Origin of the sequence: Bacillus sp. EB01 (genome assembly GCF_000613125.1) — a bacterium.
Classification (GTDB): Bacteria; Bacillota; Bacilli; order Bacillales; family Cytobacillaceae; genus Bacillus_D.
The window spans coordinates 1,100,980-1,158,650 of sequence record NZ_HG964497.1 but is presented as its reverse complement, the minus strand read 5'-3'; the positions used below and the strand labels follow the sequence as shown (position 1 = coordinate 1,158,650).

At 42.6% G+C, this 57,671-nt stretch carries 55 protein-coding genes and 1 riboswitch (1 of these 56 running past the window's edge); of the genes, 27 read left to right on the top strand and 28 right to left on the bottom strand.

Translation table 11 applies throughout. The features are described from left to right. Together pfkB and TY16_RS05280 are read left to right on the top strand one after the other, a co-directional pair. Positions 1-533, top strand: partial view of a 1-phosphofructokinase gene (gene pfkB / locus TY16_RS05285; protein ID WP_043930744.1) — the 3' portion only. 382 nt of this gene lie to the left of the window's left edge; only the last 533 of its 915 coding nucleotides appear in the window; its start codon lies off the left edge, out of view; it ends in the stop codon at positions 531-533. Positions 534-554: 21 nt separating this feature from the next. Next, complete coding sequence (locus TY16_RS05280) at positions 555-2,435, top strand: PTS fructose transporter subunit IIABC (protein WP_043930742.1); 1,881 nt, start codon at positions 555-557, stop codon at positions 2,433-2,435. A gap of 295 nt (positions 2,436-2,730) precedes the next feature. Here the strand turns inward: TY16_RS05280 and TY16_RS05275 are convergent, their stop codons facing one another. The 3 genes from TY16_RS05275 to TY16_RS05265 all read right to left on the bottom strand — a co-directional run bounded on the left by TY16_RS05275 (position 2,731) and on the right by TY16_RS05265 (position 4,896). Next, the gene (locus TY16_RS05275; RefSeq protein WP_043930741.1) at positions 2,731-3,060 is read right to left on the bottom strand and encodes a hypothetical protein; all 330 of its coding nucleotides are present in this window, start codon (positions 3,058-3,060) and stop codon (positions 2,731-2,733) included. A 120-nt stretch (positions 3,061-3,180) separates the two neighbouring features. After that, positions 3,181-3,516: a hypothetical protein gene (locus TY16_RS05270; RefSeq protein WP_043930739.1), complete on the bottom strand. Its 336-nt coding sequence runs from the start codon at positions 3,514-3,516 to the stop codon at positions 3,181-3,183. 255 nt (positions 3,517-3,771) lie between these two features. After that, complete coding sequence (locus TY16_RS05265; RefSeq protein WP_043934519.1) at positions 3,772-4,896, bottom strand: tetracycline resistance MFS efflux pump; 1,125 nt, start codon at positions 4,894-4,896, stop codon at positions 3,772-3,774. Positions 4,897-5,539: 643 nt separating this feature from the next. On the opposite strand from TY16_RS05265, the gene TY16_RS05260 reads away from it, so the two are divergent. Then, positions 5,540-6,100, top strand: a complete 561-nt coding sequence (locus TY16_RS05260) for a GNAT family N-acetyltransferase (protein WP_043930738.1) — start codon at positions 5,540-5,542, stop codon at positions 6,098-6,100. A gap of 24 nt (positions 6,101-6,124) precedes the next feature. Here TY16_RS05260 and TY16_RS05255 read toward each other — a convergent pair whose 3' ends face one another. Genes TY16_RS05255 through TY16_RS05245 form a run of 3 tightly spaced genes read right to left on the bottom strand, consistent with a single transcriptional unit; the run spans position 6,125 to position 9,423 of the window. After that, entirely contained in the window at positions 6,125-7,765 is a 1,641-nt protein-coding gene (locus TY16_RS05255) for a PhnE/PtxC family ABC transporter permease (protein WP_231505562.1), read from the bottom strand. Then, positions 7,758-8,519, bottom strand: a complete 762-nt coding sequence (locus TY16_RS05250) for a phosphonate ABC transporter ATP-binding protein (RefSeq protein WP_043930737.1) — start codon at positions 8,517-8,519, stop codon at positions 7,758-7,760. Before TY16_RS05250 ends, TY16_RS05255 begins: the two co-directional genes overlap by 8 nt. A gap of 16 nt (positions 8,520-8,535) precedes the next feature. Then, complete coding sequence (locus TY16_RS05245) at positions 8,536-9,423, bottom strand: putative selenate ABC transporter substrate-binding protein (RefSeq protein ID WP_043930735.1); 888 nt, start codon at positions 9,421-9,423, stop codon at positions 8,536-8,538. 531 nt (positions 9,424-9,954) lie between these two features. Between TY16_RS05245 and TY16_RS05240 the strand changes: the two genes are divergently transcribed. Further along, the gene (locus TY16_RS05240; protein ID WP_043930734.1) at positions 9,955-10,452 is read left to right on the top strand and encodes a YsnF/AvaK domain-containing protein; all 498 of its coding nucleotides are present in this window, start codon (positions 9,955-9,957) and stop codon (positions 10,450-10,452) included. A gap of 75 nt (positions 10,453-10,527) precedes the next feature. After that, positions 10,528-10,929, top strand: coding sequence for a YsnF/AvaK domain-containing protein (locus TY16_RS05235; protein ID WP_052342604.1), 402 nt, complete (start codon positions 10,528-10,530; stop codon positions 10,927-10,929). A 383-nt stretch (positions 10,930-11,312) separates the two neighbouring features. Here the strand turns inward: TY16_RS05235 and TY16_RS05230 are convergent, their stop codons facing one another. Beyond that, positions 11,313-12,866: an ABC-F family ATP-binding cassette domain-containing protein gene (locus tag TY16_RS05230; protein ID WP_043930731.1), complete on the bottom strand. Its 1,554-nt coding sequence runs from the start codon at positions 12,864-12,866 to the stop codon at positions 11,313-11,315. A gap of 579 nt (positions 12,867-13,445) precedes the next feature. Here TY16_RS05230 and TY16_RS05225 point away from each other — a divergent pair. Together TY16_RS05225 and TY16_RS05220 are read left to right on the top strand one after the other, a co-directional pair. Further along, positions 13,446-13,937, top strand: a complete 492-nt coding sequence (locus tag TY16_RS05225; protein WP_043930729.1) for a DinB family protein — start codon at positions 13,446-13,448, stop codon at positions 13,935-13,937. 3 nt (positions 13,938-13,940) lie between these two features. Further along, positions 13,941-14,393 (top strand): GNAT family N-acetyltransferase, encoded by a 453-nt coding sequence (locus TY16_RS05220; RefSeq protein ID WP_043930727.1) that lies wholly within the window; start codon positions 13,941-13,943, stop codon positions 14,391-14,393. Positions 14,394-14,511: 118 nt separating this feature from the next. On the opposite strand, the gene TY16_RS05215 is transcribed toward TY16_RS05220, so the two are convergent. After that, entirely contained in the window at positions 14,512-15,810 is a 1,299-nt protein-coding gene (locus TY16_RS05215; RefSeq protein ID WP_043930726.1) for a nucleobase:cation symporter-2 family protein, read from the bottom strand. Continuing rightward, positions 15,807-16,403, bottom strand: coding sequence for a xanthine phosphoribosyltransferase (locus TY16_RS05210; RefSeq protein WP_043930725.1), 597 nt, complete (start codon positions 16,401-16,403; stop codon positions 15,807-15,809). The genes TY16_RS05215 and TY16_RS05210 overlap by 4 nt, the downstream gene beginning before the upstream one ends. Positions 16,404-16,524: 121 nt before the next feature. Continuing rightward, a riboswitch (purine riboswitch) is annotated at positions 16,525-16,626 on the bottom strand. A 262-nt stretch (positions 16,627-16,888) separates the two neighbouring features. Between TY16_RS05210 and TY16_RS05205 the strand changes: the two genes are divergently transcribed. Continuing rightward, positions 16,889-18,082 carry a glycine C-acetyltransferase gene (locus tag TY16_RS05205; protein ID WP_043930724.1) on the top strand — a complete coding sequence of 398 codons (1,194 nt, stop codon included), beginning with the start codon at positions 16,889-16,891 and terminating at the stop codon, positions 18,080-18,082. Positions 18,083-18,148: 66 nt separating this feature from the next. Next, on the top strand, positions 18,149-19,096 hold the full coding sequence (locus tag TY16_RS05200; protein WP_043930723.1) for an L-threonine 3-dehydrogenase: 948 nt from the start codon (positions 18,149-18,151) through the stop codon (positions 19,094-19,096). Between the two features lie 355 nt (positions 19,097-19,451). Here the strand turns inward: TY16_RS05200 and selD are convergent, their stop codons facing one another. Continuing rightward, positions 19,452-20,504: a selenide, water dikinase SelD gene (gene selD, locus TY16_RS05195; RefSeq protein WP_081772889.1), complete on the bottom strand. Its 1,053-nt coding sequence runs from the start codon at positions 20,502-20,504 to the stop codon at positions 19,452-19,454. A gap of 184 nt (positions 20,505-20,688) precedes the next feature. On the opposite strand from selD, the gene TY16_RS25555 reads away from it, so the two are divergent. Then, positions 20,689-20,928 carry an Rdx family protein gene (locus TY16_RS25555; RefSeq protein ID WP_442853207.1) on the top strand — a complete coding sequence of 80 codons (240 nt, stop codon included), beginning with the start codon at positions 20,689-20,691 and terminating at the stop codon, positions 20,926-20,928. A 128-nt stretch (positions 20,929-21,056) separates the two neighbouring features. After that, positions 21,057-22,463: an L-seryl-tRNA(Sec) selenium transferase gene (selA, locus tag TY16_RS05190; protein WP_043930721.1), complete on the top strand. Its 1,407-nt coding sequence runs from the start codon at positions 21,057-21,059 to the stop codon at positions 22,461-22,463. A gap of 54 nt (positions 22,464-22,517) precedes the next feature. Here selA and TY16_RS25550 read toward each other — a convergent pair whose 3' ends face one another. Next, a complete protein-coding gene (locus TY16_RS25550) occupies positions 22,518-22,649 on the bottom strand; it encodes a small acid-soluble spore protein P (protein ID WP_081772887.1) in 132 nt (43 codons plus the stop codon). A 162-nt stretch (positions 22,650-22,811) separates the two neighbouring features. Between TY16_RS25550 and TY16_RS05185 the strand changes: the two genes are divergently transcribed. Continuing rightward, positions 22,812-23,072 (top strand): hypothetical protein, encoded by a 261-nt coding sequence (locus tag TY16_RS05185; protein ID WP_043930720.1) that lies wholly within the window; start codon positions 22,812-22,814, stop codon positions 23,070-23,072. Between the two features lie 48 nt (positions 23,073-23,120). Here the strand turns inward: TY16_RS05185 and sspO are convergent, their stop codons facing one another. Continuing rightward, positions 23,121-23,270, bottom strand: a complete 150-nt coding sequence (gene sspO / locus TY16_RS05180) for a small acid-soluble spore protein O (RefSeq protein WP_043930719.1) — start codon at positions 23,268-23,270, stop codon at positions 23,121-23,123. A 498-nt stretch (positions 23,271-23,768) separates the two neighbouring features. Between sspO and acnA the strand changes: the two genes are divergently transcribed. The 8 genes from acnA (at position 23,769) to TY16_RS05140 (ending at position 31,916) form a co-directional block, all read left to right on the top strand. Next, the gene (gene acnA, locus TY16_RS05175) at positions 23,769-26,477 is read left to right on the top strand and encodes an aconitate hydratase AcnA (RefSeq protein ID WP_043930718.1); all 2,709 of its coding nucleotides are present in this window, start codon (positions 23,769-23,771) and stop codon (positions 26,475-26,477) included. Between the two features lie 472 nt (positions 26,478-26,949). Beyond that, positions 26,950-27,474 carry a peroxiredoxin family protein gene (locus TY16_RS05170; protein WP_043930717.1) on the top strand — a complete coding sequence of 175 codons (525 nt, stop codon included), beginning with the start codon at positions 26,950-26,952 and terminating at the stop codon, positions 27,472-27,474. A gap of 173 nt (positions 27,475-27,647) precedes the next feature. Further along, positions 27,648-27,779 carry an FbpB family small basic protein gene (locus TY16_RS05165; protein ID WP_043930716.1) on the top strand — a complete coding sequence of 44 codons (132 nt, stop codon included), beginning with the start codon at positions 27,648-27,650 and terminating at the stop codon, positions 27,777-27,779. Positions 27,780-27,841: 62 nt separating this feature from the next. Continuing rightward, positions 27,842-27,985, top strand: coding sequence for an acid-soluble spore protein N (locus tag TY16_RS05160; RefSeq protein WP_043930715.1), 144 nt, complete (start codon positions 27,842-27,844; stop codon positions 27,983-27,985). A gap of 459 nt (positions 27,986-28,444) precedes the next feature. Then, entirely contained in the window at positions 28,445-28,684 is a 240-nt protein-coding gene (tlp, locus tag TY16_RS05155) for a small acid-soluble spore protein Tlp (RefSeq protein WP_043930713.1), read from the top strand. Positions 28,685-28,874: 190 nt separating this feature from the next. Beyond that, the gene (locus TY16_RS05150; RefSeq protein ID WP_043930712.1) at positions 28,875-31,175 is read left to right on the top strand and encodes an AAA family ATPase; all 2,301 of its coding nucleotides are present in this window, start codon (positions 28,875-28,877) and stop codon (positions 31,173-31,175) included. Continuing rightward, positions 31,172-31,609, top strand: a complete 438-nt coding sequence (locus TY16_RS05145; RefSeq protein WP_043930710.1) for an acyl-CoA thioesterase — start codon at positions 31,172-31,174, stop codon at positions 31,607-31,609. The genes TY16_RS05150 and TY16_RS05145 overlap by 4 nt, the downstream gene beginning before the upstream one ends. Before the next feature lie 13 nt (positions 31,610-31,622). Continuing rightward, positions 31,623-31,916 carry a hypothetical protein gene (locus TY16_RS05140; RefSeq protein WP_043930709.1) on the top strand — a complete coding sequence of 98 codons (294 nt, stop codon included), beginning with the start codon at positions 31,623-31,625 and terminating at the stop codon, positions 31,914-31,916. Positions 31,917-32,011: 95 nt separating this feature from the next. Here the strand turns inward: TY16_RS05140 and TY16_RS05135 are convergent, their stop codons facing one another. The 4 genes from TY16_RS05135 to plsY all read right to left on the bottom strand — a co-directional run bounded on the left by TY16_RS05135 (position 32,012) and on the right by plsY (position 35,926). Further along, entirely contained in the window at positions 32,012-33,151 is a 1,140-nt protein-coding gene (locus TY16_RS05135) for a CapA family protein (RefSeq protein WP_043930708.1), read from the bottom strand. A gap of 541 nt (positions 33,152-33,692) precedes the next feature. Further along, the gene (locus TY16_RS05125; RefSeq protein WP_043930705.1) at positions 33,693-33,881 is read right to left on the bottom strand and encodes a hypothetical protein; all 189 of its coding nucleotides are present in this window, start codon (positions 33,879-33,881) and stop codon (positions 33,693-33,695) included. 93 nt (positions 33,882-33,974) lie between these two features. After that, complete coding sequence (locus TY16_RS05120) at positions 33,975-35,081, bottom strand: ATP-binding protein (RefSeq protein ID WP_052342603.1); 1,107 nt, start codon at positions 35,079-35,081, stop codon at positions 33,975-33,977. 251 nt (positions 35,082-35,332) lie between these two features. Then, the gene (gene plsY / locus TY16_RS05115; protein WP_043930704.1) at positions 35,333-35,926 is read right to left on the bottom strand and encodes a glycerol-3-phosphate 1-O-acyltransferase PlsY; all 594 of its coding nucleotides are present in this window, start codon (positions 35,924-35,926) and stop codon (positions 35,333-35,335) included. Positions 35,927-36,161: 235 nt separating this feature from the next. Here plsY and chrA point away from each other — a divergent pair, with 235 nt between their 5' ends. From chrA to TY16_RS05085, 6 genes are all read left to right on the top strand, one after another. Next, complete coding sequence (gene chrA, locus TY16_RS05110) at positions 36,162-37,319, top strand: chromate efflux transporter (protein ID WP_231505682.1); 1,158 nt, start codon at positions 36,162-36,164, stop codon at positions 37,317-37,319. A gap of 95 nt (positions 37,320-37,414) precedes the next feature. After that, positions 37,415-37,834: a CoA-binding protein gene (locus TY16_RS05105; protein WP_442853206.1), complete on the top strand. Its 420-nt coding sequence runs from the start codon at positions 37,415-37,417 to the stop codon at positions 37,832-37,834. Positions 37,835-38,116: 282 nt separating this feature from the next. Next, entirely contained in the window at positions 38,117-40,105 is a 1,989-nt protein-coding gene (parE, locus tag TY16_RS05100) for a DNA topoisomerase IV subunit B (protein WP_043930701.1), read from the top strand. Beyond that, entirely contained in the window at positions 40,102-42,555 is a 2,454-nt protein-coding gene (gene parC / locus TY16_RS05095; protein ID WP_043930699.1) for a DNA topoisomerase IV subunit A, read from the top strand. The genes parE and parC overlap by 4 nt, the downstream gene beginning before the upstream one ends. Positions 42,556-42,707: 152 nt before the next feature. Continuing rightward, on the top strand, positions 42,708-43,388 hold the full coding sequence (locus TY16_RS25090; protein ID WP_052342602.1) for an RDD family protein: 681 nt from the start codon (positions 42,708-42,710) through the stop codon (positions 43,386-43,388). Positions 43,389-43,556: 168 nt separating this feature from the next. Next, positions 43,557-44,033, top strand: coding sequence for a staygreen family protein (locus tag TY16_RS05085; protein ID WP_155922148.1), 477 nt, complete (start codon positions 43,557-43,559; stop codon positions 44,031-44,033). Positions 44,034-44,661: 628 nt separating this feature from the next. On the opposite strand, the gene TY16_RS25085 is transcribed toward TY16_RS05085, so the two are convergent. From TY16_RS25085 to TY16_RS05065, 4 genes are all read right to left on the bottom strand, one after another. Then, complete coding sequence (locus TY16_RS25085) at positions 44,662-45,753, bottom strand: LAGLIDADG family homing endonuclease (RefSeq protein WP_052342601.1); 1,092 nt, start codon at positions 45,751-45,753, stop codon at positions 44,662-44,664. Positions 45,754-45,818: 65 nt separating this feature from the next. Then, entirely contained in the window at positions 45,819-46,193 is a 375-nt protein-coding gene (locus tag TY16_RS05075) for a hypothetical protein (RefSeq protein ID WP_043930697.1), read from the bottom strand. Positions 46,194-46,446: 253 nt separating this feature from the next. Beyond that, on the bottom strand, positions 46,447-47,055 hold the full coding sequence (locus TY16_RS05070) for a flavin reductase family protein (protein ID WP_043930696.1): 609 nt from the start codon (positions 47,053-47,055) through the stop codon (positions 46,447-46,449). Between the two features lie 16 nt (positions 47,056-47,071). Then, positions 47,072-48,013 carry a ring-cleaving dioxygenase gene (locus TY16_RS05065; RefSeq protein ID WP_043930694.1) on the bottom strand — a complete coding sequence of 314 codons (942 nt, stop codon included), beginning with the start codon at positions 48,011-48,013 and terminating at the stop codon, positions 47,072-47,074. Between the two features lie 243 nt (positions 48,014-48,256). On the opposite strand from TY16_RS05065, the gene gndA reads away from it, so the two are divergent. Further along, positions 48,257-49,666: an NADP-dependent phosphogluconate dehydrogenase gene (gene gndA, locus TY16_RS05060; RefSeq protein WP_043930693.1), complete on the top strand. Its 1,410-nt coding sequence runs from the start codon at positions 48,257-48,259 to the stop codon at positions 49,664-49,666. A 44-nt stretch (positions 49,667-49,710) separates the two neighbouring features. Here gndA and TY16_RS05055 read toward each other — a convergent pair whose 3' ends face one another. The 8 genes from TY16_RS05055 to TY16_RS05020 all read right to left on the bottom strand — a co-directional run bounded on the left by TY16_RS05055 (position 49,711) and on the right by TY16_RS05020 (position 57,504). Continuing rightward, the gene (locus tag TY16_RS05055) at positions 49,711-50,349 is read right to left on the bottom strand and encodes a hypothetical protein (protein ID WP_043930692.1); all 639 of its coding nucleotides are present in this window, start codon (positions 50,347-50,349) and stop codon (positions 49,711-49,713) included. A gap of 133 nt (positions 50,350-50,482) precedes the next feature. After that, entirely contained in the window at positions 50,483-51,391 is a 909-nt protein-coding gene (gene thrB, locus TY16_RS05050; protein WP_043930691.1) for a homoserine kinase, read from the bottom strand. Beyond that, a complete protein-coding gene (gene thrC, locus TY16_RS05045) occupies positions 51,388-52,449 on the bottom strand; it encodes a threonine synthase (RefSeq protein ID WP_043930690.1) in 1,062 nt (353 codons plus the stop codon). Before thrC ends, thrB begins: the two co-directional genes overlap by 4 nt. Continuing rightward, positions 52,446-53,741: a homoserine dehydrogenase gene (locus tag TY16_RS05040; RefSeq protein WP_043930688.1), complete on the bottom strand. Its 1,296-nt coding sequence runs from the start codon at positions 53,739-53,741 to the stop codon at positions 52,446-52,448. The genes thrC and TY16_RS05040 overlap by 4 nt, the downstream gene beginning before the upstream one ends. A 190-nt stretch (positions 53,742-53,931) precedes the next feature. Further along, positions 53,932-55,287: an amino acid permease gene (locus tag TY16_RS05035; protein ID WP_043930687.1), complete on the bottom strand. Its 1,356-nt coding sequence runs from the start codon at positions 55,285-55,287 to the stop codon at positions 53,932-53,934. 64 nt (positions 55,288-55,351) lie between these two features. Next, entirely contained in the window at positions 55,352-55,717 is a 366-nt protein-coding gene (locus tag TY16_RS05030; RefSeq protein WP_043930685.1) for a hypothetical protein, read from the bottom strand. Positions 55,718-55,859: 142 nt separating this feature from the next. Then, a complete protein-coding gene (locus tag TY16_RS05025; protein ID WP_043930683.1) occupies positions 55,860-57,194 on the bottom strand; it encodes an MATE family efflux transporter in 1,335 nt (444 codons plus the stop codon). A 118-nt stretch (positions 57,195-57,312) separates the two neighbouring features. Continuing rightward, positions 57,313-57,504 (bottom strand): YbxH family protein, encoded by a 192-nt coding sequence (locus TY16_RS05020; RefSeq protein WP_043930682.1) that lies wholly within the window; start codon positions 57,502-57,504, stop codon positions 57,313-57,315. Positions 57,505-57,671 lie beyond the last annotated feature (167 nt).

Here is a 57,671-nt window from a genome sequence, read left to right as displayed (position 1 = left end):
TTTTGATTCTTGCCGGAAGCATTCAAAACACACTGCCACGGTCCATCTATAAGGAGCTCATCTCTATATGCAAGGAATCGGGAGCGGAGGCTGTTGTTGATGCAGAAGGGGAGTTTCTGAAAACAGTCCTTCCTCATAAACCTTTTTTAATCAAACCAAATCATCACGAGCTTGGACAGTTTTTCCATACTGAGATTCAAACTGCCGAAGAAGCGATTCCATTAGGAAAGAAGATGGTGGAGTTGGGTGCTAAAAATGTCATTGTTTCGCTTGGAGGAAATGGTGCTGTCTTCATTAATGAGAGAATTGCTTTACGCGCAACTGCTCCAAAAGGTGATGTGAAAAGCACGGTTGGCTCTGGAGACTCAATGGTTGCCGGGTTTTTGGCCAAGTACCTTGAGACAGGAAATGAGAAAGAAGCATTTCGGTACAGTGTTGCGGCGGGAAGTGCCACGGCTTTTTCAATAGGCCTTGGGTCGAAAGAAAAGGCAGACGAGTTGCTTGATCAAGTATCTATCATAGAACTCAATTAACCAATCTGAGGGGGAAAACCTGTGAAAATCACTGAATTGCTCACAAAGGAAACAATCCTGCTGTCCATTGGGGGAAGCGGAAAGAACGATGCAATTGACCAGCTTGTTGATGTTTTGTACCAGGCGGGCAAAATTGATAATAAAGACAGCTTCAGGGAAGCGATTTTAAAAAGGGAGGCACAAAGCACGACTGGTGTGGGAGACGGAATTGCCATTCCCCATGCCAAAACCGCGTCTGTAAAACAGGCAGCAATTGCTTTTGGTAAATCGGAATCAGGTGTTGACTACCAATCGCTTGATGGCCAGCCAGCTCACTTGTTCTTCATGATTGCAGCTCCAGAAGGGGCAAACAATACCCATCTTGAAGCACTTGCAAGACTTTCCGGTATCCTGATGCGGCAGGAAGTCCGTGAACAGATTATGGCTGCTAAGACAAAGGAAGATGTTATCAGCGTTATCGACAGCTATGACAAGGATGAGGAAGAGGAAGAAACTCCAAAGGAATCAAAGAAGGATTTCGTTGTTGCAGTCACAGCCTGCCCTACAGGCATCGCTCATACGTATATGGCAGCGGATGCTTTAAAGGCAAAGGCGGCTGAACTTGGAGTCGATATCAAGGTTGAAACAAACGGCTCGGGTGGCGCAAAAAACGTGTTAACGAAAGAAGATATTGAGAATGCATCAGCTGTCATCGTTGCAGCTGATACAAAGGTCGAAATGGACAGGTTCTCAGGAAAGCCTGTCATTGAGGCGCCGGTTGCTGATGGAATAAGGAAGCCAAAAGAACTTATTGAAAGGGCTGTAAGGAAGGATGCTCCGCTTTATAAGGGCAACGGCCAGACAGGAAGCTCTCAGTCCAAGGACAACAAGCCTAAGTCGATTGGCGGCACCATATATAAGCACCTTATGAACGGTGTTTCAAATATGCTCCCATTTGTCGTAGGCGGCGGAATCCTGATTGCATTGTCGTTTATGTTTGGACATAACGCCTTTAATCCAGATGATCCGACTTACCATCCAATTGCGAAAGCATTGATGGATATCGGCGGTGGCGGAGGGGCATTCAGTCTTCTGGTGCCTATTCTTGCCGGATTTATCGCGATGAGCATTGCTGACAGGCCAGGATTTGCGCCAGGTGCTGTTGCGGGAGTACTTGCCAACGTAGGTGGTGCTGGTTTCCTAGGCGGCCTCGTCGCTGGTTTCCTTGCAGGTTACCTTGTAATCGGGTTGAAAAAAGCTTTTGCAAATCTGCCTAGATCACTTGAAGGCATTAAAACGATTTTGCTATATCCGTTATTTGGTATTGGCTTATCCGGCTTCTTAATGATTTTCCTTATCAATAAACCAGTAGGTGCCCTTAACACAGCTATAACTGAATGGCTCTCCGGGCTGGGTACTGGAAATGCAGTATTGCTTGGAGCTGTAGTCGGGTTAATGATGGCGTTTGATATGGGCGGTCCTGTTAATAAAGCCGCTTACTTGTTTGGTACAGGATTGATTGCAAATGGCGTATACGAGCCTATGGCAGCAATAATGGCGGCCGGCATGGTACCTCCGCTTGGAATTGCTCTTGCAACAACTTTCTTTAAAAAGAAATTTACTAATGAGGAAAGGGATGCCGGCAAAGCCAACTATATTATGGGTGCATCCTTTATCACAGAAGGTGCAATTCCTTTTGCTGCAGGAGACCCATTAAGGGTAATACCGGCTGCCATGGCCGGCGCGGCTGTAACAGGGGCACTGTCGATGGCATTCGGAATTGGACTAAAAGCACCACACGGCGGAGTGTTCGTTGTTCCTCTTGTGGATGGCTCTTGGCCACTTTATCTCCTTGCAATCGTAGCAGGGTCTATCGTTACTGCTATAATGCTCGGCTTATTGAAAAAGAGGATAGAAAACTAAAGAAATAAGGCGGCAGGATCAATCCTGTCGTCTTTTTATTCCCGTATAATAATTAAAATAATGGTAGTTATAGTGAAATATAGAGGAAAAGAGGAGGTAGGGGACGTACAAAATTGGAGCGGCTTCGAAAAGCGTTTCTAGCAGGAATTAACCTGTAAAATCACATCTTGCAGCTACAACACCGAAAAGCTTCGGGAAACCGCTCAATACGGTAAGACCACGAATACCAACAGTGTGGACTAAATACTGTTGTTGCAGCCATTACAAATCGAGGGACAATTTGAAAATAGGCGCATTATATGTAGCGCGGATTTTCAGGTTGATGCTTCATATTTGTTTCAAAAAGTTCCCTGTGTTCATCCAAGTAAAAGGAAAGATGCATGTTATTAAATGTTATCAAGCCAAGGACAATTCCATTCAATAAAACGCCAATGGACTGGGTTATGTCATTATCGATTATGATGATCCACCATAGACACGAAGAACCAAGAATAAAGAACGCAATGAAAAAAGACTGGAGCACAATTTCGCCTGGCCTTTTATCTGCCTTTATCTGAATAAATACGTGAACAAGTGAGCAAATCAAAGCAAAAATGAGTAATCCCACGTAAATCGCTGAATTCATATCATATATCACCTCCCTGCATTTTTTATTATACAGGAATAATCATCAACAAGCCCACTATTTTATTCCAAATCTATGAAAATTTGAATATTCAAAGCAACCTTTTCAAAAAAGGTTGCTTTAAGGGTGGGATTGGTAAGTGTAGTCTTTATATTTTATCTCATTAAAATTACCGGTTGGCTTGCTTTCAATGATGTTACCGATTGAATCCTTCGTAACCTCATATTCCTCATACATTTCAATTGTATAACCACCAATATTTTGTTTATTAACAAACCTGTATTCGTACTCTGTCACCTGGTAAGAGGAGGACACTACTGAAGCACGCCTGACTGGAGGAGAATCTTTTTCAACGTAATAATTGCTATTTAGTAGGGAATAGGGTGATTCCAAATATGCCATACCCGCCAATGCTATCGCCAAGCCAATTAAACTAAGTTTTTTACCTGCCGCCATTTTTACACCTCTTCCATGGGATACCTTGTACACTATATGCAAAGAATTTGATTTTATGGCTTTTGCCCAGGTATTTGATTTTTCAGGGTATAGATTTGAAGGGATAGCCTAGCCTTACAAGGATGACAAGAATAGTCTACAGCAAAGTAAAAGCCCAGACCCTTATATAAAGGGCTGAGCTTTATGGTCCGATTTTCATTTTCGCACTTCCAAAACGGGGCGGCTCACTAATATACAAGCAAATAACTTTTTATACTATAAAGAAGTTTTCACTTGCTTCGAACGGTAAAACTGGTAAAGTATCAGCGCAATTATTGAAAGAATCGCTCCCGAAATATAAGGAAGGCCAATTGAAATGGAATATAGCAGACCGCCAAGCGGAGGTCCAAGTATTCTTCCAAGAGAATCAAACGATGACAAGAAACCCGTTACACTTCCATGCCCTGAAGTGACTGTTTTTGTTAATATGGATGAAACACTAGGCCTGATTACTCCGTTGCCAATACCAAAAATGCTCAAAAATATAGCAGCAGTAATGAAATTATCGACAAGCAGAATGAGCGCGAAGCCAATGGCTGATACAAGGATGCCTCCCTGAATGACCTTTCCTTCACCATACTTCTTAGTCAACGGTCCAATCATTCCACCCTGGACCACTGCTCCCGCCAATCCCATAATCATAAAAATATATCCAAGACTTACAGTATCCAAACCTGCTTTTGTAGCCGCAAAATAGGCAAATGTAGCCTCCAACCCAGCGAGCGACAATGAAATAAAGAACTGCAGAAAATATAGGATCCCGGAAGAACCTTTTAGTGCAGAATAAAACGACGCATTTTTTTGAGTTTGGGATGCCCTTGAATCTTTCGAAGAGGATTCCTTAAGAAGCAGGGCAACTAATATAAATGTGAGAATGGATAAACTACCAGCGATGGTAAAAGGAAGGCTAAGGCTAGTTTTTGAAAATATACCGCCAATTGCAGGGCCGAACACAAAACCAAGTCCTACCGCCGCACCAATGATGCCCATGCCTTTACTGCGGTTTTCAGGAGTTGTAATGTCAGCTACATAGGCCATGGTTGTCGGCATATTAGCCGAAGAAAGAAGCCCGCCAATAATTCTTGCAGCAAACAGCGTCCACATTGAATTCGCTCCAGCCATCAGGAAAAAAGAAATAGCGAGGCCGGCAATCCCTACAAGCATTACAGGCTTCCTGCCAATTTTGTCTGAAATCCTTCCCCATACCGGTGAAAAGATAAGCTGCATCAATGAATAGACAGCCATTAGAAGCCCAAGTTCCGTCGGACTTCCCCCAAGCTCTTCCGCGTAAAACGGAAGGACAGGAATGATAATTCCAAATCCAACCATCACCAAAAACATAATAAGAAACAAAATCGGCAGTGCTCGTTTTGTTTCAACCACAAAATCACTCCTAAACCAGCAGGAACTATCGATGTTAAATGGAGCCTGCCATAAAGAATTCACCCGTAGAATACAGATAAGTTAATCTTATATTCTCTAGGGCAAAAGTCAACTTTTTTAAGAGTTCCAGAAAAAATCCTTCTATATAAAAGTTTATTATTAGGGTGAACTACTATTTCCCTGTTCCCGCGTAATACACTTTTAATTTAATCGACAGAAAAGGAAGTAAGACATGCTATCAATACGCTATACAAAAGATAGCAATTGGTATCACGATGCTAAAGCCGCATTCCCATGCGGATTAGAATGGTGCATCGCCGGATTACCTTTTTAGAAGATACCAGGAGAAAGTAGATCGTTTTTGACAATCTTCAAATTTGTACCAAGCAGAATATTTTATTATGATTGTTGCAAGAGGTAAGGAAATAGAACTAGTAATATATATACGTGGTATAACAGGGTCTCCAGGATCCGTTATATGAAGAGACGGAACCACTACCGGAACAGGAAGTGAAGAAGGCATAGAGATTATCATTGAATTACTAACTCTCGTGTTTTTTCGCGAAAAACAACCTGAACTGAACAGGAATGGGATGAAGAGATGAAAACAGGACTGAAGGTCACCATTAAACCAATTACACCAGATGAGTTGCCACTCCTCTGGGAGATGATTTACGGCGAGGAAGAACCCGAATGGAAAAAATGGGATGCCCCGTATTTTCCGATAAAGAGAATAGAAAAGGAAGAATATATCATTAGTTTGAACATCCTGATTGAAGAAGGCCTTAATACAAGATGGTCAATATGGGCCGATGGGAAATTAATTGGGACTGTTTCTTATTATTGGGAACACAAGCCCTCACTGTGGCTCGAAGCCGGAATTGTCATTTACGATCCTGCTTATTGGAATGGCGGATACGGAACCGAAGCTTTTAAGCTCTGGATCGACCAGCTTTTTGAGACAATGGCTATTCATCGAATAGGTTACACAACCTGGTCCGGCAACAAGCGGATGATAAAAGTAGGCGAGAAGCTTGGAATGACCATGGAAGCCAGGATTCGGAAAGCGCGAATCTATAATGGGGAGTTTTTCGACTCTATTAAGATGGGCATTTTGAAAGAAGAATGGGAAGAAATCCATTACACGAAAAAAACGCTGTAGGCCCCAGCCTACAGCGTTTACTACTTATTTCACCGATTTCCGTGCAGTTTCGGAAGCGAAGTCGGCAATTATAACGAGAATCATATAGCATATCAAGAGCAGCGTCAGTTCAGAGTAATGGAAGAAGCTCATGCTAAGCTTGAATTGCATACCGAGACCGCCTGCGCCAACGAAGCCGACGACAATCGTTGTCCTCATGATGACTTCCCAGCGATATAAGATATACGTCAGGAACTTTGGCATGACTGCCGGTATGACTCCGTAAAATAAGCTCTGCCATTTGGAGGCCCCCGCACTTGCCAGGTTTCTAACCGGACGACCGTCCATATCTTCAATAACTTCTGCCCATAGTTTTCCCAGGATCCCGAAATTATGAAGAGCGAGGGCAATAGCGCCAGGGAGGATTCCTGGTTTAAAAATAAACACAATCATCATAGCCCAAACGAGTTCAGGCACAGCCCTGGAAAAAATATAGGATATGCGCACAAGTCCGAACAATATCCAATTGTACCAGCGCTTTGTTGTCGTTAGGCTTCCGTCTGCAATATTCCGTGCCGCTGGTATGACAGTCAGGAAAGCTGCAATGGTTGCAAAGCCAATAGCCATGATGCTCATTACGAGGGTTTCCCAGGTGAGCCCGATGGCCTTTTTCCAGCTTTCCGCATTAGTGAATGCCGGGTTTTCTTCATTCATACCAAGCATTCCGCCAAAGAAGTCCAATGTATATTCAGCGTTTTCTTTTGTAAAAAGCGAGGAAAGGCTTGCGTCTTCTGAAACATAGATATACCCCCAGGTAAGCCCTATTAGGAGAAATGCAATAAGTACTGAAGACCTTCCGGTGACAAAGATTTTCTTTTTTCCTTTTTCCAAAAGTGCCCTGCGGACCAAGCTGCTCCATAAGTCGACCATTATGACAAGCAAAATTAGGAAGAATACATATGTCCAAACTTGATCATAGAGCAAATCATCAAGTGCTAGGTCAATCTGGTACCCGAGCCCGCCTAATCCGATGAAGCTCATAATCGCGGAGGAGCGAATCGCACACTCAAACCGGTACATCGTGTAGCTGGTAATATCAGCGCGAACAAGCGGCAAATAACCATAAAGGAGCAATTGAAGGCGTGAGGCTCCGGCAGTTTTCAATGCTTCAATCGGCTGGGTTGGCACGTCAGAAAGCATATCAGCAAAAATTCTTCCGAGGATTCCTCCGTACGGAATCGCAATGGCAAGGATTGCTGCGTAAGGGGAAAGTCCAATAGCAGCCACAAATAGCCAGGCCCAGACTAGCTCGTGGATGGCACGAGTAAAGCCAAGGATTCCTCTGAAAAAAAGCCTGGTGAAGAATCGTGAGCCCTTCCCATTTGTAAGCACTCCCGAGGCAAGCACACCGGCAATAAATGCATAAATAATTGCCAGTGACATGCCTGCCGTTGCATACGCAAGCGTAAGCCACGATGCCTCAAAGCCAAGCTTCAGTATGTCAGGGGAAAGGGAGGGAGAAACTAGTCCTTTTAAAATCTCAACTATCATCGCTTCGCCGCCGGCATGAATCAGCTCGGGACCCCACTCAACAGATGTTAAACTCCAAAGGAATACCAATGCCAGCAGGAGCGTTAATGATAGCCGTTTATGCCGCATTTTTGGGAAAGCTGCATCTTTATTCATTCGCTGGCAGCCCCTTTAACCTGTACAAAACCTCAAGCAAGGAATCCGTCACCTCGCCAGCAGGCAAATCGAACAGTACTTCACCATTTTTAAGGCCGATAATCCTCGTAAAATACTTCCTAGCATACTCGACTGAATGGAGGCTTGCAATGAGGGACTGATTTTGATCAGCAACAATTTCTGTCATAATCGCAAGCACATCCTCTGCGCGGGCAGGGTCGAGAGACGCAACCGGCTCATCAGCCAAGACAAGCTCCGGCTTTTGAACGAGAAGGCGGGCAAGAGCAACTCGCTGCTGTTCTCCACCTGAAAGCGTAGATGTTTCCGCGTATGCTTTATCTTCCAGTCCGACACGCCTTAATGCTTCCAGGGCAAGTTCCTTTTCCTGAGGAAATACAAGAGAAAGGAGGGACTTCGCTAATCCCCACTGCGAAAGTTTTCCGGCTAGTACATTGTGGATGACAGGCAGCTGGCCAACCAGGTCAAATTGCTGGCGGATGACGCCGACCTTCCTGGCAAATTTCTTTCCGCTCTTAAAAGAGGATCTTGGCTTGCCATCAATCATCCATTCGCCCGAATCAGGCTCAACTGTACCAGCAATCGTATTGAGGAGGGTGGTTTTACCGGCTCCGCTTGGCCCTATTAGCGCGACTCGCTCACCTTTCCCCACAATAAAAGAAAGGGAAGATAATGCTATCTTCCGCCCAAATGTTTTTGTAATTTTATTAGCTTCCAATATAGTGGTTTTCACCATTCTCTAATCACACCATTTATTTTATAATCTTCAGTTCCTTTGCTACCTTTTCGATTGCCTGATAATTTTCGTTTTTCGTTTCAACGAACTTATCTGCTGCAAACATATCAAGTCCTTCTAGATCCTCAGCATTCATTGAAAGGAGGGCATCTTTAAGGGCTTTTTTAGTTTCATCGTCCATTTTGTTGACTGTCCAGTGATAATCATAGTAGGCAGGAGTAGTATAGAAGACGCTGACCTTGCTTGTATCAACCTTTTTTTCAGCAACTGCCGTTTCCCATACGGATACATTAAGGGCACCAGCTTTGAAAGCACCCGATTCTACCAATTTGTAGGTTGTATCGTGTGAGCCTGAGAAATTAGGCTGGCCGTCAAAATCCTTTGTTGGATCAATGCCTTCCTCTATTAAATAGTAACGAGGCATCAAATGTCCAGAAGTTGAGCTTTCACTGCCAAAAGTGAACGTCTTGCCCTTTAAATCAGCAAGTGATTTGATGCTAGGGTCATTTGTAATAAACACGGAGTGGAATTCTGCATCCTTAGGTCTTTGTGCAATTGCTTCAGCTTCAGGCACTAGGTTGCGGGCTTGTACACCTGTCAGTCCGCCAAACCAGGCAAGTTGAATTTCACCTCTCTGAAATGCGGTAACAAGAGCAGCATAATCAACTGAAGGAACAAACTCTACTTTCATTCCTGTTTTTTCAGAAAGAGTCTTGGCAACAGACTCCATATTGCTGTTCAGCTCTGTTGCGCTCTGGTCAGGTATCGCTCCGATTTTAATTACTTGATCCTTTTTGGGTTCATCGTTATTTTTCCCTGCATTGTCTTTTTCTTCATTTCCACCGCATGCTGCCAATGCCAGAACAAGAAGGGAAGCAAGGAGTAGTGTAAGCCATTTTTTCATGTTGAAGCCTCCATAAGATTTAGTTTTAACCTAGATTATTGTACCTGATAAATCTTCTCAAAAAGCCGAATTAACACTATTGGCACAATTCAAATTTACGATAACTAATTAAATGATGTATCGATTTTTTCGATGGCAATCAATTGACTAAGTCTCTTTTGAAGCCGAACAAAAAAATATCGTACTGAAAGGGCTATGAATTCTCATCCGACGGAATGAGTAGAGACCGAGAAAATCACGTGGACTTTGCTGCGCTTGAGGTTAGAATACCACGAAGAAACGAATGGATTAAACAAAGTTTTTAGCGATTCTGAAAATGATTAGGGAGACTGAGACTAGTTTTGGTAAATCAGTGAAACTGCCATAAAGACGGGAAGATAATTGTAAACTGATTCTCCTTAAGTACGTATCAGGGTTAGTATGGAATAGTCCTATATAAGGCCATTAAATTTTGTGGATTAGAGCATAATTATTTCATTAAAGCTAATTATATAAGGGCTGTCTAAAATCAAATGCGAGGGTGATTTAACAATGGACATTTTAAATTTATTTGGTGATGATAAATTACAAAATTCAAGTGGTCAGGAAAATGAGACTAGTTCAAATCAAAATCAGCAGGATAGCCAAAGCAGCGGGAGTCTCAAGCTTCATAAAGAAGAACTGGACATAACAAAAAATAATATCGACGCTGGCGAAGTAGTATTAAGTAAAGAAGTTGTTGAGGAGCAAAAGACTGTCAATGTTCCAGTTATGCATGAAGAAGTTGTCATTAAGAGAACACCGATGAATAACGAACGGAGCAATGAATCCATTAACTCAGGCGAGACTATCCGTATTCCAGTCAGCCAGGAAGAAGTGGAAGTTAACAAATATACAGTCACTACCGAGGAGGTATCTGCTTCAAAACGTGAGGTTGAGGACACTCAGCAAATCCAGGAAACACTCCAGCATGAAGAAGCCCATGTGAATACAACTGGAAGCGTCGATATCGTTTCTGGTGAATCCGGATTTGAAGATATTAATAAATAAAGGTTTAGACACTGAACACCTTTTCATTTCAATTTAATGGAAAGGTGTTTTAACTATCCTTGGAAGGTGACTCTTTTGTCAGATAAACAGGAAAAACGTGAACTCCAATTACATAAGGAACAAATGCAGGTAAGCAAGAAATGGAGTGAAACAGCTAATGTTAGGGTCTATAAAAGAACATATACCGAGGCGAAGCAAATTAATGTGCCCATAACTCGTGAAGAATTGATCATAGAAACAAAGTCAGCGCTTTCAGATGACACTCAAGATTCAGGCATCGAAACTATAACCATACCATTAATGGAAGAACGAATTGAAGTCATCCTCCATCCAACAGTGTTGGAGGATGTGGAAATTTATAATCACCAATATAAAGAAATTATTCAGATTCAGGAAATATTGAAGGAGGAAAGAGTACGAATAGAAACAATGGGAGGCGCAAAGGTAGTTTTAGACGAGATTAATGGAGAAAATTGAGTTTTTTTCTAAATGAGAATCCGTTATTAACTCCCATGAAATAGATACTGAAAAAGGGCATACAATAATAGACCAAGAAAACCAAGTTTTTTTAAAAAGGCTGAGCCTCAAAATGTTGAGATTAGGGTTGGCAAATAATGATAAAGACTCATCTTGCTATGTAGTATGAAATTAAGCAAATCTCGGGCAACAATACACTAATATAAAGGAAGCTCAAGGCTTTTGCGCCCTGAGCTTTTTTGTGTGCTAATTTTACTGCTAAATTACCAGCTAATTGTATGTTGATTTTCTACTAATTGCTTTGGGAAGAGCACTGTTAATTCGAATTTTGCACTTCGTTACCGAACCATATTATTTTAAGAGGTACGGGTTTACATTTAGGATTAGTTAGCTTTTTGCGACCATTCTTCAACATCCCAGACCCTTGATACCCAGCCTTCATAAAAATCAGGCTCGTGGCAGACAAGGACAACGGTTCCCTTGTAATTTTTCAAGGCACGCTGAAGTTCTTCCTTTGCTGTTATATCTAGATGGTTCGTTGGCTCGTCAAATAGAATCCAGTTGCTTTCATGCATCATCAGCTTGCAAAGGCGTACCTTTGCTTGCTCACCACCGCTAAGCTGGCTTAAGGGGCGGGAAATGTGTTCATTTTTCAGGCCACATCGGGCAAGCGCTGCCCTCACCTGATGCTGATCAAGAGACGGGAACTCATTCCAGACATCATCGATCGGGGTAATATCCATCGCTTTAACTTCCTGCTCAAAATAAGAAGGGAAGAGGAAGTCACCGTGTTCAATTTTTCCACCAAGAGGCTGGATTTTCCCAAGCATCGTCTTCAACAAGGTTGATTTGCCGACACCATTACATCCAACAATGGCAATTTTTTCGCCTTTTTCAATGACCATATCCATTTTTGGTAAAAGCGGGTGAGAGTAGCCGATTTCCAAATCCTTTGCCTCAAATACAAAGCGGCTGCTGCTTCTAGCCTCTTTGAATTCAAAGGTTGGCTTCATGGCTGTTTCAGGGCGGTCAATCCGCTCCATCCGGTCCAGCTGCTTTTGGCGGCTTTTTGCACGTCCGGTTGTTGAGTAGCGAGCTTTGTTCTTAGCAATAAAGTCCTCTTGCTTTTTGATGAATTCCTTCTGCTTTTCGTACGCATTAATATGCTGGTTCTTGTTGATTTCAGCCAGCTCGAGGAACTTTTCATAAGACGCAGTGTAACGAGTCAGCTTCGAAAACTCAAGATGGAAGATTGTATTTGAAACTGAATTCATGAACTCCGTATCATGAGAGATTAATAGGAATGCATAAGGATATTCTTTTAAATAACCGCTTAGCCAACGAATATGCTCAACATCAAGATAGTTGGTTGGCTCATCGAGCAACAGGACTCTTGGCTGTTCGAGCAGCAGCTTTGCAAGCAATACCTTGGTCCGCTGTCCTCCGCTAAGCGCCGCAACATCACGGTCCAGACCGATGGCGTCAAGACCTAATCCCCGTGCAGCTTCCTCTATTTTAATATCAAGGGTATAGAAGCCGCCTGCTTCTAGAGCATCCTGGATTTCTCCCATCTGCTCGAGAAGTTCTTCCAGCTCTTCTGGTGTGGCTTCACCCATTTTTGCTATTACTTCGTTCAATTCCTTTTCTTTTTCAAAAAGAGGAAGGAAGGCATCACGCAAAACATCCCTCATCGTTCTGCCTGGGGTTAAGATAGTATGCTGATCCAGATATCCGTACTGAACACTCGGGGTCCATTCAACACGGCCGCTATCATGGATGAGCTGATTCGTAATTATATTCATCAATGTCGATTTGCCGACTCCATTGGCGCCAACCAGGCCAACATGGTCTTCAGCAAGTAATCGGAAGGAAACATCCTTAAAAAGGACCCTATCCCCGAATGTATGACTTAAGTTATCTACAGTTAAAAGTGCCATTTTCTTTCGTAATCCTCACTTCATTCGAAAATTTTACCCATTTTCTTATCATACAAGATTTTCAGCAAAACTTCTATAGGTTCTGTGGCAATGAGGTTTGCGATTGTTTCCATTTAAGGAAAACGGAAAAAAAATAGCGCTATGTTAAAAAGGGATAGTGTGGCAATATAGAGAATTACTTTTTTAAAAGGGCTTTGTTAAATCATATAGATACTTTTTAATACTATTGATTTGAGCGTAAGGCGCGAAGACTCGTTCGAAAATGTAAAAACGCATTTTCTCCTGCGATGCTTTTCATGGAAGCTTATTCAAAGTCCTGGCGGGAGAAAAGGTCAGTGGGAGACCCCACAGGCGCTTGCGCCGAGGAGAATGAAATGCGTAAGCGCCTTGGTTAGCCCCGACAAGCGCTGGAGGGCCTGAAGGAGAAGTCGTTTTTTGACTTCACCTGAAGGACTGAAGCGACCTTGAGGGGCTAGGCGCTGAAGCTGGACTAGCTCTCAGGCCGCCCGCGGAAAGCGAAGCGCCTGAAGCGAAAATCAACATACTTGTTAAACACAGCCTTTAAAAAGGAGAGATTTGATGAAAAAATTATTCGAATACAATTGGCAGGTACGCAAGGAATGGCTTGAGTGGTGCAAGACAATTCCTAAGGAAGAACTTTTCAAAAAAAGGATTGGCGGACTTGGAACCATATACAGAACATTAATACATATTATTGAGGTAGAGGGGGACTGGATGAAGGATATTAACGGGGAGGAAATAACTGAATTAAACTACGAAATATTTCAGACAATTGATGATTTGATCCGCTACTCGGATGAGATTACAGCTAAAACAGCTCTCATCCTTTCCGGATATAAATATGAAATGGATAATCAGCAAGTGAAATGTTTTAACTCAGACGGCAGCTATAGCACATTCGCTTTAGGAGAAATACTGAGGCATGTTATTGCACATGAGATCCACCACATGGGTCAGCTTTCGATATGGGCACGGGAAGTTGGAAAAACACCTGTTAATGCTAATTTAGTAAACAGAGGGCTTTATAATTCGGAGAGTGGAGGGGAGTAGGATATGAGCGTGAAATTAGTTGCTCTAACAAAGGGTAACTGGGAGGAGTGTGCAAATTTAAAAGTCAGTGAGGAACAAAAGCAATTCATGGCTTCTAATCTTTATTCAATTGCAGAGGTTCAGTTTCTGCCTAACTTTGAGGCTATTGGAATACATGATGGTGAAAAGATGGTGGGGTTTGCGATGGCGGGTCTCGATCCGGATGACAACAATTATTGGATATATCGATTTATGATTGATTCTTCATTCCAGGGAAGGGGATATGGAAAAAAGGGCTTGGAGGCTTTACTTAAGGGGCTGAAAGAAAAAGAAGGCTGCCAAAAAATCATGGTCGGATTCCACCCCAAAAATACAGTTGCACAAAAGTTATACAACTCTGCAGGATTTGTCGGCGAGGGTGTTGCGCCATGGGGTGAAAAACTGGCTTGTTTAAAGGTGAATATCACTTTGAATTAAATTACATTTAATATTGAACAAAATTTCATCTTTAAAACGTAATTTCAAAGAGCTTGAATGGTATTTCATATGAAAACAAAAAAGGTGGGCGCCGTCTAAACGGACGCCCACCTTTTTCTTATGCTGCCTTAGCTACTTCAGCTTGCTTTTGGCTTGGCTTAAATTCATTGAAAACCAGATTTAGAATGATAGCGGTGAAGCTTCCTGCAACAATCCCATTGTTTGTCAGGATTTTCACACCTTCAGGAAGTTGACTGAACAAGTCAGGTACAACCGTAACTCCAAGCCCTATTCCAACAGAGCAGGCAATGATCAACAGGTTTTCCTGTGAAGCAAACTCAACCTTACTTAACATTTTGATTCCATAGGCGATTACCATCCCAAACATCGCTACCATCGCTCCGCCAAGGACTGCAGTAGGAATGACAGTAGTTAAAGCGGCTATTTTTGGAACCAGCCCGAGTACTACAAGCATTCCGCCTACTGTATAAATAACTTTTTTGCTTTTTACACCTGAAAGCTGAACTAGGCCAACATTCTGTGAATAGGTTGTATACGGGAAGGCATTGAAAAGCCCACCAAGGACAATCGCAAGGCCTTCAGCACGATAGCCCTTTGCCATATCTTTTTCAGTAAGCTTTCTTTCACAAATATCTCCGAGAGCAAAATAGACGCCTGTTGCTTCAACAATTCCAACCATTGCGACAAGTATCATAGTCAGGATTGGAATAGCATGGAATTCTGGTGTTGCAAAATAGAACAGCTCGGGCAACTTTACCCAGGAAGCTTCGCGGACAGCGGAGAAATCCACCATTCCTAAAATCGAAGCTGCGATTGTACCAGCAACGAGGCCGAGTAAAATCGAGATTGATCTAATAAATCCCTTAGCAAAGCGATACATCATGAGTATGAATATAAGAGTCCCGAAGGATAAAGCAATATTTGTAATGGATCCAAAATCGGCGCTCCCCTGGCCGCCTGCCATATCGTTCATAGCCACTGGTATAAGGGTAATCCCAATAATGGTAACCACTGATCCCGTGACAACTGGCGGGAAAAATTTTAATAGCTTGCTATAAAATCCTGCTGTCAGAAATACGAATAAACCCGCAGTGATAATCGCACCGTAAATTGAACCGAGACCGTATTGATTGCCAATTGAAATCATTGGTCCAACCGCAGTAAATGTACAGCCAAGGACGATTGGCAAGCCAATACCAAAGAACTTGTTTTGCCAGACTTGCAAAATCGTAGCAATTCCACACATGATGATATCAATCGAGACAAGGTAAGTCAGCTGGGCACTAGTCATGCCCAATGCACCTCCAACAATAAGCGGTACGATAACAGCGCCTGCGTACATGGCAAGCACATGCTGAATACCCAATGATGTAGTTTTTACAATTCCTGTTTTCATATTATCGCTTCCTCCCTTTCATCAAGTTCAAACGTAACTTTTCCTTTTTCCATAGATTGAATCCTGGCAAGGGATTCGACACGGATACCTTTTTCTCTAAGCAGTGCCCCGCCACCCTGGAATGCTTTTTCAATTACTATGCCAATGCCACAGACTGTCGCGGAAGCTTCTTCGGCGATATTCAAAAGCGCAAGGGCCGCCTGGCCATTTGCGAGAAAGTCATCGATGATAAGCAATTTATCTTCAGGGCCAATATACTTTGATGCTACCGATATTTCAGTTTCTTCTTTTTTTGTAAAAGAATACACACGCGCAGTCAGAAGGCCGTCTAAAAGAGTAAGCGACTTACGTTTTCTTGCAAATACGACCGGTATCCCCATTTCCAACCCGGCCATTACGGCAGGTGCGATGCCAGAGGATTCGATGGTTAAAATCTTTGTAATCCCCAAAGACTTGAATCGGTTGGCAAATTCTTTGCCTATGGCACTCATCAGGACTGGATCAATCTGATGATTCAAGAAGGAATCAACCTTTAAAACATCCTTTGAAAGGACAATTCCCTCCGAGATGATTTTTTTCTTTAAAATATCCATATCTTCCTCCTGTGTTCAGCCTGTATAACGCAAAAAGCCCAAAAGCATGTCCCCCGGAAAACCAGGGGGCAGTGCTTTTGGGCTTAAAAACCAAAAGGAAAATAAGGATATGCGTATACCGCAATCCACACATGCCACCCATAGTCGAATAATTTACGGTTATCCGGTAGAAACTTGCAGGCCATATCCCTGCGATTATACGAGTGTAGTTTTATAAAATTAATGGTGTAAGTATAACACGATAGAAGAAGTATTCAATCTATTTTTAAGATTTTCCATCATTTTTTTCTTGCAAACGTAGTCAAAATACAAGCAGAATTTGTCCTCGCATTATGAACACTAACAAAATTATGATATAGTTAGAGGTGAAGAAAACACAGTAAAACCGCGGGATTTCCACGCTTCTGCGGTGTCCGTCCCAAACGGACAAATGTTTACATACCGGCTACAAAAGCCGTTAATTTTTTTCAAAAGGGGAGATGTTCATGTCCAGCATTACATTGGAGAAATTTCTGAATGATAACCTTGAAGATTTGAAGGGAAAGGGTCTTTATAATGTAATTGATCCTTTGGAGAGTCCAAATGGTCCTATGATTAAAATCAAGGGCAGGGAACTAATCAACCTTTCCTCAAACAACTATCTCGGCCTTGCTACTGATAGCCGCCTAAAGAATTCAGCCGAAAAGGCGATTGAGAAGTATGGTGTAGGCGCAGGAGCGGTTCGTACTATTAACGGTACACTTGACATCCATCTTGAACTCGAGCAAAAGCTTGCAGAGTTCAAGCATACCGAAGCGGCGATTGCCTACCAATCCGGCTTCAATTGCAATATGGCAGCTATTTCGGCTGTTATGGATAAAAATGATGCAATCCTTTCTGATGAACTGAACCATGCATCCATCATTGATGGCTGCCGCCTTTCAAGGGCAACGATTATCCGCTTCAATCATTCAGATATGGAAGACCTCCGTGCAAAAGCGAAGGAAGCACGCGAGTCTGGTAAATATAATAAATTAATGGTCATTACTGATGGTGTTTTTTCAATGGATGGCGATATCGCATTGCTTCCTGAGATCGTAAAGATTGCAGAAGAATTCGATCTTATTACTTATGTTGATGATGCACACGGATCGGGAGTACTTGGGAAAGGGGCAGGAACTGTCAAACACTTCGGGTTGCAGGACAAGATTGATTTCCAAATTGGAACATTGTCCAAGGCGATTGGCGTTGTCGGCGGTTATGTTGCCGGTAAAAAGAGCCTGATCGACTGGCTGAAAGTGCGAAGCCGTCCATTCCTGTTCTCCACAGCCTTAACTCCGGCAGATGTTGCTGCATGCATTAAATCGATTGAAATCCTGAGCGAAAGCACTGAATTGAATGAAAAGCTTTGGGATAATGGCGATTACCTGAAAAAAGGCCTGAAGGAGCTTGGCTTCAATATTGGAAATAGCGAAACACCTATTACGCCTTGCATTATAGGCGAAGAAAAGTTGACCCAGGAATTTAGTAAACGGTTGAATGAAGAGGGCGTTTATGCCAAATCAATTGTTTTCCCTACTGTTCCTCAAGGTACAGGAAGGGTAAGAAATATGCCAACCGCGGCGCATACAAAGGAAATGCTGGATAAGGCTATTGCTATCTATGAAAAGGTCGGCAAGGAAATGGGCGTCATTCGTTAACAATAAATAATAAGGTAAGGGGAGCCGGGCTGCGTCCTGGCTGCAGCATGGGGAGGAAAACCATCAATGAAAAAGATTTTGGTCACCGGTGCTCTTGGACAGATTGGTTCTGAACTGACAGTTAAGCTGAGGGAAATCTACGGCAACGATCATGTAATAGCCACAGATATAAAAGTGAATGATACGAGCGAGGCTGCAACGAGTGGCCCTTATGAAGTTCTTGATGTTAATGACGGCGTAGCGATGGTTAACATCGCCAATAAACATCAGGTCGATACTATCATGCATCTGGCAGCTTTGCTTTCTGCGACCGCCGAATCAAAGCCTGTGTTTGCCTGGAACCTGAATATGGGCGGCTTGATGAACGCACTCGAAACAGCACGTGAGATAGGCGCTCAATTCTTCACACCAAGTTCAATAGGAGCATTCGGCCCATCCACTCCTAAGGATAATACCCCACAGGACACCATCATGCGGCCAACAACGATGTATGGAGTCAACAAGGTAGCCGGGGAGCTGCTGGCAGATTATTATTTTCATAAATTCGGTGTTGACACAAGGGGCGTTCGCTTCCCGGGCCTGATTTCATATGTTACACCTCCAGGCGGCGGCACGACTGATTATGCTGTTGAAATTTATTACGAGGCAATAAGAAACAAGAAATACGCTTCATATATAGATAAGGGTACGTATATGGACATGATGTACATGCCAGATGCATTAAATGCTATTATCACTTTAATGGAAGCGGATCCATCCAAGCTTATACACCGAAATGCTTTCAATGTGACGGCAATGAGCTTTGATCCTGAGGGAATTGCCGGAGAGATTAAAAAGCACATCCCTGAGTTTGAAATGTCATATGCTGTGGATCCGGTTCGCCAAGCAATTGCTGACAGCTGGCCGAATTCAATTGATGCCACTGCAGCTCAGGAAGAGTGGGGCTTTAAAGCTGAGTATGACCTTGCTTCCATGACAAATGACATGCTTGAAAAACTTTCTATTAAACTATAAATAACTTATAAAGTGCGCCCCGATGCCAGAAATGACTTCGGGGGTTTTTCATTAGTATGCGCCTATCATTCAATTGAGTATTCTTATGTTTTTTACCGTATAACGGTTCAAGTACATTTTTCTATTGTTCAGCATTAATTTGTCCTTGAAACCACGTTTCAAGGACATTTCGTAGTCCCGCGACATAAATTTGTACTTGAAAGACAAGTTCAAGGACATTTCACTATAGTTACAATTCCAATTTGTCCTTGAAAACTTTCTCGCTAAGGGAAATTAAATATGAGAGGGTACAAAAAAACTACTCATAGCATGAAATACTTTGCCAAGAGTAGTTTTTTCCAATTAGCCATTCGAATTATTTGCTGATATAAATCAGCTTTTCTTTCCGCTCGGTCACTTTACCGATGATGGCCGCATCCTTTACGCCTAACACATGCAGGTCGGCCACGAACTTTTCTGCTTCATCTGGTGAAATAGAAGCCAGAAGGCCTCCGGATGTAATCGCATCACAGACAACAAGCTGTTCTGCAAGCTCTAAGCCGCTGTATTCAACATCATTCTTAAGCCAGGAATGGTTTGATTTCGAACCTCCAGGGACAATTCCATCGCGTGCGAGTTCGATCGTTCCTTCCAGGCAAGGAATTGAGTTGAAATCCAATTCAAAGCTTACGTCACTGCCTCTGGCCATTTCACTGCCATGACCTGCCAAACCGAAACCGGTGACATCGGTAACCGCATGCGGAGAATAGTTTTGCAGCACTTCTGCAGCAGTTTTATTCAGCATCGCCATCGTTGCAGTTACTTTTTCTTCCTGGGCCGCTGTAACAGCTCCACGCTTGATTCCAGTAGTCAGAATACCTACTCCAATTGGCTTTGTCAGGACGAGCACATCACCAGGGCGGGCGCCAACATTCTTCCAGAACTTTTCCGGATGGACGAATCCTGTGACAGATAGGCCGAATTTCGGCTCCTGGTCATCCACGGAATGTCCGCCAATTGTGATAGCTCCTGCTTCCTTTACCTTATCGGCCGCTCCACGCAATATTTCAGAAAGCATATCAGCGCCAAGCTTCTTGATAGGATAGCCAACAATGTTCATGACTGTTTTCGGCTCGCCGCCCATAGCATAAACGTCACTCAGCGAATTAGCGGCGGCAATTTGCCCAAACATATACGGATCATCAACTACTGGTGTGAAATAATCGACCGTTTGAATAAGGGCAAGTGAATCAGAGATTTTATACACACCTGCATCATCCGATGTTTCATTGCCAACAAGCAATTCCGGAATAGGGTCTTGTTTTGGTAAATTACGCAAAACTTGCGCAAGGTCCTCAGGACCAATTTTGCAGCCTCAACCAGCTTTAGTCGATAAAGAGGTCAGGCGGATTTTATCCTGTTCGCTCAACTTGTCCACCTCCAATCATTAGTATACCTTTTGAGGAAGATTTCCGCACGTGTACAGAATTCACAATAGCGGAAAACTGGGGCTTTTTCGCCGCCTCGAGTATCATAGGCATATCATTTGCTGCTTTTTTACGGGCATACTAAAATATCCGTAGCTATATTATTTTCAACATGGGGGTTATTTAATGGGAAAGTTTGAAGTTAAAGTCCAATTTTGCATGATGTGAAACTACGCTCCAAAAGCCGCGAGTTTCGCGGAGGAACTGATTACACATTTCCGCCAGAACATATCCAAGTTCGAACTGGTTCCTGCTTCAGGGGGGATCTTCGAAGTGACTGTGAATGGCGAAAAAGTTTATTCAAAAGATGAAACAGGCGTTTTCCCAAAGGCTGCTGAAGTCATCTCCAAAATAGAGTCTCTATAATCTGCTTCTCCCGCAAGTGACACGTACTTGCGGGAGTTTTGTTTTTTCTTCACATCACTGCGTCTCAATCAAAATGTTTAAGTGCTATAATGGGAAAAAGCTACTATTTCGTGAAGGGGTTTTCCATTTTGAAACAATTGCTTCGTTCCATACCGCCTGTCCATGAACTTCAGCAAGACAGCCGGTTCCTTCATCTAATTGAAGAAACATCGATTGAATTCACACAGCTAAGCCAGCAGTTGAAAGCAGTGGTGGATGAGATACGGACAAGTATCCTAAAAGGGCAATGGCAGGGACCTGAGCCTGGGACAGCTGCTTTTATAGACGCTTTGTTTGAACATCTACAAAAAAAGGTCAGTCAGAACTTTTCCTACACCATCAAAAGGGTTATTAATGCCACGGGTACAATTCTTCATACGAATCTTGGCAGGGCAAGGCTTAGTGAAGAGGCAATCCGGCATGCAGCCGAAGTGGCAGGGAATTACTCCAATCTTGAATACAAGCTTCAGGAAGGCGAGCGCGGTTCACGCCACAGCCACATTGAAAAACTGCTGCAAGAGATTACCGGGGCGGAAGCAGCAATGGTCGTAAACAACAACGCAGCGGCCGTTTACCTTATCTTAACTGCTTTAGCAAAAAACAAAGAGGTTGTGGTATCACGAGGACAGCTCGTAGAAATTGGCGGCTCATTCAGGATTTCTTCTATCATGGAAGAAAGCGGGGCACAACTCGTTGAAATTGGAACAACCAATAAAACACACCTTGCTGATTATGAGCGGGCCATTAATGAAAATACAGCCATGGTCATGAAGGTACATACGAGTAACTTCAAAGTGATAGGATTCACCAAGAGTGTTGAGGCCCAGGAATTGATTAGTCTTGTCTCTAAGAATAACCACGTCGTTTTCTATGAGGATCTAGGGAGCGGAGCATTATACAATTTCAGTAAGCATGGAATTGGGGAAGAGCCACATGTAAAAGAAGTGATTGAAGCCGGAGCCGACATTGTTTCTTTTAGCGGCGACAAGCTGCTCGGAGGGCCTCAAGCCGGCATTATCGCTGGAAAAAAAGAATTAATTGATAGGCTTAAAAAGCATCAGCTTGCCCGTGTGGTCCGGGTTGATAAAATGACTCTGGCAGCACTTGAAGCTATTCTGCTAGCTTATTTGAAGGGTGAACAAGGAATTAGATCCATCCCAACAGTGGGTGCTCTCTTAACAAGCCAGGACGAACTTAAAGAGCGCTCAGCTAATTTTGCAAACGAACTTGCAAGCAAAACCCAAAGCTATCTTACAACCATTTTGCCGACTAAGGGGCAGGTAGGGGGAGGAACTATGCCTGATGTACTGCTGCCCTCTTATTCAGTTGCATTGACTCATACCACACTTACTGCTGATCAATTGGAAAGGAAGTTAAGGCTTGAGTCCAAACTTCCAATTATCAGCAGAATCCAAAATGAGGCAGTATTGTTGGATTTACGGACTGTTACTTCTGAAGAAGCATCAATCATTATCGAGTCACTTAGCCAGTGGTGAACCCTATATGGAAACAGGCGTCCGATAGATTACGTATCGGACGCTTCTTTTATGCTACATATCATGATGGGTGTTGTGTTTTGCCCTCGAATGCTGGCGGTTTTTTACTTTATGGGAACCGCTAAGCGGTTTAGGCTGGCTGCTATTCTGGACAAGCTCACGGTTGCTACGATTATTTTTCGCCATTTTTCATCCCTCCTACTCATTAGGATGGACCCGGCAAGTTGTTTTATCCCTTCCGAAAACATCCACGCCAAGCATTTTAAGCCCCTTGAATAATTTAATGCAAAGTGCACACTTTAACGGTACGCGGTACATGCTTAACCTATTTAAGGAGTGGACAACACGATGCCTTACCATAAGAATAAACAGCAAGCATTTCAGGCGGCCCAGCAAGGATACGAAGAAGCTCACGAACTTTATACGGAAATTATCAGAGACAGTGCAAGCTACGGCCACCAACTAAAGCATTTGAAAAATGAAGTAAATGAAGCATATTCACAAATAGAAAATGCCCTAGAAGTCGCATCTGAACATCAGCGTGCCCAGCTGGAACAATTCCGGCAGGATTTACGGTCTATTGTTGATGAAGTGAATAATTTCCAATAACAGTTAAAGGAACAAGCACTCGCTTGTTCCTTTAACTGTTATTGCTGCCTATTGATTCTTTTTCCTCTTTTTATTGTTTTGCCTTTCCATCTCCGTTAATTGCTCAGTTCCAGCTTCTTCGTTATATCCAGCACCCATACCCTGTGCCTTGGCCGCGTTCATACCAGGACGCACATGATTCGCTCTTTTTTTCGCCACGATTAATCACCCCCTATTTATATATTTTCCTTATTCACAAAAAGCATGATTTGCTTTTTTACCATAACTTTATTTGTTTTTTTACACCTAACGATTTAGCGGACCCATTTTGAGATAAAAACCACAAAAAAGAGTATGGCAGCAACTGTACACAAAAAATTTATATGAGCCTAAGAACTTCAGTTTACAGGCAGTTTAATAGCGCCCGGACAGATCAAGAGCCTTGGAACCTCCATAGGCAGAAGGTTTACGGATTGGCTCGCCACTCACTTTAAAGATTGTGAAAAATACCCCAAAAACAAAAATACAGAGCTATTTTTATTTTTGGTATAAGAAAAACTTATTGAAATCAATAACATTCTAATTATTTACATAGCAATCTCGTTATATTACGATATAATTGTGCGAAAAGTCGTGGAGGATGGGAGAAGTTCAAACTTTTCGACTTTTAGAATTTTTTACTATATTATTGTGTTGAAGAAAGAAGGGGGTTTACATATGACAAATCATGATGTATTTAATGCCCGCTCTTCATTTGAGGCTAACGGTAAACGCTACCATTACTACCGTCTGGCTGCTCTTGAGGAAGCAGGCGCTGGCAAAGTTGCAAACTTGCCTTATTCCATTAAAGTTCTTTTAGAATCGGTGCTTCGCCAGAATGATGGCCGTGTCATCACAAAGGAGCATGTTGAAAACCTAGCAAAATGGGGCACAAGCGAAGTCCGTGATGTGGATGTTCCATTCAAACCATCACGCGTCATCCTTCAGGACTTCACTGGCGTTCCGGTCGTTGTTGACCTTGCCTCGCTTCGTAAGGCAGTAGCAGACCTGGGCGGTGACGCTGATAAAATCAATCCTGAAAAGACTGTCGATCTTGTCATTGACCACTCTGTACAGGTTGATCAATACGGCGGCCCTGGATCACTTGAAGCCAACATGGTTCTTGAATTCGAGCGTAACGCAGAGCGTTACCAGTTCCTGAACTGGGCACAAAAAGCATTCAATAACTATCGCGCTGTACCGCCTGCAACTGGTATAGTCCACCAGGTAAACCTGGAGTATCTGGCAGATGTTGTCCATGTTGCCGAGACAGCAGATGGAGAATTGGAAGCATACCCTGATACTCTAGTCGGGACAGACTCGCATACAACGATGATCAATGGCCTTGGCGTTCTAGGATGGGGTGTAGGCGGTATTGAAGCTGAAGCAGGAATGCTTGGCCAGCCGTCTTATTTCCCTGTTCCTGAAGTAGTCGGCGTCAAGCTTGTAGGCACCCTTCCAAATGGCGCTACTGCGACTGACCTTGCATTGAAGGTTACACAAGTGCTAAGAAGCCACGGCGTAGTCGGTAAATTCGTTGAATTCTTCGGACCTGGAGTATCGCAGCTGCCACTTGCGGACCGTGCGACAATCGCCAACATGGCTCCGGAATACGGCGCAACTTGCGGGTTCTTCCCGATCGATAACGAATCTCTTGACTATATGCGCCTAACTGGACGTGATGATGAACAAGTAAACGTCGTTGAAGCATACTGCAAAGCGAATGGGCTGTTCTTTGATCCAGCGATTGAACCAGTTTACACCGATGTAGTTGAAATTGACCTTAGCGGTATTGAAGCCAACCTGTCCGGCCCTAAGCGCCCGCAGGATTTGATTCCTCTTTCAAAAATGAAAGAAGAGTTTGTCAAAGCCGTCAGCGCCCCTCAAGGAAACCAGGGATTCGGGTTAAAGGAGAAGGAGCTTGATAGGGAAGTTACCGTAAACTTCAACAACGGCGACCAGACAGCAATGAAGACAGGCGCAGTCGCTATTGCGGCGATTACTTCCTGTACAAATACATCCAATCCATACGTACTCGTTGGAGCGGGACTTGTAGCGAAAAAAGCTGTCGAGCTTGGAATGGAAGTACCAAAGTTCGTTAAAACATCACTGGCACCTGGTTCGAAGGTAGTTACAGGATATCTCCGTGATTCCGGCTTGCTTCCATACCTTGAAAAACTTGGATTTAACCTAGTTGGTTATGGTTGTACAACTTGCATCGGAAACTCCGGACCGCTTCGCGAGGAAATCGAAAAAGCAGTTGCGGATAACGATCTTCTTGTTACGTCTGTCCTTTCAGGCAACAGGAACTTTGAAGGACGTATCCATCCATTAGTAAAAGCTAACTATCTTGCTTCTCCGCCACTTGTTGTTGCGTATGCACTTGCAGGTAATGTGAACGTTGACTTCCAGGTTGAGCCAATCGGCAAGGACCGCGATGGAAACGATATTTACTTCAAGGACATCTGGCCAACAACTGAAGAAGTAAATGAAGTAGTTAAACAAACCGTTACTCCTGAATTATTCAGAAGAGAATATGAAAATGTTTTCAGTGACAACGAGCGCTGGAATGAAATCCAGACGAGCAATGAGCCGCTTTACAGCTGGGATGCGGATTCTACCTACATCCAAAACCCGCCTTATTTTGAAGGCTTGTCTCCTGAGCCAGGCAAGGTTGAGCCTCTTGCAAACCTGCGAGTTGTTGCCAAGTTTGGCGATTCCGTCACAACCGACCATATTTCACCGGCTGGGGCAATCGGCAAAAACACTCCTGCAGGTAAATATTTGCTTGAAAAAGGTGTTCAGCCACGCGACTTTAACTCATATGGCTCACGCCGTGGTAACCACGAGGTCATGATGCGCGGTACTTTCGCCAATATCCGAATCCGTAACCAGGTTGCTCCTGGCACAGAAGGAGGATTTACAACCTACTGGCCAACGGGTGAAGTGACTACAATTTTCGATGCCTGCATGAAGTACAAAGATGAAGGCACAGGCCTTGTTGTTCTCGCCGGTAAAGATTACGGAATGGGCTCTTCCCGTGACTGGGCTGCAAAAGGAACAAACCTGCTTGGAATTAAGACTGTCATCGCAGAAAGCTTTGAGCGTATTCACCGTTCAAATCTTGTTATGATGGGCGTTCTGCCGCTTCAATTCAAGGAAGGCGAAAGTGCAGAAACACTTGGGCTAACAGGAAAAGAAACCATCACTGTACAAGTAGATGAGAACGTTCGCCCTCGTGATCTTCTGAAAGTGACAGCAGTCGATGAAGACGGTAACGTAACAGAATTTGAAGTGCTTGTCCGCTTCGATTCTGAAGTTGAAATTGACTACTATCGCCATGGCGGTATCCTTCCAATGGTTCTTCGTGAAAAATTGAAGGCATAAACTTTTTATACTTTAGGGCACCATACAATCGTATGGTGTCTTTATTTGTTGGAGTCTTCAACGTACTTACTTTTTTATTAGTTGTTTTGTAAAGGATATGTTTATTGCTGTTTTCGTAAACTTTATTGCTATTGGAATAGAAAACGATTGGCATTTAGTTGATTGGAGCGGAGGGTGCGAGACTCGTTCGAAAATGCAAAAGACGCATTTTCTCCTGCGATGCTTTTTCTTGGGAGCTTACTCAACGTCCTGCGGGAACAGTGGGACAGGTGATACCCCGCAATCGCTTTAGCGATGAGGAGGCTCACCGCCCGCCCCTAAGGTCCGCAAGCATCCCGGAGCGCGAATCAACTACCATGAATGACGAAACCCATTGTCACAGTATCGGCACGATTTCTTGTGCAATTACCTTTATTTCCTCTCTTTAGATAGTGTAAAATCGGGATAGTAGTTAAAAAGGAGGGGCGCTAGAATGGCAAAAAAGTGGATAGCCAGCGTTCTAATACTCGCATTGATGGCCATTGCCATGTTTGTATCACTTGACAATAAAAAAGAAGAGCCATCAAAAGATGCTTCGGCTCAAATACTTGAAGCAGGTGTAAAAGCCCCGGATTTTGAACTTAAAACATTAAAAGGTGGTACCGTCAAACTTTCCGAGTTGAAAGGCAAAAAGGTCATGCTGAACTTCTGGGCAACCTGGTGTGCACCTTGTAAAAAAGAAATGCCCGACATGCAGAAGCTACATGAAGAAGCTTCTGAAGATCTTGTCATCCTTGCAGTAAATATCGACCCCCAGCTTGATGTACAGGGATTCATTGATGAAAATGGAATAACCTTTCCGATTCTTCTTGATGAAGAAGATAAGGTGAACCAACAATATCAAGTTGTTTCAATTCCTACTTCATTTTTCATTGATAGCAATGGGGTTATCCAGGAAAAATTCATAGGGGCAATGCCTCATGATGCTATGGTCCAGTATGTGGAAGACCTCCAATAAACAAACAAGCCGTCAGGTTCACTCCTGGCGGTTTTTTGGTTCCATGAATAATCAAAAGATATATGGTATTTCACTTCCAGTTATTCCCTCGATTAAATTTTCAAAAAGTTGTAATAATTGAAAGCGATTCCGGGCATACTTACTGTTAGAATAGTAGTAAGGAAGGTGATACCATGCGAAAGCCACGAAAACGGACATTTGCTGAGCTTGTTTCCGAAAATAAAAGCCAGCTTCTGAAAGATCATGAAGCCATGGAAAAAATCGAGCTTCGATTAGAAGCCAAGCGCCTCGGCAAGGCTGAATAACACATTGTTTACCACTCATCTTTTTTACCTCAAAGGCAAAAATAATTGCAGGAGGGATGAAGATGGGAAATCCAAAACGCGATAGCAAACACCATGTACCTAGCCATCTTGGGACTCAGCCAAGAGGTTTTAGCGGAAATAAAGGAAAAAAAATGAACGATACTTCAGGTAAACACGCCCAAGTAATCCAAACTAAAGGCGAATAAATTTCCGCAAGAAGCGGCACAAGTAAGGTATAGGGGAGAAGCCATGGCTAATTACCAGGGCTTTTTCTTGTTTATATCCACAAGGAAAGCTTTGGCGCATTAACATCGAAGGAAGAAAAAGCGATAGCACAAGGAAAGCTTCCCGAAAATGCATCGCACGAAATTACGTGATAGCGTAATGAGGATTTTCTAGGAGCGCCTAACGCCAAGGGTACTTCGGTCCATACGGCGCTGACCACTAAGGATAGCTTCTAAGAATAATTATCGTAGGGACACAAAGGAAAGCATCCGTGCAATTAACATCGCAGAGACAGGCGCTCTTTGCCTGGCTCGAGGAGCGATCTTTGCCTGTCACGAAGGCGCCTGCGCTTTTCTTATTTCCAAAAAAACTGCTGATATTTTTCGTCAAACCGTAAAAAATAAGCTTGATTCCAAAGAAGAACAGAAGGAGGAAATAGCATGCCATTTGGAAACAAGCCAAAGCCAGATGACCGCAGTGATAACGTCGAAAAGCTTCAGCAAATGATCCATAACACAATTGAAAATATGGAAGCAGCCGAAGAAACCGCTGCCCTTTCTGACAGTTCCGAAACAAGAAGGCAAGTAGAAGAAAAAAATGCACGCAGGCGTGAAAGCCTGGATGCATTAAGGGCCGAAGTTAAAGATGAAGCCCGCGCGAACGGCCAAAACCTGGAATAATTGGTTTAGCCACTATATTTATCTAATTGTTTTCCCCTGCTAAATAAGAGGGCAGGGAACCCGTCAGAAGACTTAATCAACAGGAAAGAAGACCTTTAAATGGGGTCTTTTTTCCTTTTAAGCGCACTTTTCGCAGCATTGTACACAATATGGTACGATAGTAAAAAACATTTAATAGAAGTGAGGCACTATGCAGCAGCAAACGATATGGAAAAGTGAATTGGAACAAAAAGGTTACATCAATGACGAGGCTGAGATACTCGCTTACATAATGGAGCATGATAGAGAACTTGAGACTAATGAGATTTCACACTTGCTCACAATGGCTGGAAAATCCCGCCTCCATAAAGACAAAAAGGATCGGCTCGGAATTGTATGGATGAAACGCGCTGCAGAACTGGATCCATCCAATCTCGAAGCACAAGGTTTTTTAAGCAAAACTACATGGCGCACTGCGGCACCATTTTTAGATTCTCTGGATTTTCCCCCTATCAGGGAAACGGATAATCGGACGACCAAAAAGAAAATTGCCGAAGAATATATAATGATTTGCCGAAATTTCCTTGAACAGGCTGATGATCAGCTTGATCAATTGGACCACTCGCTACAAGGCGCACTGGACCCTATACAGGCTAAGCTCTATAACTTGATGCTAGATGCAATCAAATCAACGAGCGAACTTTTAAAAGCTGCCGAGGAATACGAACAATCGATTACAGGAGTTTTCCACACAGCGGCTTATATTGATGAATTGTCAACTAGACTTGAACAGGTAAAGGCAATTAAAAGAGAATGGGCAAGCCAATTTGCAGAATCCACTGAGGCAGAAAATGAAGCAACAGTGAATGCGATCGATGAATTAAATCAGATGATCGGTCTTGAAACTGTTAAAGATCGGGTCAAAGATTATTATCAGTACCTTAAGTTTCAAAAAAAGCGTAAAGACCTTGGCTTCCAAATGAAAGATGAGCTTAGTCTTAATTTTGTCCTTACCGGCAACCCGGGCACTGGAAAAACAACACTGTCCAGACTTTTGGCAAGGATCTTTCACGAACTTGGCTTTTTACCAAGGGAAGAGGTTATAGAAACAAATAGATCTCAGTTAGTAGGGTCTTTCGTCGGCCAGACTGAAGAAAACGTTCGTTCGATAGTGAGTAACGCTATTGGAGGAGTCTTGTTCATAGATGAGGCCTATAGCCTAAAACGGGAAGGCCAGACCGGGAACGATTATGGACAGGCTGCCATCGACACCCTCGTTTCATTGATGACCGGAGAGGAATTTGGAGGGAAGTTCGCTGTCATCCTGGCGGGTTATCCTGAAGAAATGAGGAGTTTTCTCGATGCGAACCCGGGCCTGCGCAGCCGTTTTCCTCAATCGAATCAAATTTTCCTTCGAGACTATACGAATAAGGAATTAGTTACAATCGCCGGAAAAATTGCCGAGGATAATGATTATTTATTAACAAAAAGGGCAAAAATCGCACTGGAGGAACGTCTTGAACGTGAAAGGGTAGACGAAACGTTCGGTAACGCAAGAACTGTTCATAATCTTGTTCTTGAGGCCATTTTCAGGAAGGGAGCAGCACGAGAAGACAACATGTTGGACATTCTCCGCTTCTCCATTTTAGACGGAAACGACTTTAAACTGCCAGTCAAGGAAAACCGCAACCGTCCCCTGGAAAAACTGGACCGCCTGATTGGCTTGCATTCCTTGAAAGCAGAGATGAAAACCCAGGCTGCCTTCGTCAAACTCCAGCAAATGAGAAGAGACAGCGGCTTGCCATCGGTCCCAATTCAGCTGCATTCAGTATTTACTGGAAACCCCGGGACAGGGAAGACAACCGTCGCAAAAATTTATGCTGAGCTTTTAAAAGAAAACGGCTTTTTAAAACGTGGCCATTTGGTGATTGCCAGCAGGGCGGACCTAGTCGCCAGTTATGTCGGCCAAACAGCCGAGAAGACGAGAAAGAAAGTCCGAGATGCACTGGGAGGAGTCCTGTTCATTGATGAAGCATATTCACTGCTAAGTACGTCAGGTGGCGATTTCGGCAAGGAAGCCATTGATACACTTGTTGATGAAATGACAAGACATAATGAAAATTTGGTTATTGTTCTTGCAGGTTATCCGAAACAGATGGAGGCTTTGCTGGAATTCAACCCTGGGTTACGGTCTCGCTTTAAAAAGTTCTTCCATTTTCCCGATTACAATACAGAGGAACTTCTCGAAATTATGATAAACTATGCAGAAACTTATCAATACAGGCTTTCCAAAGATGCGCAGGGTTATATTCTTGAATCTCTCAAGGATTCGTTGGTTTCAGGAAATGGAAGGTTTGCCGCGAATCTTATTGAGGAGGCGGTCCAGGCCCAGTCCTTGAGGCTCTCGTTATTGGATGACATTGATTCAGCCGATGCCGAGGAGCTCTCACAGCTCGGCCTGGCAGATGTACAGAAAGCCTTAGAGAAAATACGAAAAGGGGAAAAAGAATGATGATCAGTGAAACGAGCGTTGAGGTCCGCTATGCAGAAACAGATCAGATGGGCGTTGTTTACCATGCCAACTACTTTGTATGGATGGAGATTGGCCGGACGAGTTTCATACGGGATTTAGGATTCAGCTATGCCCAGATGGAGGAGGACGGGATTATTTCGCCTGTAATCGATATACAGGCCTCGTATAAGAAACCGTTACGATACGGACAAACCGCTAAAATTAAGACATGGGTTGAGGAATATAACGGCTTTAGAGTGAAATACGGCTATGAGATATTAACAACAGATGGGGAATTGGCTGTTACAGGCAGCTCTGTCCATATATGCGCCAATAGGGAAACATTCAAGCCCATTTCTTTAAAAAAGAAATACCCCGATTGGCACAAAGCATACGAGGAAGCGGCAAAAAAACCCGTCCTTGTTAAAGAGTGAAGGGGGAAGGCCATTGGCATTCGGATTGAAACGGAAAGATGTTACGGAATGGAAAAGAAAAATCGATAGCGGAGAAATTGCATTTTTGACTCATTACTGGCTTGATGACCGGTTCCCGGGATGCAAGACCGTTACAAAAGCAGGCTGCCATAATATCGAGAAGCTCGCGGAATGGGGAAAGAAATATGGTTTAAAAAAGGAATGGATCCATCACCGACCCGATGGCTATTCCCATTTTGACCTGATTGGTTATAGAGAAAAGGAAATACTAGAAGCAGAAGGCTTGGAAGCACAACTTTTGGATTGATTGGCAGGCGGACTGAATTGGTCCGCCTATTTTATTTTTATGCCTTTTAACATACTCCATCTCGCAGCTCCGACCCTGCACAAAAAGCCCCGATTTCAACGGAGCCATTGTGTCATATGAGCCATAGTTTCAGCGGTCATTTCTTCAGGATTGGCAATACCGTAAGCATCCGTTTTTTCCATGGGGACAACCCGAAAGTTTCGGCCATTTTTCCGGTAGACAAAGGTAGGTGAAAAGTCTGGCTTTGCCAGCGCAATGTGTGAGCCGTTTTCATCAATCTTTTTTGTAATTTCTATAGTCACCATGCCGCCTATGTCTTTATAATCGCGGAGTTGGGCGGAAATAAAATTACCGAGCGAGTAAATGACAAAGGTTTTTTTGCCATTTGGGCCATCAATCCATTCCATTGGCTGCAATACATGCGGATGTGATCCGAAGATGATATCCGCACCCGAGTCGGCCAGGAATTGAGCGAGATTCTTTTGTTCATCAACTGGGTAGCGCTGGTATTCGTTACCCCAGTGGATGCTGACCACAACTGCATCACTGACTTTTTTAGCCCTGGCAATATCGCCCTTCATCAAATCACGGTCGATAAGATTTACAGAGAACTCCTTACCCTCAGGAATCGGGATACCATTGGTTCCATATGTGTATGATAAAAAGGCAAGCGTGATGCCGTTCTTTTCCATCGTGACAATTTTGTCTCTAGCTTCCTGGCTAGTGGCTGTCCCGACAAAAGGAAGGCCAATTTTTTTAAAATAGGCGATCTGCGCTTCAACACCCCGGTAACCCTTATCAAGAGAATGATTATTGGCTGTCGAAACGATGTCGACACCTGCGTCCATAACTGCTTCTGAGAGCTCAAAGGGGCTATTGAAGCTAGGATAACTGGTAATTCCAAGCTCCTCACCTCCAACCAGGCTCTCTTGATTGGCAGTCAGGATATCAGGGGTACTCAGCATGTCTTTGACAGGTTTAAACATTGGTTTAAAATCATAGCCCTCTGCTTTTTTTGCATCTTCATATACCAGGTCATGTATTAAAATATCTCCAATTGCCCCAAGTGTCATTTTTGATTCAAACGTCTTGGCCTGGACCTCATAAGAACGTTCTTGATGAGGTTGAGGCTCTGGCCTAGCTTGCTGTTCGTTTGCGCAGCCGCTAAAAAGGGAAACAGAAAACAGGACAGTTCCCATCGCGGCTATTCGCTTAAAAATCGGTGATTTCATCATAGGGATCCTCCTAGTTCAAGCAAATCATTTTCACAGATTTGCGAAGTACTTTATCATTAATAGAAGATTTCCCTATCTCACATGCATCCTAACGTTTAGGGTGAAATAGGAGTCATTTTCCAAAGGGTGGTTCTAATGTTTACTATTACAGAAAGTGCTTATCAAACCTTATCAAATGCGATCCAAAAGGAAGCAAAAGAAGATGAACAGCTATTTCTCCGCTTGGCCATGGGAATAGGCTGAGGCGGGCCAAAGCTTAATCTGTCTCTGGAAGAGCAGAAATTATCGAATGACCTGGAATTTGAATACAAGGACTTGAAAATGGTCATCCATGAACAGGATTTTGTGTACTTTTCCGACACCAAACTGGATTACGTTAAGGATGTGCTTGGTAAAGGCAGGTTTCAGCTCCTGAAAGTATAAAATGGTGTCCCAAATGAAGGGACACCATTTTTTATCGGCTAAAGGAAAGGATATACCTTTAGCCCATACATGCAATCCTCGCCATTGGCCCGCCAACTGGCGAATTTTATAAAAAATATTATTCTTCCAGTTCCTCAAAAAAGCTAATTAATTCGTCAAAATTCGTTGTCACCTTTACCGGTGACGCGGAGTTTTCCCAGTTAGGTGTATATGAAAAAAATTCAACTTTGAACTCATCTTTCGGGCCGGTGGGCAGGACCACCGTCGAGAACGCCATCTCTTCTTTAATCACATGAATCCCTTGCATATTCTAATCTCCTTTCAATTAAGGATGCATATACCACTATTGTAAAGGATGATTCTAAGCAATACCGGGAAGGTTTTGAACGATTCATGAAAATTAACTGATTGCAAGGGGAAGAGCTATACAGAATGTCGTTCCGTTGCCAGGAGTACTTTCTACCGTAATGTTTCCGCCAGCATCTTCAATTATTTTTAAACAGACACTTAATCCTATACCAGTCCCATGCTCTTTTGTAGAAAAAAACGGAGAAAACAGGCTGGATAAGGTTTTCTGGTCCATTCCGCTGCCATTGTCACTTATTTGAATAATGAAATTAGCCCCGGCGATTTTGGATTGAACCATGATTCGTTTTTTCTTTTCAGTATCAAATCCGTCTAGGGCTTCCATTGAATTTTTAATCATATTGACCAGCACTTGTTTAAGACGGCCAGGTTCAAGGACTGGAAGTGCATCCTTGTTGGAAAGAGAAGAGGTGAGCTCTATATTTCTAAGAAGTGATTCACTTTCGAATAGCAGAATAATCTCTCTGATCAATGTGTTGTAGGTTGTATCTCTAGCCTGGTTAGAAGCGGGCTTGGCTGCATTTAAAAATTCATAGATTATCTCATTAGCCCTGTTTAATTCATCAAGAGCAATATTCGCATATTGTTCCTTGCCCAATTCCTTCAGCTGAGGTTTAAGCAGCTGTATAAATCCTTTAACAGTGGTGAGTGGATTCCTGATTTCATGAGCAATACCGGCAGCAAGCTTGCCAATATTTTCTCGGTATCCTGCCCCAATCTCAGCCTGGCGGATTTCCTGGACCTTTTCTTCTATATTCTTCTTTCTATGAAGGAGTTCCATATTAAAATCAGACATTTTCTTTTCCATCTTGTCCATCGCAACTCGTAATTGGGCCGCTTCTTTTGATATTAGGTGACAAAAAATATGAATATTTCCTGATGTATCTCTTGTTTTAAAGACTTGATAATATATATGATCCCACTTATCCATTAACGGGATTTCAATAAAGCTATTATCTTCAGAGGACTCCAGGAATGATAATACCTTCTGGTGATAGGGAGGTGCAATCATATCGAAAAAGGAATCTGCAATATCAACAGAAAAAATTGGCTTTGCTCCTTTAGATATAACTAAAATGTGATAGTCCTGATCAAGGACAAAGCAAGGGAAAGGTATGTTACTCACAAAATTTTTATGCATTTACCAACGCCATCCTTTTTTTAGGATAGAAAAAAATATATAAAACTTGGTTTATCTTTTATATAAAAGGGAAATAATAAAAGTTTATTAGCTATTCAGTTTAATAATACAGAATTATCCATATGCCTACAATCGTACGAATATACAAATCTTTCGTTAAATTTCGATAATTTTCTCCAAAAACGGACAATTTTTTCAATTTTATGCCTATTTATACCTTCTTAACACAATAAAAAAGCTGTGAGATATTCTCACAGCCATTTTACTTTAGGTTCCGTCTTATTGATGATTCTGCCGATGTTAGCCCGATGGCGGTAAAAAACAAACGTAGTTAATAAAAGGACAATGATAATTAGGGGGACATCCCGTGGCGGAACAACTAAAGAGTAGGTGACCGCCGCTACCCCGCCCATCATGGAAGCGAGGGAAACATACTTACTGATATAGAGAGAAAGGAAGAAAACTCCTAGCATGATAACAAACATAAGCGGTGCATAGAAAAGAAGAACACCACCTGAAGTAGCAACAGCTTTTCCTCCTCTAAAGCCTGCAAATACAGGATACATATGCCCGATGACAGCCAGCATGCCAGTTAAGAGCGGGTGGATATCATCAATATCTAAAAGTATAGGCAATGCAGTTGCCAATGTGCCTTTTAAAATATCTGCAAAGGTAACGACAAAGCCTGCCTTTTTCCCTAGAGTCCTGAACGTGTTCGTCCCCCCGAGGTTGCCGCTGCCATGCTGGCGGATATCAGTTTTATAGAACACTTTGCCGATAATAAGGCCAGAAGGAATTGAGCCTAACAAATAAGCAAGTAAACAAAGTAAAATTAATTCAACCATTCATTTTTCTCCTTTTGCCCAACAAATTATGTAATCTTAAGCCTCACGAGTTACCCAAAATAGATAAATGCATACTGCGGAAAGAAGTTATTTCTATTTTACCATTTTCTTATGAAATACCATTTTTCGCAATATGTATCTATTTTAAACTTAAAATTAATAGGGGAAAAGCCATTCTGCCTACTTCTCACAAAGAACCTATTTTTGGTAGGATGACAATAAGGAGTGATAAAGAATAGGCAAACACTTAATTGAACTTTTTCTCGTAACTTTTAAACTTGGCTGTACGTCGTTTGGAGGACCGACCGCCCATATTGGTTATTTTCACAAAGAGTATGTCAAGAAGCAAAAATGGCTGTCGGAAACAGAGTTTACTGAGCTTGTAGCTTTATCCCAAGCCTTGCCGGGACCAGCAAGCAGCCAGGTTGGCTTCGGCGTCGGAATGTTACGGGCAGGCATTCTGGGTGGGGTTATCTCATTTTTGGGCTTTACAGTGCCATCATTCCTAATAATGGCACTGTTTGTCCATTTAATCGGATTCTTCTCTCCTGTTGAAGCTGGATGGATTCATGGATTGAAAATTGTTGCAGCTGCGGTTGTCTATTTAGCAATATCCTCAATGGCCAAGAATTTTGCTTCAAGCAAACTGACAGGTACAATCGCGTTAATAGCTGCTATTATTATGTTGCTCTATCCATCATCGTTCACTCAGCTTTCCCTAATAGTCGGCGCAGCTGCGGCAGGATATGCATTTATTAAGATACAGGGCTCAGCCACTCCTGCTACCGGTTTTATACACGTAACGCGGAAAACCGGTTGGATATCAGCCGTTCTGTTCCTTAGCATTCTACTCTTTTTGCCTGGCTTAAGCAAAGGGGTTCCAGGCTTGGAATTATTCTCTGATTTTTATAGGACTGGGTCACTGGTTTTCGGCGGCGGGCACGTTGTTTTGCCACTGCTGGATCAGGAGGTTGTCGCAGGAGGTCTGGTTTCAAGAGAAGAGTTTCTTGCCGGATATGGTGTTGCCCAAGCAATCCCAGGACCATTATTCACGTTTGCATCTTACCTTGGCGCAGCTATATCGGGCTGGAGCGGCGCAGTTATTACTACATTAGCAATCTTTCTGCCAGGATTTCTCTTATTGGTTGCCATCATACCATTTTGGGGTCTGATTCGGACAAAAGCAGGGGTGCAATCTGCTATTATGGGTATGAATGCTGCTGTTGTAGGCTTGCTTGGTGCTGCTTTTTACGATCCTGTATTAACAAGCTCAATTTCATCTTCAACAGATGCAGCGTTTTTGGCTGGTGCCTTTTGCCTGCTCTCCTTTTGGAAGCTTCCGCCATGGCTGGTCGTTGCCGCAGGAGCCGGTATAGGACAAATTATTTTTTAGCGAATGTCTTAGTCTAGCCAGTGCCTGCAAGCAAAATAATGGTATTTTTTTCTGAAAAATGTACACTATAGCTAAAAGGAAAAGGAGTGAATGTATTGGTTCAAAACCCTAGTACAGAAGAGATTAAGGATATCCTTTTAAAAGCAAAACGAATCGCAGTTGTAGGCTTAAGCAATAATCCTGAAAAAACTTCCTACATGGTTTCTGAAGCCATGCAAAACGCTGGGTATGAAATCATTCCAGTCAATCCGACAATTGATGAAGCACTAGGCGTTAAAGCAGTTCCATCTTTGAAGGACATTGAAGGACATATTGATATAGTCAATGTTTTCCGCCGTTCCGAACAATTGCCTGATGTAGCCAGGGAAGCGGTCGATGTTGACTTCGATGTTTTTTGGGCACAACTTGGGCTTGCGCATGATGATGTCTATGAAATTCTTAAAGACAAAGGTTCTACCGTTGTGATGGACCGCTGCATTAAGGTTGACCATGCGCTGTTTGTCCGAAAAAGATAATTGAGTCTGCTGCCGATAAGGCGGCTTTTTTTATGCTTACTGGGTATATATAGGAGTGGAAACCCTTTCAATGCTTAAAAATAAACGTTTTTTTAAATAACACATTTGCCAAATCCAAATTAATCGATACAATAAAGCATAGACGGCAGGACGAGTTATGGTAAAATTAGTACAGAGACACGAACATTCGTTCCACTGCTGAATTATTTGATATTTTTATAAAGGGATTGTATTTCGTTCATGATGATATTCCTTTTTGACATGTAAGAAAGGGGAATTTTAGTGGCAAGAAACCAAGAGGCTTATAGCTACAATGATGATGCCATTCAAGTCCTTGAGGGGCTTGAAGCTGTCAGAAAACGGCCGGGAATGTATATCGGCAGTACGGACACAAGAGGGCTGCATCATCTTGTATATGAAATCGTCGATAACTCTGTCGATGAAGCATTAGGTGGATTCGGGAATCAAATAATAGTCAGAATCCATAAAGACAATTCAATCAGTGTCGTTGATAAAGGACGCGGAATGCCAACAGGAATGCATAAGACGGGAAAACCAACCCCGGAAGTCATCCTTACTGTCCTTCATGCAGGCGGAAAATTCGGCCAGGGCGGTTACAAAACAAGCGGAGGTCTTCATGGTGTAGGTGCATCCGTTGTCAATGCTTTATCCGAATGGCTGACGGTTACGATAAAACGTGATGGTTTTGTATATGAACAGCGCTTCCAGAATGGCGGAAAACCCGTGACAACACTTGAAAAGATAGGGAAAACAAACCAAACAGGGACTACAATCCACTTCAAGCCGGATCCCTCGATATTTTCCACATTAACCTATAACTTCGATACTCTATGCGAGAGGCTTAGGGAATCCGCATTCCTGCTAAAAGGCCTTCGAATCGATATTCATGATGATAGGAACGGTGTATCTGAGACTTTCCATTACGAAAGCGGGATTGAAGCATTTGTTGAGTATTTGAATGAAGGCAAGGAAGTCTTGCACCAGGTTGTCAGCCTGGATGGGACACAGAACGGAATTGAAGTCGAGTTCTCCTTCCAGTTCAACGACGGTTACTCGGAAAATGTCCTTTCCTTCGTCAACAATGTCCGCACAAAGGACGGCGGTACACACGAGGTTGGCGCCAAGACGGCAATGACGAGGGTTTTTAATGAATATGCGAGAAAGACAGGCCTCTTAAAAGAAAAAGATAAGAATCTTGAAGGCAATGATATTCGCGAAGGCCTTTCAGCGATCGTTTCTGTTCGGATACCGGAAGATATGCTTCAATTCGAAGGACAGACGAAAGGAAAACTCGGGACCAGCGAAGCCCGCTCAGCAGTGGATTCGGTTGTTTCAAACTCGCTCTCTTACATACTTGAAGAGAATCCGGAAACAAGCACGCTGCTTATAAAAAAATCAATAAAGGCATACCAAGCCCGGGAAGCTGCAAGGAAGGCAAGGGAAGACGCCCGTACAGGTAAGAAAAGGAGCAAGAAGGAAACCCTTCTTTCTGGTAAACTCACTCCTGCCCAATCCCGCAACCCACAGAAAAACGAGCTTTATCTAGTCGAGGGGGACTCCGCGGGGGGATCCGCCAAACAAGGGCGGGACCGCCGTTTCCAGGCAGTTCTTCCTTTACGGGGAAAGGTCATCAACACTGAGAAGGCCAAGCTCGAGGATATTTTTAAAAACGAAGAAATTAATACCATTATTCACACAATCGGCGGCGGTGTTGGAACAGATTTTACCGTTGAAGACATCAATTATGACAAAATCATTATTATGACGGATGCCGATACTGATGGAGCTCATATTCAGGTGCTTCTGCTGACTTTCTTTTACAGGTACATGAAACCCCTCGTTGAAGCAGGAAAAGTATTCATTGCTTTGCCGCCTCTGTTTAAAGTTAGCAAGGGGGCCGGCAAGAAGGAAGTTATAGAATACGCCTGGAATGAAGACGAACTGCAAGGGGCAATCAAGAAGGTTGGAAAGGGTTATATGATTCAGCGTTATAAAGGCCTTGGTGAAATGAATGCAGACCAGCTATGGGAAACAACAATGGATCCTGAAACCCGAACGCTAATCAGGGTAAACGTCGATGACACAGCACGTGCAGAACGGCGAATCACCACACTTATGGGTGATAAGGTAGAGCCCCGCCGTAAATGGATTGAATCCAACGTTGCTTTTGGTATGGACGATGAAGATGATATGGATACGATTCTAGAAAATGAAAATGTCAGTGTCGCAGAGGAGGGAAGCAAGCAATGAGTAGTAATGCAGAAGAAAAGTTTCGCGACCTTCCCCTTGAAGACATCCTTGGCGATCGTTTCGGAAGATATAGCAAATATATCATTCAGGAGCGGGCGCTTCCTGATGCCAGGGATGGGCTAAAGCCATCACAGCGGCGCATCCTGTATGCAATGCATGCAGAAGGGAATACGCACGAAAAAGGCTTCAGGAAGTCCGCCAAAACGGTTGGTAATGTTATCGGTAACTACCATCCGCACGGTGATACTTCCGTTTATGATGCTATGGTAAGGATGAGCCAGGAATGGAAGGTCCGTAATGTTTTAATCGAAATGCACGGGAACAACGGCAGCATTGATGGCGACCCTCCAGCGGCGATGCGTTATACAGAAGCCAGACTTTCTGCTATTTCAACTGAATTGTTAAGGGATATCGACAAGCAGACAGTTGATTTTATCCCGAATTTTGATGATACATCCAGTGAGCCGACAGTACTTCCGGCAATGTTCCCAAATTTGCTCGTGAATGGATCTACGGGTATTTCCGCCGGTTATGCAACAGATATTCCCCCACATCACCTTGGGGAGGTCATTGATGCTGTTATCATGAGGATGGATAATCCTGAGGTGTCAATTGATGAATTGATGACTGTTATTAAGGGACCTGATTTTCCGACAGGTGGCATTATTCAAGGTGTTGATGGAATCAGGAAGGCTTATGAAACAGGCCGTGGAAAAATCATAGTCCGTTCAAAGACTGAGATTGAGGAACTCCGTGGAGGCAGGCAGCAGATTGTCATCACCGAAGTCCCTTATGAGGTTAATAAAGCCAATCTTGTTAAGAAGATGGACGAGTTCAGGTTTGACCGGAAAGTAGAAGGAATTTCTGAAATCCGTGATGAAACCGATCGTACTGGCTTGAGGATTGTTATTGAATTGAAAAAGGATGCCGATGCAAATGGCGTCCTCGCTTATATGCTCAAGAATACTGACCTTCAGGTTACATACAACTTCAACATGGTTGCGATTCATAACAAACGTCCTGTCCTAATGGGGATTAGGGAGATGCTCGATGCTTATATTGGCCACCAAAAGGATGTTATTACGAGAAGGTCAAAGTTTGAATTGAAAAAAGCTAGGGAACGAGAGCATATTGTCGAAGGTCTCATTAAGGCTCTTTCCATCCTGGACCAGGTCATTGCGGCTATCCGTGCATCAAAGGATAAGCGAAATGCCAAGGATAATCTTATTGCCAAGTTTGCCTTTACAGAAGCCCAGGCAGAGGCTATCGTTTCCTTGCAGCTTTATCGTTTGACCAATACAGATGTCACTGCGCTTATGAAGGAAGCTGAAGAACTCGAGAAAAAAATTGCAGAGTTGACTGCGATTCTTGAGAGCGAAAAGAAGCTAATGTCAGTCATCAAAAAGGACCTCAAGGAAGTTAAAAAGCGATATGCCGATAATCGACGCTCAAAGATTGAAGCAGAAATTGAGGAAATTAAGATTAATCTGGATGTATTGATTCCGAGCGAGGATGTTATTGTAACAGTTACAAAAGAAGGTTATGTTAAACGGACAAGCCTTCGCTCATTTACGGCATCAAATGGCCAGGATCCCGCCATGAAGGATTCGGACCGCCTGTTTGCCCAACTGGACATGAATACAAAAGATGTCCTGCTGCTGTTTACCAGCAAAGGCAATTACCTGTATATTCCTGTCCACGTACTTCCTGATATCAGGTGGAAGGACATGGGACAGCATGTTGCCAACCTCATACCAATAGACCGCGATGAAGAGATTATTAAAGCTATGCCGGTTAATAGCTTTGAAAATAACTTATACCTTCTGTTTGTTACGAAGAATGGCATGGTCAAGAAAACTGAGATGAAACTATATCAGGCAACCCGGCATACCAAGGCATTGACAGCCATCAACTTGAAGGGTGACGACAAACTCATCGATATTCATGTTACAGATGGTACCAAGGAACTGTTCCTAATATCGCATTACGGGTATGCATTATGGTTTGATGAAGCAGAGGTAGGTCCAATCGGTATCAGGGCTGCCGGGGTTAAAGGAATGAATCTCAAGGACGGAGACTATTTGGTCGGTGGAAAGCTGCTCGATCCATCTAGCAAAGAATATATTGTTCTCGCCACCCAGCGTGGAGCATTAAAGAAAATGAAACTAAAGGAATTTGAAAAAGCAACCCGCGCAAAACGAGGAGTAGTCGTCCTGCGGGAATTGAAATCAAACCCTCACCGGATTACAGGCTTTGAATCAACAGAAGATGGCGATGTTATAAACATCTTGACTGAAAAAGGACAAACCTTTGCCATAAACACGAATGATTTGAAATTCAGTGACCGTTACTCAAATGGTTCCTTCATTGTCGATGAAACGGAAAGCGGTAAAGTAACAACACTCTGGAAGGAAGCCCGTAAAAAAGACGAAGCAAAACCAGAGGCATAAAGAATTCCGAACAGGCTGCCAGATTTACAGGCAGCCTGTTTTTTTGATTAGCAAATTATATGTTAAACAAGTATCTGCCCATTTTTCTAGAATAAAATCTTTCCTGATACTATACTTATCTATATACATATATATCTTTGAGGGGGATTCTTTTGCATTGTCCTAATTGCCATACGAAAAACGATGAATCTGAACGGTTATGCAGCAATTGCGGTGAATACTTGGGAGGGAATATTAGGGAAGTATGCCCAGATTGCGAGACCGAGAGGGAAGAAGGAGAATCCTATTGCCAGACGTGCGGCTATCACTTTAAAGCCCATTCAGTGGTACGTCCGTATCCAAACCATATGGAGGGAAGAGAGGGTTTTACTTACACGTCTGAACCGAACTATGGGAATCAGGGTTATACTCTTTTTGCACCAGAACATGTGCGTTTTGCTAACTTCGGCGAGCGTGTAGTCGCATCTCTTATAGATTATGTGGTTACCTATATCGTTGGCTATTTAATTGGCTATTTAGTTGGCTTTCTATTTGTTTCCGTCCAAAGCCAGAACTTCTACACCTTGCTGGGTCTAATCATCGGCCTTGCTTATAAAGCCGGAATGGAGAGTTCAGCAAAACAAGCTACTCTTGGAAAATTGGCAATGGGCCTGAAGGTTATTAACAAAAGTGGCGAAAGAATTAGTTTTGCCCGTGCGACTGGACGGTACTTTGCAAATTACTTGAACGTTTTCCCGACATTCTTTGTCGGCTTCCTGATGGTCCTATGGACAAAGGAAAAGAGAGCACTACATGACTTTGTAGCAGGCACTCTTGTAGTTAAAACAAAATAGTTCTCAACCCTTTTCTGTTTTACAGGAAAGGGTTTCTTCATTACAGCGAAAAGTTCCTGTTATCGTTTCGGTCCCTGAGGAAGGGAGGAGGGAGTAGGCATATATCACGTTTTATCAAAAGCTGCATAATGTATTAACAAGTATAGTTTTGAAAGGAGGATGCTGAATTTGGACAGATTTGATCCTGCAAAACTGGCGGTTACCTATATCGCGCCTATAACTCCTTTTAGGCCTTTTGAAGGAAGAAAATATACACTAACTCATTCAGATTCGACAGGACAACTTTTCCTAACAATAGGTCCCAAATACCTGTATACAAATAGTCAATATAAAGATGAAGTTTATGCTGAATGGCTGCAAACTATGGGGGAATTTACACTTTGCGGGAAAGTACATGTAACCAAAGGGGAATTTGACGAGCAGCATTCAAAAGTAAGATTCATGATTTTCAGAAAAGAGATGGAAACAGCCCTAAAAGCCCTCGTTTTTGGTGATCAGGCTTTCTATAGCTGTTTTCCATGGCTGCTGGATGCTCCTATATATATTAAATTTGAGTCTGTTTATCCCGAATTTAATAAAATGATCTATTATGGAACCCCAAGGCAGTATATGCTTGGTGTCACCGAAAAGACTCATAAAAAATAACAGCGCACCCATATTGCGCTGTTATTTTTTATGGCATGGCAGGTTAAGGAAAAGACTTGTTTACATAATTAGATTATGTAAACAATATATAAATAAGTGATATTGAATTAATCAATGAACAGAACCAAAGTTTATCAGTCAGATTACTGTATTTAAGAACGAATTAAGAGATCGTTGCGTTTTGATAGATAAAATTTCAACGCCTAGAGCGGAAATTACGGATTTTTTAACATAGCAAAGTATTTAAACTGAAAATTAATTAAACAACAGCAAATGGAATAAGTTGAATAACAAAGGAAATTCGTGGCCAATTGCTAAATTTGTTTACAAACCACAATTTTAACAAGAAATTAAAGCGCGTTAATTTACTAGCAAGAAATCCATGAATTAGTACGATTGACGAGCTTAAAGTTCGTGTGTAAGTTTAAGGTCAAATAATAATCCAGGGTAAAATAGATCTTTATAAATAAATCAAAAATAAAATTTATATAAATAATAATTTGTATGGATTTTTCGATTTTGTCTCACTATCAGGAGTATACTTAGCTAATGAGATGTGAAACCTCTCTTTTTCATTAACTTCCTATAATATATATTATGACCACGGCGTTAAAAGAAATTAAAAGATTTACGTCCTATGCCTATTCCCCTCCTTAAGCGCTTCTTCAATCTTAATTAAATCAGCAGCTTGCTCCAGTAAATCATTCATATTTATAGAATGAGTTTTTGCATAAGCTTTTGCTTTATCCAATAAGTCACGATTATAAGAAGTTTTGAACAAAATCCTGTCATTATGTTTATTTGTTGTTACCAAAATACCTGGATTGTCTAATATCTGCTTGATACCGGTTTCCAAAAGATAATTAATATAGGTTTTATTTTCCTTAGCCACAATATTAAGTCTTTCTAAAACCTCTGAACTTATAGTAGTCCTGAACTTTACTCGCATGGTAGTTTCAGAATTATTATCTGGATTAATCATTTTATCCTTCTTGGAAAACACACAATTATCATCACAATCCTGATAAATGATTTCGGATAAGCGTTTAACACTTTGTCTTCCTGAAACTATAATTCGGTATATGGGATTCTTTTTCTCGCTTGATACTACATGAATCTTAGAATGCATGCCCCAAGATTGAAAAACGGCTAATAATCCCTGTGCGAAAGAAATACTCGCACTAGTAACAGTCACAGCATAACCTTCATTATCCACATGTCCATCACCATCAATAACCCCTCGTACAAAATGAGGCAAAAAGACAGGCGGGCAGGCGGGGAACTTTACAGTTAGTGATTTTCTTGCTGTTACTCCCAATTCTTTTAAATCTTCTTTAATAGTTTTAGAATTAATGATTAGAAGAAATAATTCTTGGTTTTTGCTTTTTGTTATCGGTCCAGTGAAATTCATAAGGTCTTTAATTTTTTCTAAAGGAGAAAGATCTTTTTGGCTTATTGATACAGATTGATTGTTTGGATCCACACAACCATCCGTAACTACGAAACCTAAAACCCAGGCCATCTCATTCGACCATTCCTTAAAGAAATCTTCATTTAATTTGTATTTTCGGTAACCATGCGAACGCATTTTTACGCCAAGCTTATTTAAAATAAATGTAACTCCTCTGTCACTTAGGCCAAATTTTTTGGCAATTTCAGAGGTTTTCATCCCTAAACCATATAGGGATGCAATTTCTATATTTCTCTCTTCTTTGGACATTGTCTCTGCTCCTTTAAAGTTCCTTTTTGACAATAAATCCTAATTAAGTATGGCTAAACCCAAATTTATTTTTCTATTCTGTACCGGTAACTTTCTTTTTTCGCTTTATTTAAGTTAATATATCCAGCACTGTACTCCAAAACATCGTTTATGTACAAATCGTGGCTTTTAGCGAATTGTTTTACCCGTTCCAATAATTCTTTGTCATAAGTTGTCTTATACTGAACACGATCCTTTGGTCGAGTATCCTTATTAAATGTTATTACTCCTTGATCTAATACAGATTCAAGACCGGTTTCAAGTAAGTAATTGACGTGTGTTTCATGTTCTTTGGCAAGGTTATTTAAATTATCAAGAAGTTCCTTACTAATGTTAGTCCTAAATTCCACTCTTGACTTATCAACAGTCTGAACAATTCTGCCATTTACTTTTTTCCACACAATAACCACTCCTTTCTCGGATTTATACATTTGATTTCTCATATCCACCCATTCACGAACATTTGTTCCTCTCACTATTATTATAATTCTTTGGACACAAAAGGACAAGAATTAGCCATACCTTTTTACTGTATATTTTCGTTCACAAGGAACAACAAAACCTTGTCTTTACAGTCTTTGAATTACTCTGGTACCGACATACTATTCAAAATTGAAGAAAGACCTCCTGAAAACCCAGAGGTCTCTCCATTTCTTATTCAGGCCGTTCAATCGGAAATATCTCACCAATCTTCGCATAATTAGCCCCTGCCAGCCTGCTGACCGCTGCAAGTCCACGGGGATCAATTCTGCCTTTTTCATATATCTCTTCATCAATATGAAATTGGACTACCCTGCCTATAAGCAAATCGCACCCAGGATCCTCCCCGCCGCCAAGCTCCAACGAAGTTTCCAGTACACACTCCATCCGAACTTTTGCTTCCTGAACACCCGGAACGGACACTTTCATACTGGCAACTGGAGTCAGACCTGCCACTTCCACCTCGCTCTCGTCTGGGGGAAGGCTTGCGGCCGTTTCATTGATTTTGGCGACATTGTCTTCATCAACGATATGAACGACAAATTCCTTATTCTCAAAAATATTCCTTGCCGTATCCTTTATCCTTCCGCCGTTTCGCTGAATCGACAGCGAAATCATCGGCGGATTGGATGAGACGATATTAAAATAACTAAATGGAGCACCGTTCAAGACCCCATCCTTTGATAGTGTCGTAACGAATGCGATTGGCCGTGGCACAATGCTGCCAATCATAAATTTATAATTTTCCCTCTCCGCATTCGAGGCTGGATAAATAGAAATCATCCGCTGACTCCTCCTCTTAAAGTTTATTCAATTCACGGACTTCAAAAGGGAGCAAACCTTGCTCAATCTTTCCGCGAATCGACTCGTAACGATCCGGAAGCATCAATTTTGTTCCCATGGTCTCATGGGATTCATCATGAGCAAAGCCTGGTGGGTCTGTTGCAATTTCAAAAAGAATTTCCCCATGCTCACGGAAGTAGATTGCATTGAAATAATTCCTATCCTGAACTGGTGTTACACGATACCCATTCGACTGTACATACTTTTGCCAGTCCAGCTGGTCGTCATCATCTGCTGCCCGCCATGCAATATGGTGAACTGTTCCAACTCCCATAACACCTCGGACACCGGGAGTCAGCTTAATATCAATTATATTTCCTATATCTGAAGTTGATTTATAGCGTGCAAAATCGCCTTCGGTTCCAACATAATCAAGGCCCATTACCTTTTCAACCAATTCTTTCGTTTTATCAGGTTGGGAAGTAAATAAAACAGCACCGCCAAACCCTTTTATCGCTACATCAGGCGTTACGCCGCTAAAAGACCAATTGTTTAACTCCCCTTCCTCCCTTTCCACAAGCTCAAGGTGAAGGCCATGCGGATCATCAAAAGTTAGGTACTCTTCGCCAAACCTCTTTTCTTTTGTAAAAGAGATAGCAAAACGCTGTAACCTTTTTTCCCAAAATGGAAATGAACCTTTAGGAACAGCATAGGAAGTGATCCCTACTTGTCCATCGCCAATCCTGCCAGAATATGCTCCAGCCCATGGAAAGAACGTAATAATAGTCCCAGGGTTCCCGCCCTCGTTGCCAAAATAAAAATGATACGTACCCGGATCGTCAAAGTTTACCGTTTGTTTTACAAGCCTTAGCCCCAGCACACCTGCGTAAAAATCAACATTCTCCTGGGGATGTCCCACTATCGCAGTTATATGATGGATACCTGCAGTTCTTTTCATCTTCTTCCACTCCTACATCAAATTCATTTAATTAAAATATCTCAATTTAAAGATTATTTTACAGTTGGAATGTTTCTAAGTCAATCAATTTGGCCACGGTTTATTTTTTTCCAAATCCCATGCTGGTACTCTCCCGAGTGCAAATGGATTACAAGACTGCAAATTTTGGTATACTATATGAATAGCGTGCCTTCTTATTAAAAGAATGCTCAACTATTTTGGTTGGAAAGGAAGTATACAAACATGAGTAAGCATCAAATCGGCGTAATCGGCCTAGCAGTTATGGGCAAGAATCTTGCCTGGAATATGGAGAGCAAAGGATATAGCGTTGCCGTGTATAACCGTTCCTCTTCAAAAACAGAGGAAATGGTTCAGGAATCGGAAGGCAAAAATATCTTCCCTGCCTATTCCCTTGAAGAATTCGTCAATTCCCTTGAAACCCCACGCAAAATCATGCTGATGGTCAAGGCTGGCGGACCTACTGACGCAACAATTGACCAATTGAAGCCTCTCCTTGATAAAGGTGATATTATTATTGATGGCGGAAATACCTTCTTTGCTGATACACAAAGACGCAACAAAGAACTCAGCGAACTTGGATTCCATTTTATCGGAACTGGCGTTTCTGGCGGTGAGGAAGGCGCATTAAAAGGCCCTTCGATCATGCCTGGCGGCCAAAAGGAAGCATACGAGCTTGTTGCTCCAATCTTTAAGGACATATCCGCCAAAGTAAATGGCGAGCCTTGTACGACCTATATTGGCCCGGATGGTGCCGGCCATTATGTCAAAATGGTACACAATGGCATTGAATACGGTGATATGCAGCTGATTTGCGAGGCATACTTCCTTCTGAAGAATGTACTTGGTCTTAGTGCTCAGGAATTTCACCAGGTCTTCTCTGAATGGAACAAGGGTGAGCTTGACAGCTACCTGATTGAAATCACTGCAGATATCTTTACTAAAATCGATGAAGAAACTGGCAAGCCTCTTGTCGACTTGATTCTTGATACTGCTGGACAAAAAGGTACCGGAAAATGGACAAGCCAGAGCGCGCTTGATCTAGGTGTGCCACTGCCGCTTATTACTGAATCGGTTTTCGCACGCTTTATTTCCGCAATGAAGTCTGAACGGGTGGCGGCAAGCAAAATCCTTAGCGGCCCGGAAGCGAAGCCTTTCACAGGCGACCGTGAAGCATTTATCGAATCTGTGCGTAAAGCTCTTTATATGAGCAAAATCTGTTCCTATGCACAGGGATTTGCCCAGATGAGGGCTGCATCTGAAGAATATGGCTGGGATCTCCGCTATGGGGACATTGCGATGATTTTCCGCGGCGGCTGTATCATCCGCGCGCAATTCCTTCAAAAAATCAAGGATGCCTATGACCGCGACCCAGGCTTGAAAAACCTCCTGCTTGATCCTTACTTTAAGGAAATCGTTGAAGGCTACCAGGGTGCGCTTAGGGAAACAATTGCAACCGCAGTTGTGAATGGTATCCCAGTGCCTTGCTTCGCATCCGGTCTTGCATACTATGACAGCTACCGTACTGAATCACTTCCTGCCAACCTGCTTCAGGCACAGCGTGACTATTTCGGTGCACATACGTATGAACGAATCGACAAGGACGGCATCTTCCATACTGAATGGACGAAATAATACAACACAAAAGGGGAGCTGCATTTGCAGCTCCCCTTTTATATTTATTGCTTTTGTTTTATCAAATATTCCTGAACCGTTGGATTGTCCAGCTCGAAGTAAGGGCTCGAAACATATTGGACATTTCCATCCTTCCCCTTGATATAAGCCGGTTCATCAAAGGATATTAATTCCCTGATTGCAAGGTGAGACATACTGGACAGAATGAATATCTTATTATAATCTGACTCATCCTTGAATAAACCGCGGACCATTACAGCAAACTTCTCTAATAAGTCAATCGGCTCATAGTCAGGAAAGTCGACAATTTCAGAAAAAAACTGTTGCGTCTTCCCATTATGAAGCCCAATTAGTATATAAGGCTTTATTGTAAAAAACGGCTTAATGATCATTTCGAAGTCACAAGGCTCTCCAGTTTCATTTACTTCGTTGTCCGGAAAATTGCCTCGCTCAAAGGAAATCGCGAAATTTAGTATGTCATTCTCTTCATCCGTTTCTTCACCTATATCCTCAAGGTCCGCATCATCAAAAAATTCCTCACTATATTCCTCGTCAAAATCGGCCTCGTATTCAACTTCATCCTCATAATAATTGCCCGATAAGTCGTTTAAAATCATTGGCAAGTGAGGCGTTATCAGCCCAAGTATCTGGTCATAAAATGGGAACCTGGTGTTTATAGTCAATTGATCTCCTCCCCACCTGGTCTTGTAGATATAATCTACCCCTTCTCAAAGAATTCACACCTGTTTTAGATCTTTGATTTTCCGAATCACGGACATACTGATGGATAACGAGGGACTAACAGGAAGAAGAGGATTAATGCTGTTCCGCTGCCCTTAACCCAAATACTCTGCTGCCGGCAAAATCAATTCGTAATTGTTTTATTTCATAAGCTGGCAATTCTCGGTTTAATTCATTTGCAAGTTGCTTACTCATTCCTTTGGCTGTAAAGCATAACACAGTAGGACCCGCTCCGCTAAGAGCAACTCCAAAAGCGCCTCCTTGTTTTGCTGCCTTTTCTAACATACTGTAGTTGGGAATCAGCTCTTTTCTGTATGGCTGATGAAAAATATCCTTTTCCATCATCCTTCCTGCCATATCCCAATTGCCTGTCAATAAAGAGGCAATCAGCAAATTAGCAGTCGATGAGGCCTGAACTGCTTGCTTATATGAGAAAAACTCAGGCAAAACTTGTCTTGAAACTGTTGTGGACAACGTTTCCTTAGGAATAACCGCTACAAGTTCAAAATTGAGATCATTGTAATGGAGCATATCAACTTCGTCTTCTTCAAGGCGGCCTATTACAAGCCCGCCAAACAGGGAGGCACCAACGTTATCGGGATGACCTTCAAACTCGGTAGCAAGCATGATCTTTTCCTTATGGGATAAATTTAGTTTCCCTACTGAGTCAGCGAGCTCAATTCCCGCTACAATCGCGGCAGCACTCGAGCCAAGGCCCCTGGCGAGAGGGATGTCACTGGATAGCCTTAATATGCACGGATGCAAAGTTGTTTCATATTTTAAGGCAGTTTGAATCGCGATTTGGACGATGAAATGTGATTCGTCTTTTGGAAAGGCAGTTAATTCTTCCGAGTCGGTCAAAACAACCCAGGCAGAAGATAATTCAACCTCAACATTTAAGTATAAATTTAAGGCAAGGCCCAGGGAGTCAAACCCTGGGCCAATATTGGCTGTGCTTGCAGGGACCTGTATGATAAAGCTCATTTAAGGGTAGCTCCCCGTATGAAATCTTCCACAGCGTCCTTGCCATTAAGAAGAGGTATCTCCTTAACCTTGCTAGCCATAACAGCTGTATCGGGATCTTTCAAACCGTTGCCAGTCAGAACTGAGACTACCCTTGAGCCTTTTGGAATCGTGCCATTTTTTACACTTTTCATAACGCCTGCCAATGAAGCGCACGACGCCGGCTCTGCAAAAAGACCCTCAGATCTAGCCAATTTCACATATGCTTCAAGAATTTCTTCATCGGTTACTTCGAAAAAGCCGCCATGTGATTCTGCGACAGCAGCTTTTGCCAGTTCACTGCTGGCAGGGTTCCCGATTCGAATAGCAGTTGCAATTGTTTCGGGATTTTGAAAAATATGATTTTTAACTAATGGAGCTGCACCCTCTGCTTGAAAGCCGAGCATCCCTGGCAATTTTGTGTCTTTTGATTTGTTGTACTCGTTAAACCCTTTCCAATAGGCACTAATATTGCCGGCATTACCGACAGGAATTGCTAAGATGTCAGGAGCATCCCCAAGCTGGTCGCAAATTTCAAAGGCTGCAGTCTTCTGCCCTTCAAGGCGGAATGGGTTAACCGAATTCACAAGAGTAATCGGTTCTACTTCGCTAATATGGCGCACCATTTCAAGAGCTTCATCAAAATTTCCTTTAATAGAAATTATCTCCGCACCGTACATCATAGCCTGTGCAAGTTTTCCTGCAGCCACTTTTCCGTCTGGAATGACAATAATACACCGAAGGTTGCTTCGTGCCGCGTAAGCTGCTGCTGAAGCAGAGGTATTGCCTGTAGATGCACAAATGATGGTTTTACTTCCCTCTTCCAGCGCTTTTGCAACGGCCATGACCATTCCTCTGTCCTTAAAGGATCCTGTGGGGTTTGCTCCCTCCAATTTAACAAATAGCTCGATGCCAAGTTGGTCGGAAAGTTTTTCAAGCCGGATTAATGGTGTATTTCCTTCTTGTAACGTAAGAAGTGGAGTATCGTCATTTATCGGCAAATATTCCTTGTACGTTTTCAATAGTCCTGGCCACATCATATAGACACACCTTCCACTCTATAAAAGCTCTTTATTTCTTCCACTTCAGGAACAGATAGCAAAGCATCCTTAAGATCTGAGATGCTTTGACTCGATGCCAAATGCGTTACTACAACCAAATCCACCTTTTCCTTTTGGGAAGTTGGCATCTGGAGGATTTTTTGGAAGCTGACTTCGTGATTTGAAAAAATCGAGGCAATTTCTGCGAATACCCCTACCTTATCTCTTGTTTTTAGACGAAGGAAATATTTAGAGAACTTTTCGTCATCTGTTTTAAGCTTCTTTGTAAACTGGGGAATGACAGCGCTGCGCCCATTAACACCCAGACGCAGATTTTTGATTACTTCCACCAGGTCGGACACAATGGAAGTTGCGGTAGGTAAGCTTCCTGCACCAGGACCGTAGAACATTGTTTCACCAACTGCTTCCCCACAAACAAACACTGCATTGTTTTCGTTCTGGACAGATGCCAGTGGATGATTGTCAGTTATGAAGGTAGGCTGAACACTTACTTCAACTTTATCTCCTTGCCTATGTGCGTATCCAATCAATTTCATCGTATAGCCTAGCTGCTTCCCGTATTTGATATCCTCCTGGGTAACCGATGTGATTCCGGAAACATTCACATCTTCTAAGTCAATTTTCATCGAAAACCCAAGAGTGGCCAGGATTACCATTTTCCTTGCCGCATCCAATCCTTCAACATCCGCCGCAGGATCTGATTCAGCATAGCCTTTCTCTTGTGCTTCTTTTAATACAAGATCAAAAGGAAGGCCTTCCTTACTCATTTTTGTAAGAATGAAATTTGTCGTTCCATTTACAATCCCCATCATTTTAGTGATTCTATCGGATGCAAGGCCATCAACAAGACTTCTTAGAATCGGAATGCCGCCTGCAACACTTGCTTCATAAAATAAATCGCAGTTGTTTTTATGGGCTGCCGTCAGCAACTCTGAACCGTAAACAGCCATTAGATCTTTATTTGCCGTCACTACATGCTTTTTTCTGTTAAGAGCATCCAGAAGCAATGCCTTTGTCTCTTCCATTCCTCCCATTACTTCTATAACTATATCAATCTCCGGATTATGAATAATTTCACTCGCATCCGTTGTAAATAAACTCTGATCTATTGGATCCTGGCTATGTTTTTGTAAATCTTTAACCAGGATTTTGTTTATAATCACTGGACATCCTATTTGGTGCCTCAATTTGTCCTGATGGTCTTCAATTATTTTTTTCACACCCGTACCAACTGTTCCATATCCTAATAGTCCGACTAAAATCTTATTCATATTCCTTCACCCCTCAAATTGTCCTCCACATATAAACAAGTGTCCATCCGTTGTAGACATTATAGAGATTTAGAAATTTTTATGCAAGTGGTCGTGATGGTGGTTTTTCCTTTGACACCGCTTACAACTCGATTAAATAAGGCTTAAATTTTTTTAAAAAAAGGCTGACCCTGTATGGATCAGCCAGTACTTATGCTTTATTCCAAACCATCTTCTTCATTATGATTGAGGCTATAGCGATTGTTACAACAAAACCGAGGCTTACAAAAAATCCATAGCGTATATGGCTTTCTAGAAGCGTGCCGCTAACAGCCGCAAGAATCAAAGCCAGACCGAGGAAACCCAGGAATTTCCCTCCGGCTTTCATATCAAGCAATTTATAACCGGAAATGATGATAAAAGCCCAGTTAAACAAAATGAGGATGCCTGCAGCTGTGGTAATATACTCATAAATCGTTCCGGGCAGCAATAATGCTGTTATGATAGATGCTAAAAGCCCAATTGTAGCTAGTCCAAGCGATGGCAGAGGCACCTTTTTCCACTTAATCTTCTTTGCAAATATAGCGGGTGCATCATTGCTTTCAGAGAGGGTTACAAGCAAAGTCGTTACCCCAAAGAGGGATGCTGTCATGGTTGAGAAGCCTGCCATTATAATTGCAGCATTGAAAACATGCGGGAAAAAAGGCATATTAATATGTTCCAGTGCTGTTACAAATGGGCTTTCCTTGTCACTGAATTCCTCATGTCCTGACATGAGGACGGCAAGTCCCAGGGAGATTACATAGATGACCACAAGCAGGATCAGCATGATTACTCCGGCCTTAGGAGCATCCTCCATTTTCTTTAGCCTTGTTGCCATCAATCCAATAACTTCTATACCGCCATAGGCATAATAAGCATAGATCAAAGATGACCAAAATCCTGTAAATCCATCAGGAAATAGTTCTTTCATAGACCCTGGCATCCCTGGATACGTAACATCAGCATGAAATACCCCGAAAAAAGCAAGGCCTGCAAGGATGATGAACATAACGATAGCTGCGGTTTTTATGACAGCCAGCACGTTTTCAACCTTATCGAATCCCTTGTTGCCTGTGATGACAACGAGGATGGACAGGATAGCATAGCCTGCTGCAAATAGCCATAGCGGTATATTCGGAAACCAAAATTGGGACAAAATAGATAAAGCGGTTAATTGGCTTCCCATGATGAGTATGTTCGAACACCAGTAATTCCAGCCGCAGCTGAAGCCCGCCCATTGTCCGTACGCCTTTCCCGCGTAATAACAAAAGGAACCATCCTGGGGATCCTGTGCAGTCATTTTTGCCAGCAAGTTATAAACGGTATACGTGCCGAAAGCAGCAAGAATGAACGAAATAACAATTGAAGGTCCTGTTGTTTTTATTCCGATTGCCGAGCCAAGAAAAAAGCCGGTGCCAATTGTGCACCCAACTCCTATCATCGACAATTGCCACCATTTTAGATTCCCACTGCTTGATCCACTGCCTTTTTTTCCTTGATTGTCCGTGGGGACATAAAAATCCATGGCTCAGCCTCCTATAGGTTTATGATTTCTTTAGGCGCAGTCATGTTTAATGGTTAGGATAGGTTTATTCTTTTTCTTTATCTTCCTTGTCATTGCCATCCTTTGAAACAGGTTTTGGGACATGCTGTACTGTACGGTACATAAATGTCGCCATGGTCCCCTGTGCAACATCTTCCAGGAAGAAAGGTGAAAATAGCTTTTTGTACTCCTCATCATCGAACATTTTCTTATTCTGGAGTTCCATCTCAGCCAGGCCTTCATATTTGGATAAAAGCACATATTCATAATCTGGGCCTGTTATCGGCGACAATAGCTCGATATGGTGGGAATAATGCTCATTGCGATAGTTGACGATCTCCTCTAGTGTCTTAAATGCTTCAGTAAACTTTTCCTGCTTTATTTCAAAAGTTTGATAAACATATACAGTCATGGCGGCCTCCTGTGAATGTAATCGATAAATGGAATCTTGGAGTGATTCCACATTACCTTCCCCATTTTAGGGGTTTCCAATTCAGCTAAACTCAGAAGAAAAAAATACAAAAAAAAGAGGCCTCCTAGGCCTGTTTACTTTCTTAGTCGCTAAAGAGTTCCTTTTTCCGCCATTTTCCGTACTTAAAATATAGGAAGGCAATGACACTGCTAATTGCAAAGCTCGTTCCCATGCCAAGCGCTACGCCTCTTTCACCAAAATAGGCTGTAAACAATGCCGTAAGCGGGTACCTGAGTACCCAGAAAGAGATGATATTTAAAACAAGGACCTGCATCATCGCGCCAGCACCGCGAACGACCCCATTTAAAATAAAGTTAATGCCGAGAAACGGATAAGTAAATGCAATTAATTTAAGATACAATGTACCGAAATCAACGGCTTCACGATTATTAATAAATAGCTGAATTCCTTTTCTCGCAAAAAGAAATGTAGCGCCTGCAATTAGGAACATGACAGCAAGATTATATAAAGTTCCATATAAAGCGATTTTTTGAACCCTGTCCCACCTGCCAGCACCAATATTCTGTCCAGCCATGCTGTTTACCGCTGTCCCTAGTGCCTGCGCGGGAATCATAATGATGCTGTCAAGCCTCTGGGCGGCGCCAAAACCTGCTGTCGCGGCTGCTCCCAGTGAATTTACCACACTCATGATAGCCATTACTCCCGCAGAAATAACCATCATCTGAAGCCCTGCTGGGATACCCAATTTCAGAATCACGCTAACTTCTTTCCGATTTGGCAAGAATGGTACGGTAAATGGAGCTAGCCTCCTTACGAGTATATACGCCAGCCCTATAAGGAAGGCAAGGCCCTGCGATAGGACTGTGGCATAAGCGGCACCTGCCATTCCCATATCCAAACCTTTAATAAAAAGGGGGTCCAGGAGAGCATTCAAAGCAACCGAAACCATCACAATGTAGAGGGGTGTCCTGCTATCTCCCAATGAACGCAAAATCGTACTGATAAAATTGTATCCGACAACGAATCCAATCCAGAGAAAGTTGATTTTGAGGTAGACTGCCGCTTCCGGAACCATTTCAGCCGGTGTATCCAGCATGATTAAAATCGGCTCCGCCAAAAAGTACCCACCTATACCTAGTATGATTGATAACAATATCTGCAGCACCGTAAATGCATTTAAGTATCTTTTCAACCCGTCATTGCTTTCCATTCCCTTCTGCTGAGAAAGAATCGTCAAAGACGCATTGTTTATCCCCATAATAAAGGATAATACAGTAAAGATGACTGTACCTGCGACAGCGATTGCCCCAAGCGCATTTGCACCAAGCAGATTCCCTACCCATAGGCTGTCAATGAACTGATAAGATACTTGAAGAATATTCGTAACCATGATAGGGGTCGAAAAACGTATTAGCTGGCTATAAATATTCCCTTTTGTAAAATCCTCCTGTGCCAACAGCCTCACCTTTTTCTAAAATTGTGCACTAACCTCTTCCCTCAATGTTACCTAATCACCGGTTTTAGGCCAAAAGAAAAAACCTCTCCGATTGGAAAGGCATTAGTAACGGGGATTATTATATCCCTTTCTTATCACAATAGTCATCGACAATGCGCTCGATATCGTTCAGGACGGGGTATTTGCCATCAAACGAGAATTTGATTTCTTCGAGAAACTCACCATTTTTATAAACATGAATCGCGCCATCTTGGCTTATAACACTAAATTCGGGCTCAAAGCGGTAGCCATTTCTGTCAATTGCTCCCATCCTAGCATCCACTCCTGTGTGTTACAACTTTGTATTTTTATTTTTTCTTTTCTCTTTTTTATCTGCCGGAGCAAATCCATAACCGGTTGTACTTTGTTCAATTGGTGCCGGCCCGGTTTGCGAAGATCTATTTTTATTCGTCATTTTCCCATGCATCTCCGTTACTT

Bases quoted from the DNA above. Each gene is read 5' to 3' on its own strand.
- TY16_RS05275 (WP_043930741.1), bottom strand. From the start codon at position 3,060: ATGAATTCAGCGATTTACGTGGGATTACTCATTTTTGCTTTGATTTGC.
- TY16_RS05270 (WP_043930739.1), bottom strand. From the start codon at position 3,516: ATGGCGGCAGGTAAAAAACTTAGTTTAATTGGCTTGGCGATAGCATTG.
- TY16_RS05265 (WP_043934519.1), bottom strand. From the start codon at position 4,896: ATGTTTTTGGTGATGGTTGGATTTGGAATTATCATTCCTGTCCTTCCG.
- TY16_RS05260 (WP_043930738.1), top strand. From the start codon at position 5,540: ATGAAAACAGGACTGAAGGTCACCATTAAACCAATTACACCAGATGAG.
- TY16_RS05255 (WP_231505562.1), bottom strand. From the start codon at position 7,765: ATGAATAAAGATGCAGCTTTCCCAAAAATGCGGCATAAACGGCTATCA.
- TY16_RS05250 (WP_043930737.1), bottom strand. From the start codon at position 8,519: ATGGTGAAAACCACTATATTGGAAGCTAATAAAATTACAAAAACATTT.
- TY16_RS05245 (WP_043930735.1), bottom strand. From the start codon at position 9,423: ATGAAAAAATGGCTTACACTACTCCTTGCTTCCCTTCTTGTTCTGGCA.
- TY16_RS05240 (WP_043930734.1), top strand. From the start codon at position 9,955: ATGGACATTTTAAATTTATTTGGTGATGATAAATTACAAAATTCAAGT.
- TY16_RS05230 (WP_043930731.1), bottom strand. From the start codon at position 12,866: ATGGCACTTTTAACTGTAGATAACTTAAGTCATACATTCGGGGATAGG.
- TY16_RS05225 (WP_043930729.1), top strand. From the start codon at position 13,446: ATGAAAAAATTATTCGAATACAATTGGCAGGTACGCAAGGAATGGCTT.
- TY16_RS05220 (WP_043930727.1), top strand. From the start codon at position 13,941: ATGAGCGTGAAATTAGTTGCTCTAACAAAGGGTAACTGGGAGGAGTGT.
- TY16_RS05215 (WP_043930726.1), bottom strand. From the start codon at position 15,810: ATGAAAACAGGAATTGTAAAAACTACATCATTGGGTATTCAGCATGTG.
- TY16_RS05210 (WP_043930725.1), bottom strand. From the start codon at position 16,403: ATGGATATTTTAAAGAAAAAAATCATCTCGGAGGGAATTGTCCTTTCA.
- TY16_RS05205 (WP_043930724.1), top strand. From the start codon at position 16,889: ATGTCCAGCATTACATTGGAGAAATTTCTGAATGATAACCTTGAAGAT.
- TY16_RS05200 (WP_043930723.1), top strand. From the start codon at position 18,149: ATGAAAAAGATTTTGGTCACCGGTGCTCTTGGACAGATTGGTTCTGAA.
- TY16_RS25550 (WP_081772887.1), bottom strand. From the start codon at position 22,649: ATGGCGAAAAATAATCGTAGCAACCGTGAGCTTGTCCAGAATAGCAGC.
- TY16_RS05185 (WP_043930720.1), top strand. From the start codon at position 22,812: ATGCCTTACCATAAGAATAAACAGCAAGCATTTCAGGCGGCCCAGCAA.
- acnA (WP_043930718.1), top strand. From the start codon at position 23,769: ATGACAAATCATGATGTATTTAATGCCCGCTCTTCATTTGAGGCTAAC.
- TY16_RS05170 (WP_043930717.1), top strand. From the start codon at position 26,950: ATGGCAAAAAAGTGGATAGCCAGCGTTCTAATACTCGCATTGATGGCC.
- TY16_RS05165 (WP_043930716.1), top strand. From the start codon at position 27,648: ATGCGAAAGCCACGAAAACGGACATTTGCTGAGCTTGTTTCCGAAAAT.
- TY16_RS05160 (WP_043930715.1), top strand. From the start codon at position 27,842: ATGGGAAATCCAAAACGCGATAGCAAACACCATGTACCTAGCCATCTT.
- tlp (WP_043930713.1), top strand. From the start codon at position 28,445: ATGCCATTTGGAAACAAGCCAAAGCCAGATGACCGCAGTGATAACGTC.
- TY16_RS05150 (WP_043930712.1), top strand. From the start codon at position 28,875: ATGCAGCAGCAAACGATATGGAAAAGTGAATTGGAACAAAAAGGTTAC.
- TY16_RS05145 (WP_043930710.1), top strand. From the start codon at position 31,172: ATGATGATCAGTGAAACGAGCGTTGAGGTCCGCTATGCAGAAACAGAT.
- TY16_RS05135 (WP_043930708.1), bottom strand. From the start codon at position 33,151: ATGATGAAATCACCGATTTTTAAGCGAATAGCCGCGATGGGAACTGTC.
- TY16_RS05125 (WP_043930705.1), bottom strand. From the start codon at position 33,881: ATGCAAGGGATTCATGTGATTAAAGAAGAGATGGCGTTCTCGACGGTG.
- TY16_RS05120 (WP_052342603.1), bottom strand. From the start codon at position 35,081: ATGCATAAAAATTTTGTGAGTAACATACCTTTCCCTTGCTTTGTCCTT.
- plsY (WP_043930704.1), bottom strand. From the start codon at position 35,926: ATGGTTGAATTAATTTTACTTTGTTTACTTGCTTATTTGTTAGGCTCA.
- parC (WP_043930699.1), top strand. From the start codon at position 40,102: ATGAGTAGTAATGCAGAAGAAAAGTTTCGCGACCTTCCCCTTGAAGAC.
- TY16_RS25085 (WP_052342601.1), bottom strand. From the start codon at position 45,753: ATGTCCAAAGAAGAGAGAAATATAGAAATTGCATCCCTATATGGTTTA.
- TY16_RS05070 (WP_043930696.1), bottom strand. From the start codon at position 47,055: ATGATTTCTATTTATCCAGCCTCGAATGCGGAGAGGGAAAATTATAAA.
- TY16_RS05065 (WP_043930694.1), bottom strand. From the start codon at position 48,013: ATGAAAAGAACTGCAGGTATCCATCATATAACTGCGATAGTGGGACAT.
- gndA (WP_043930693.1), top strand. From the start codon at position 48,257: ATGAGTAAGCATCAAATCGGCGTAATCGGCCTAGCAGTTATGGGCAAG.
- thrB (WP_043930691.1), bottom strand. From the start codon at position 51,391: ATGAGCTTTATCATACAGGTCCCTGCAAGCACAGCCAATATTGGCCCA.
- thrC (WP_043930690.1), bottom strand. From the start codon at position 52,449: ATGATGTGGCCAGGACTATTGAAAACGTACAAGGAATATTTGCCGATA.
- TY16_RS05040 (WP_043930688.1), bottom strand. From the start codon at position 53,741: ATGAATAAGATTTTAGTCGGACTATTAGGATATGGAACAGTTGGTACG.
- TY16_RS05035 (WP_043930687.1), bottom strand. From the start codon at position 55,287: ATGGATTTTTATGTCCCCACGGACAATCAAGGAAAAAAAGGCAGTGGA.
- TY16_RS05030 (WP_043930685.1), bottom strand. From the start codon at position 55,717: ATGACTGTATATGTTTATCAAACTTTTGAAATAAAGCAGGAAAAGTTT.
- TY16_RS05020 (WP_043930682.1), bottom strand. From the start codon at position 57,504: ATGGGAGCAATTGACAGAAATGGCTACCGCTTTGAGCCCGAATTTAGT.